The 57671-nt window shown below is 71.1% G+C and carries 49 protein-coding genes, 1 tRNA gene and 2 pseudogenes (1 of these 52 running past the window's edge); 29 read left to right on the top strand and 23 right to left on the bottom strand.

The genetic code is table 11. From position 1 onward, the window contains the following. The 4 genes from IE212_RS28005 to IE212_RS27990 all read left to right on the top strand — a co-directional run. On the top strand, positions 1-380 hold the final stretch of the coding sequence (locus tag IE212_RS28005) for a TatD family hydrolase (protein ID WP_190200756.1). 532 nt of this gene lie to the left of the window's left edge; only the last 380 of its 912 coding nucleotides appear in the window; the start codon falls outside the window, past its left edge; the stop codon is at positions 378-380. A 3-nt stretch (positions 381-383) separates the two neighbouring features. Continuing rightward, on the top strand, positions 384-1553 hold the full coding sequence (gene eboE / locus IE212_RS28000) for a metabolite traffic protein EboE (RefSeq protein WP_190200755.1): 1170 nt from the start codon (positions 384-386) through the stop codon (positions 1551-1553). Beyond that, a complete protein-coding gene (locus IE212_RS27995) occupies positions 1550-2962 on the top strand; it encodes an alkaline phosphatase family protein (RefSeq protein ID WP_190200754.1) in 1413 nt (470 codons plus the stop codon). The genes eboE and IE212_RS27995 overlap by 4 nt, the downstream gene beginning before the upstream one ends. 81 nt (positions 2963-3043) lie before the next feature. After that, positions 3044-4102, top strand: coding sequence for a sugar phosphate isomerase/epimerase family protein (locus tag IE212_RS27990; protein WP_190200753.1), 1059 nt, complete (start codon positions 3044-3046; stop codon positions 4100-4102). 74 nt (positions 4103-4176) lie between these two features. On the opposite strand, the gene IE212_RS27985 is transcribed toward IE212_RS27990, so the two are convergent. Then, a complete protein-coding gene (locus IE212_RS27985) occupies positions 4177-5508 on the bottom strand; it encodes a DUF2254 domain-containing protein (RefSeq protein WP_190200752.1) in 1332 nt (443 codons plus the stop codon). A 140-nt stretch (positions 5509-5648) separates the two neighbouring features. Here IE212_RS27985 and IE212_RS27980 point away from each other — a divergent pair. Continuing rightward, a tRNA-Leu gene (locus tag IE212_RS27980) sits at positions 5649-5733 on the top strand. A 91-nt stretch (positions 5734-5824) separates the two neighbouring features. Here the strand turns inward: IE212_RS27980 and IE212_RS27975 are convergent. Continuing rightward, positions 5825-7567: a helix-turn-helix domain-containing protein gene (locus IE212_RS27975; protein WP_190200751.1), complete on the bottom strand. Its 1743-nt coding sequence runs from the start codon at positions 7565-7567 to the stop codon at positions 5825-5827. A gap of 156 nt (positions 7568-7723) precedes the next feature. On the opposite strand from IE212_RS27975, the gene IE212_RS27970 reads away from it, so the two are divergent. The 7 genes and pseudogenes from IE212_RS27970 to IE212_RS27940 all read left to right on the top strand — a co-directional run bounded on the left by IE212_RS27970 (position 7724) and on the right by IE212_RS27940 (position 15787). Next, positions 7724-9472 (top strand): FAD-dependent oxidoreductase, encoded by a 1749-nt coding sequence (locus tag IE212_RS27970; protein ID WP_190200750.1) that lies wholly within the window; start codon positions 7724-7726, stop codon positions 9470-9472. A gap of 64 nt (positions 9473-9536) precedes the next feature. Then, positions 9537-10406, top strand: coding sequence for an intradiol ring-cleavage dioxygenase (locus tag IE212_RS27965; protein WP_190200749.1), 870 nt, complete (start codon positions 9537-9539; stop codon positions 10404-10406). Further along, entirely contained in the window at positions 10403-11503 is a 1101-nt protein-coding gene (locus tag IE212_RS27960; protein ID WP_190200748.1) for a maleylacetate reductase, read from the top strand. Before IE212_RS27965 ends, IE212_RS27960 begins: the two co-directional genes overlap by 4 nt. Positions 11504-11528: 25 nt before the next feature. Next, positions 11529-12374, top strand: a complete 846-nt coding sequence (locus IE212_RS27955) for an NmrA family NAD(P)-binding protein (RefSeq protein WP_190200747.1) — start codon at positions 11529-11531, stop codon at positions 12372-12374. A gap of 138 nt (positions 12375-12512) precedes the next feature. After that, on the top strand, positions 12513-13427 hold the full coding sequence (locus tag IE212_RS27950) for a YceI family protein (protein WP_190200746.1): 915 nt from the start codon (positions 12513-12515) through the stop codon (positions 13425-13427). 91 nt (positions 13428-13518) lie between these two features. Then, positions 13519-13789: pseudogene (locus IE212_RS27945) on the top strand (alpha/beta fold hydrolase); the annotation flags it as partial. Positions 13790-13861: 72 nt separating this feature from the next. Continuing rightward, positions 13862-15787, top strand: coding sequence for a GmrSD restriction endonuclease domain-containing protein (locus tag IE212_RS27940; RefSeq protein WP_190200745.1), 1926 nt, complete (start codon positions 13862-13864; stop codon positions 15785-15787). A 26-nt stretch (positions 15788-15813) separates the two neighbouring features. Here IE212_RS27940 and IE212_RS27935 read toward each other — a convergent pair whose 3' ends face one another. The 4 genes from IE212_RS27935 to IE212_RS27920 form a co-directional block, all read right to left on the bottom strand. After that, positions 15814-17067, bottom strand: a complete 1254-nt coding sequence (locus tag IE212_RS27935; protein WP_190200744.1) for a hypothetical protein — start codon at positions 17065-17067, stop codon at positions 15814-15816. Between the two features lie 194 nt (positions 17068-17261). Then, positions 17262-19415: a DEAD/DEAH box helicase gene (locus IE212_RS27930; RefSeq protein ID WP_190200743.1), complete on the bottom strand. Its 2154-nt coding sequence runs from the start codon at positions 19413-19415 to the stop codon at positions 17262-17264. A 49-nt stretch (positions 19416-19464) separates the two neighbouring features. Then, entirely contained in the window at positions 19465-21078 is a 1614-nt protein-coding gene (locus tag IE212_RS27925; protein ID WP_190200742.1) for a serine/threonine-protein kinase, read from the bottom strand. A gap of 128 nt (positions 21079-21206) precedes the next feature. Then, on the bottom strand, positions 21207-21650 hold the full coding sequence (locus IE212_RS27920; protein WP_229864624.1) for an ATP-binding protein: 444 nt from the start codon (positions 21648-21650) through the stop codon (positions 21207-21209). 121 nt (positions 21651-21771) lie between these two features. Here IE212_RS27920 and IE212_RS27915 point away from each other — a divergent pair, with 121 nt between their 5' ends. Both IE212_RS27915 and IE212_RS27910 read left to right on the top strand, forming a co-directional pair. Then, positions 21772-22614 carry a helix-turn-helix domain-containing protein gene (locus IE212_RS27915; RefSeq protein WP_190200741.1) on the top strand — a complete coding sequence of 281 codons (843 nt, stop codon included), beginning with the start codon at positions 21772-21774 and terminating at the stop codon, positions 22612-22614. Next, the gene (locus IE212_RS27910; RefSeq protein ID WP_190200740.1) at positions 22611-22817 is read left to right on the top strand and encodes a DUF397 domain-containing protein; all 207 of its coding nucleotides are present in this window, start codon (positions 22611-22613) and stop codon (positions 22815-22817) included. Before IE212_RS27915 ends, IE212_RS27910 begins: the two co-directional genes overlap by 4 nt. Positions 22818-22878: 61 nt before the next feature. Here the strand turns inward: IE212_RS27910 and IE212_RS27905 are convergent, their stop codons facing one another. From IE212_RS27905 to IE212_RS27890, 4 genes are all read right to left on the bottom strand, one after another. After that, entirely contained in the window at positions 22879-26061 is a 3183-nt protein-coding gene (locus IE212_RS27905; RefSeq protein WP_190200739.1) for a type I restriction endonuclease subunit R, read from the bottom strand. Then, positions 26058-27299 (bottom strand): restriction endonuclease subunit S, encoded by a 1242-nt coding sequence (locus tag IE212_RS27900; protein ID WP_190200738.1) that lies wholly within the window; start codon positions 27297-27299, stop codon positions 26058-26060. The genes IE212_RS27905 and IE212_RS27900 overlap by 4 nt, the downstream gene beginning before the upstream one ends. Next, positions 27296-29287: a type I restriction-modification system subunit M gene (locus tag IE212_RS27895; protein WP_190200737.1), complete on the bottom strand. Its 1992-nt coding sequence runs from the start codon at positions 29285-29287 to the stop codon at positions 27296-27298. Before IE212_RS27895 ends, IE212_RS27900 begins: the two co-directional genes overlap by 4 nt. Before the next feature lie 105 nt (positions 29288-29392). Then, the gene (locus IE212_RS27890; RefSeq protein WP_190200736.1) at positions 29393-31612 is read right to left on the bottom strand and encodes an N-6 DNA methylase; all 2220 of its coding nucleotides are present in this window, start codon (positions 31610-31612) and stop codon (positions 29393-29395) included. Between the two features lie 152 nt (positions 31613-31764). Between IE212_RS27890 and IE212_RS27885 the strand changes: the two genes are divergently transcribed. Next, the gene (locus IE212_RS27885) at positions 31765-32991 is read left to right on the top strand and encodes a DNA sulfur modification protein DndB (RefSeq protein WP_190200735.1); all 1227 of its coding nucleotides are present in this window, start codon (positions 31765-31767) and stop codon (positions 32989-32991) included. 332 nt (positions 32992-33323) lie between these two features. On the opposite strand, the gene IE212_RS27880 is transcribed toward IE212_RS27885, so the two are convergent. Further along, the gene (locus IE212_RS27880) at positions 33324-33551 is read right to left on the bottom strand and encodes a hypothetical protein (RefSeq protein ID WP_190200810.1); all 228 of its coding nucleotides are present in this window, start codon (positions 33549-33551) and stop codon (positions 33324-33326) included. A 179-nt stretch (positions 33552-33730) separates the two neighbouring features. Next, positions 33731-34336 (bottom strand): HD domain-containing protein, encoded by a 606-nt coding sequence (locus tag IE212_RS27875; protein ID WP_190200734.1) that lies wholly within the window; start codon positions 34334-34336, stop codon positions 33731-33733. Between the two features lie 174 nt (positions 34337-34510). On the opposite strand from IE212_RS27875, the gene IE212_RS27870 reads away from it, so the two are divergent. Next, complete coding sequence (locus IE212_RS27870; RefSeq protein WP_190200733.1) at positions 34511-35053, top strand: hypothetical protein; 543 nt, start codon at positions 34511-34513, stop codon at positions 35051-35053. A 31-nt stretch (positions 35054-35084) separates the two neighbouring features. Here the strand turns inward: IE212_RS27870 and IE212_RS27865 are convergent, their stop codons facing one another. Beyond that, positions 35085-36044, bottom strand: a complete 960-nt coding sequence (locus IE212_RS27865) for an ATP-binding protein (protein WP_190200732.1) — start codon at positions 36042-36044, stop codon at positions 35085-35087. A gap of 125 nt (positions 36045-36169) precedes the next feature. Here IE212_RS27865 and IE212_RS27860 point away from each other — a divergent pair, with 125 nt between their 5' ends. After that, on the top strand, positions 36170-37678 hold the full coding sequence (locus IE212_RS27860; RefSeq protein ID WP_373301442.1) for an ABC transporter substrate-binding protein: 1509 nt from the start codon (positions 36170-36172) through the stop codon (positions 37676-37678). A gap of 8 nt (positions 37679-37686) precedes the next feature. On the opposite strand, the gene IE212_RS27855 is transcribed toward IE212_RS27860, so the two are convergent. Next, on the bottom strand, positions 37687-38088 hold the full coding sequence (locus IE212_RS27855) for a RidA family protein (protein WP_190200730.1): 402 nt from the start codon (positions 38086-38088) through the stop codon (positions 37687-37689). A 116-nt stretch (positions 38089-38204) separates the two neighbouring features. On the opposite strand from IE212_RS27855, the gene IE212_RS27850 reads away from it, so the two are divergent. Continuing rightward, positions 38205-38585, top strand: a complete 381-nt coding sequence (locus IE212_RS27850; protein ID WP_190200729.1) for a winged helix-turn-helix transcriptional regulator — start codon at positions 38205-38207, stop codon at positions 38583-38585. A 13-nt stretch (positions 38586-38598) separates the two neighbouring features. Here IE212_RS27850 and IE212_RS27845 read toward each other — a convergent pair whose 3' ends face one another. Next, entirely contained in the window at positions 38599-39369 is a 771-nt protein-coding gene (locus IE212_RS27845; protein WP_190200728.1) for a CDP-alcohol phosphatidyltransferase family protein, read from the bottom strand. A 108-nt stretch (positions 39370-39477) separates the two neighbouring features. Here IE212_RS27845 and IE212_RS27840 point away from each other — a divergent pair, with 108 nt between their 5' ends. The 5 genes and pseudogenes from IE212_RS27840 to IE212_RS35170 form a co-directional block, all read left to right on the top strand. Then, positions 39478-40458: a zinc-dependent alcohol dehydrogenase gene (locus tag IE212_RS27840; protein WP_190200727.1), complete on the top strand. Its 981-nt coding sequence runs from the start codon at positions 39478-39480 to the stop codon at positions 40456-40458. A 173-nt stretch (positions 40459-40631) separates the two neighbouring features. Then, positions 40632-41030 carry a 6-pyruvoyl trahydropterin synthase family protein gene (locus IE212_RS27835; protein WP_010043117.1) on the top strand — a complete coding sequence of 133 codons (399 nt, stop codon included), beginning with the start codon at positions 40632-40634 and terminating at the stop codon, positions 41028-41030. Continuing rightward, positions 41027-42232, top strand: a complete 1206-nt coding sequence (locus tag IE212_RS27830) for a glycosyltransferase family 4 protein (RefSeq protein WP_190200726.1) — start codon at positions 41027-41029, stop codon at positions 42230-42232. Before IE212_RS27835 ends, IE212_RS27830 begins: the two co-directional genes overlap by 4 nt. Then, complete coding sequence (locus IE212_RS27825) at positions 42229-43221, top strand: class I SAM-dependent methyltransferase (RefSeq protein WP_190200725.1); 993 nt, start codon at positions 42229-42231, stop codon at positions 43219-43221. Before IE212_RS27830 ends, IE212_RS27825 begins: the two co-directional genes overlap by 4 nt. Next, positions 43218-44258 (top strand): annotated as a pseudogene (locus IE212_RS35170) (lysylphosphatidylglycerol synthase transmembrane domain-containing protein); the annotation flags it as partial. The gene IE212_RS27825 and the pseudogene IE212_RS35170, both read left to right, overlap by 4 nt. A gap of 161 nt (positions 44259-44419) precedes the next feature. Here the strand turns inward: IE212_RS35170 and IE212_RS27820 are convergent. After that, positions 44420-45148, bottom strand: coding sequence for a creatininase family protein (locus IE212_RS27820; RefSeq protein WP_190200724.1), 729 nt, complete (start codon positions 45146-45148; stop codon positions 44420-44422). A 41-nt stretch (positions 45149-45189) separates the two neighbouring features. Between IE212_RS27820 and ribA the strand changes: the two genes are divergently transcribed. Both ribA and IE212_RS27810 read left to right on the top strand, forming a co-directional pair. Further along, complete coding sequence (ribA, locus tag IE212_RS27815; protein ID WP_030245938.1) at positions 45190-45849, top strand: GTP cyclohydrolase II; 660 nt, start codon at positions 45190-45192, stop codon at positions 45847-45849. An 88-nt stretch (positions 45850-45937) separates the two neighbouring features. Next, positions 45938-46996, top strand: a complete 1059-nt coding sequence (locus IE212_RS27810) for a saccharopine dehydrogenase (RefSeq protein ID WP_190200723.1) — start codon at positions 45938-45940, stop codon at positions 46994-46996. A gap of 6 nt (positions 46997-47002) precedes the next feature. Here IE212_RS27810 and IE212_RS27805 read toward each other — a convergent pair whose 3' ends face one another. After that, positions 47003-48235 (bottom strand): serine hydrolase domain-containing protein, encoded by a 1233-nt coding sequence (locus IE212_RS27805; protein ID WP_190200722.1) that lies wholly within the window; start codon positions 48233-48235, stop codon positions 47003-47005. A 171-nt stretch (positions 48236-48406) separates the two neighbouring features. Between IE212_RS27805 and IE212_RS27800 the strand changes: the two genes are divergently transcribed. Then, the gene (locus tag IE212_RS27800; protein ID WP_190200721.1) at positions 48407-48796 is read left to right on the top strand and encodes a VOC family protein; all 390 of its coding nucleotides are present in this window, start codon (positions 48407-48409) and stop codon (positions 48794-48796) included. A gap of 69 nt (positions 48797-48865) precedes the next feature. Further along, positions 48866-49270 carry a VOC family protein gene (locus tag IE212_RS27795; RefSeq protein ID WP_190200720.1) on the top strand — a complete coding sequence of 135 codons (405 nt, stop codon included), beginning with the start codon at positions 48866-48868 and terminating at the stop codon, positions 49268-49270. 27 nt (positions 49271-49297) lie between these two features. Here IE212_RS27795 and IE212_RS27790 read toward each other — a convergent pair whose 3' ends face one another. After that, positions 49298-50656 carry an MFS transporter gene (locus IE212_RS27790; RefSeq protein WP_190200719.1) on the bottom strand — a complete coding sequence of 453 codons (1359 nt, stop codon included), beginning with the start codon at positions 50654-50656 and terminating at the stop codon, positions 49298-49300. 163 nt (positions 50657-50819) lie between these two features. Further along, positions 50820-51491 (bottom strand): TetR/AcrR family transcriptional regulator, encoded by a 672-nt coding sequence (locus IE212_RS27785; protein ID WP_190200718.1) that lies wholly within the window; start codon positions 51489-51491, stop codon positions 50820-50822. A gap of 140 nt (positions 51492-51631) precedes the next feature. Here IE212_RS27785 and IE212_RS27780 point away from each other — a divergent pair, with 140 nt between their 5' ends. Next, on the top strand, positions 51632-52507 hold the full coding sequence (locus IE212_RS27780; protein ID WP_190200717.1) for a shikimate dehydrogenase: 876 nt from the start codon (positions 51632-51634) through the stop codon (positions 52505-52507). A 14-nt stretch (positions 52508-52521) separates the two neighbouring features. After that, entirely contained in the window at positions 52522-54318 is a 1797-nt protein-coding gene (locus tag IE212_RS27775) for a bifunctional sugar phosphate isomerase/epimerase/4-hydroxyphenylpyruvate dioxygenase family protein (protein WP_190200716.1), read from the top strand. Here IE212_RS27775 and IE212_RS27770 read toward each other — a convergent pair. The 4 genes from IE212_RS27770 to IE212_RS27755 form a co-directional block, all read right to left on the bottom strand. Beyond that, the gene (locus IE212_RS27770) at positions 54305-55771 is read right to left on the bottom strand and encodes a translocation/assembly module TamB domain-containing protein (protein WP_190200715.1); all 1467 of its coding nucleotides are present in this window, start codon (positions 55769-55771) and stop codon (positions 54305-54307) included. The two genes, IE212_RS27775 and IE212_RS27770, sit on opposite strands and share 14 nt — an antisense overlap. 226 nt (positions 55772-55997) lie before the next feature. Then, the gene (locus IE212_RS27765; protein WP_190200714.1) at positions 55998-56585 is read right to left on the bottom strand and encodes a histidine phosphatase family protein; all 588 of its coding nucleotides are present in this window, start codon (positions 56583-56585) and stop codon (positions 55998-56000) included. A 3-nt stretch (positions 56586-56588) separates the two neighbouring features. Further along, positions 56589-57473, bottom strand: a complete 885-nt coding sequence (gene gnd / locus IE212_RS27760) for a phosphogluconate dehydrogenase (NAD(+)-dependent, decarboxylating) (protein WP_190200713.1) — start codon at positions 57471-57473, stop codon at positions 56589-56591. 1 nt (position 57474) lies between these two features. Further along, the coding region (locus IE212_RS27755) for a phosphoglucose isomerase-related protein (RefSeq protein WP_506005136.1) at positions 57475-57671 on the bottom strand (197 nt) is incomplete at its 5' end.

Below are 57671 nucleotides of genomic sequence, written 5' to 3'. Positions count from 1 at the left end.
ACAGCGGCTGCTGGCTGGGCTTCTCCGTCTACCCCGACACCAAGATGGACGAGGAACGGATGGTCGCGATCCTGCGCGCCTACGGCACCGAGCAAATCCTGGTGAACTCCGCCGCCGACTGGGGCAGGAGCGACCCCCTCAAGACCCGCAAGGTCGGCGACCTGATGCTGGCCGAGGGCTTCGGCGAGGACGACGTCGACCAGGTGCTGTGGCGCAACCCCGTCGCCTTCTACGGACTCAGCGGCCGCCTGAACCTCGACGTCACCGGCACCGCGGCCACCCACGAGGGCAACTCCATCCTGCGCGGCGTCCCCAAGGACCCGCACGAGCCGGACCCCGCCCCCACCGCGCCGGCTCGCCTCCCCGGCACGGAGGCGTGAGCCATGCGCTTCCGCCACCCCGACGGATCCACCGTCCACCTCTCCTACTGCACCAACGTCCATCCCGCCGAGACGCTCGACGGCGTCCTCGCCCAGCTCCGCGACCACTGCGAACCCGTCCGCCGCCGCCTCGGCCGCGACCGGCTCGGCATCGGCCTGTGGCTCGCCAGGGACGCCGCCCACACCCTCGTGGCCGACCCGTCCGCCCTGCGCGGCCTGCGCACCGAGCTCGACCGGCGCGGTCTGGAGGTCGTCACCCTCAACGGCTTCCCCTACGAGGGCTTCGGCGCCGAGGAGGTCAAGTACCGCGTCTACAAGCCGGACTGGGCCGACCCGGAACGCCTCGACCACACCACCGCCCTGGCCCGTGTCCTCGCCGGGCTCCTCCCCGACGACGTCACCGACGGGACCATCTCCACCCTGCCCCTGGCCTGGCGCACCGCCTACGACGCCGAGCGCGCGCGGACCGCCCGCACCGCCCTGGTCGCCCTCGCGGAACGCCTCGACGCCATCGAGGAGCTGACCGGCCGCTCCATCCGCGTCGGACTGGAGCCCGAACCCGGCTGCGTCGTCGAGACCACCCGCGACGCCATCGCCCCACTCACCGCGATCGGCCACGACCGCGTCGGCATCTGCGTCGACACCTGCCACCTCGCCACCTCCTTCGAAGACCCGCACACCGCGCTGGACGCACTCACCGAAGCCCGCGTCCCCGTCGTCAAATCCCAGCTCTCCGCCGCACTGCACGCCGAACACCCCCACCTGCCCGAAGTCCGCGAGGCCCTCGCCGCCTTCGCGGAACCCCGCTTCCTGCACCAGACCCGCACCGCCACCTCCGCCGGCCTGCGCGCCACCGACGACCTCGACGAGGCCCTCGGGGGCCAGGCCCTGCCGGACGGCACACCCTGGCGCTCCCACTTCCACGTCCCCCTGCACGCGGCCCCCGCCGCGCCCCTCACCTCCACGCTCCCGGTCCTGAAGGGCGCACTGACCCGGCTCGTCGGCGGCCCGGCCCCGCTCACCCGCCATCTGGAGGTCGAGACCTACACCTGGCAGGCCCTCCCGCCCGAGCTGCGCCCCAAGGGCCGCTCCCAGCTCGCCGAGGGCATCGCCGCCGAACTCGCCCTCGCCCGCGACCTGTTGACGGACCTCGGCCTGAAGGAGCTGCCATGAGCACCCGTGAGGACCCGGCCCCGGCCGCCACGGACCGGCCCACCCCGCTCCTCGTCCTCGACGTCGTCGGCCTCACCCCCCGCCTCCTCGACCACATGCCGCACCTCAAGGCACTCGGCCGGTCCGGCTCCCGCGCCCCGCTCGGCACCGTCCTGCCCGCCGTCACCTGCGCCGCCCAGTCCACGTTCCTCACCGGCACCACGCCCTCGGAGCACGGCATCGTCGGCAACGGCTGGTACTTCCGCGAACTGGGCGACGTCCTGCTGTGGCGCCAGCACAACGGGCTCGTGGCCGGCGACAAGCTCTGGGACGCCGCCCGCCGCGCCCACCCCGGATACACCGTCGCCAACATCTGCTGGTGGTACGCCATGGGCGCCGACACCGACATCACCGTCACCCCCCGTCCCATCTACTACGCCGACGGCCGCAAGGAACCCGACTGCTACACCCGGCCGGCCGCCCTCCACGACGAACTCACCGAGAAGTTCGGCACGTTCCCCCTGTTCCACTTCTGGGGCCCCGGGGCGGACCTCGTCTCCAGCCGCTGGATCATCGACGCGACCCGCCACATCATCCGCACCCGCCACCCCGACCTGGCGCTCTGCTACCTCCCCCACCTCGACTACGACCTGCAGCGCTTCGGACCCGACGACCCGCGCTCCCTGAAGGCGGCCACCGACCTCGACGCCGCCATGGCACCGCTCCTGGACGACGCCCGCGCCGAGGGCCGAACCGTCGTCGCGCTGTCCGAGTACGGCATCACCCCCGTCAGCCGGCCCGTCGACATCAACCGCGCCCTGCGCCGCGCGGGACTGCTGGAGGTGCACACGCAGGACGGCATGGAGTACCTCGACCCGATGGCGTCCCGCGCCTTCGCGGTCGCAGACCACCAGATCGCCCACGTCTACGTACGCCGCCCCGAGGACCTCGACGCCACCCGGGCAGCCCTCGAAGGCCTCCCCGGCATCGACCGACTCCTCGACGACGAGGGCAAGAAGACCCATCACCTCGACCATCCGCGCGCCGGCGAACTCGTCGCCGTGGCGGAACCGGACGCCTGGTTCACGTACTACTACTGGCTCGACGACGCCCACGCGCCAGACTTCGCGCGACTCGTCGAGATCCACCGCAAACCCGGCTACGACCCGGTCGAGCTCTTCATGGATCCCCTCGACCCCTACGTCAAGGTCAAGGCCGCCACCGCGCTGGCGCGCAAGAAACTCGGCATGCGCTACCGCATGGCGGTCGTGCCCCTCGACCCGTCACCTATTCGCGGCAGCCACGGCCGCCTTCCGGAGAGCGACGACGACGGTCCGCTCCTCATCTGCTCCACCCCCCGCGCTCTCGGCGACCGCGTCGCGGCCACCGATGTGAAGTCACTGCTGCTCCGACTCGCCGGTCTCGACTGACGCCGTAGCCCTCAGTCCCGACTGGTCACCAGTGAAGCACTCACCACTGACAACGCCCAGCGATCACGAGGAGTTCCACACATGAGCCGCTTCTCCCAGCCCGACCCCGAGCTCGGCCACCGCCTCAGCAGACGAGGCATGCTGGGCGTGGCCGCGGGCGCCACCGCCGCGGCCCTGCTCGGTGCCGCGGCCCCCGCGACAGCCGCCACGAACGACGCTGCGGCCGCCACCGGCACCGCGTCCGGGGCGACGGGCCGGGGCCGCCCCGTCATGCCGCCCGGCCGCCTCGGCATCCAGCTCTACAGCCTGCGCGACAAGGTCTCCACCCTCGGCTTCGGCCCCGTCTTCGCCGAACTGGAGCGTTACGGCTACGACGAGGTCGAGTTCGCCGGCTACACCCAGGGCTCGGCCGGCCCCATCACGCTCGACCGGCTCAAGCGACTGGCCCGCGACCACGGACTCAACCCCATCGGCAGCCACGTCGGCTACTACTCCGACGACCCGAACGCCTACACCTTCGCCCAGAACCTCGAGAAGGTCCTCGACGACGCCCAGGCCCTCGGCCTGAAGCACATCGGCACGGCCGCCGGCCCGTTCCGCTACGGGTCGACCGTGGACGCCTGGAAGCGTGCCGCCGAGGACTTCAACACCTACGGCGCGGCCGCCAGGGCCCGGGGCATGAAGTTCTACCAGCACAACCACTCCGAGGAGTTCTCCTTCGCCACCGACAACCCCAAGGTCCGGCTCTACGACGTCCTGCTCAGGGAGACCGACCCGGACCTCGTCTATCTGGAGATGGACATCTACTGGGCGTACGTGGGCCAGTTCCGGTTCTCCAAGCGGCCCGACGGCACGCCCGCCCCGTTCGAGCCGCTCCACTACGTCCTGCGCAGGCCCGACCGCTACCCGCTGTTCCACGTGAAGGACGGCGAGAGCGACCCGTCGAACCCGTACGGCTACCGCATGACCGACGTCGGCGACGGCGACATCGACTACCGGCGGTTCATCTCCGCCGTGACCCGGCTGCGCGGCCACCGTCTGGCCCACCACTGGCAGGCCGAGCACGACAACCCGGCCGAGTCCTTCACCTTCGCGCGCCGCTCCAGCGCACACCTGCACTCGCTGCGGGAGAAGTGCTGACGGCCGGCGGGTACGCGCCGGAGCACCAGCCACCGCCGTGACACCGCGGGGGCGTCGGCCGGCCGGCGAGCCGGTCAGCCGATGCCCTGCCGGTCCGGGCGCAGGGCGAACGCCCGATCCGCCGGGCTCGGGGCCGCCTCGTCGACCGCCTGCCGGAGCAGCTCGCGATGGCGCCGCAACGGCTCTTGGCGCTCCGGTGGCACGAGCAGCAGCAGATCGTCCAGTCCGGCCAGCATCCGGCGCGACACCTGCGGGTTCCCGACGGCGCACCCCCGTACCTCGGTGAACCCCAGATCGACCAGCTCGGTCCAGCCCGGCACGGGCTGCACCAGCCGCACCGTCCCGCCGCGGTCCCGGTACCGGGCGGCGTCCAGCGGATGCCGGCTCACCGCGGCCAGGAACTGGACGACCCGGTCGAGCGCCTGCACGGCCGTCGTCGGATCGTTGATCGCGGGAGACAGGGCGCGCAGCGCGATGTCGCACAACTGCCGCAGCCCGAAGCCCAGATCCTGGTGGTAGGTCCGCTCCACGCCCACCGAGATCGTGTAGCGCAGTGCGCCGCGCGGCGGCGCGGGGCCGCCGTGCACCGCCAGCACGGGGGTGCCCGGCACCACGAAGTCCCCGATCCGCGGGACCAGCCGCAGCATGACCCGGTGCCTGCGCGCCACCCGCACCAGCCGCGCGACGTGCACGTCCCGCAGCACACCCGCCCGGCCCACGTGCGGCACCCACGCGGTCACCGGACCGGGGCCGGGCGCGTCCTGCCCGCCCGTCGGCGGGGGCATCGAGGCGATCACCCGGAAGGACTCCGTCGCGATCCGCGCGATCACATGGCTGATCCGCATCAGCCGCAGGGTGGTGTTCACGTACAGCACGAAGAGCAGCAGACTCAGCGCGACCATGCAGAGCGTGAGGGCCGACTGCACCAGCGGCAGCGTCGCCACGTCCCGGGGGTCGTCGGCGGTGTCGAAGGCCGTCAGGACCAGCAGGGTCAGCACGAAGGTGGCCAGGAAGACCGCGAAGGTCGCCTTGGTGATCCGGCTCCGCACGAAGAGCCGCACCACACGGGGGGTGAACTGCCCGCTCGCCATCTGCACGGCCACCAGCGAGATGCTGAAGACGACGCCGATGAAGGTCATCATCGCCGAGCTGACGACGTTCACCACCGCCTTCGCGTCCTGCGCGAACCGCTGCAGCTCGGCGAGCGTCTCGTAGTCGCCGTTCTCCCGGAGCGCCTCGACGACGGCCGTGTCGAGGGCCTGCGCCGCCACCCAGACCACGAAGACACTCACCATCGCGGCGGTCGGGGCGAACCAGAACGTGTCCCGCAGATGCTCCCTGAAGGGCGACAGCGCACGCGGGCGACGCCCCGCGGGAGGGCTCTGCGTAACGATCCAGTCACTCATGGTGCGACCTTAGGTGCATCGCGGTGCGAGGTCCCGGACCCCCGCCAGACGGAAGGAAACGCAGGTGAAAGGCACTCCGAAACCTTGGTATGGTTGTCCATGTCGCCGCGGGGCACGGCCCTGGCAGGCGGCGGACACTCGTCCGGGTGGCGGAATGGCAGACGCGCTAGCTTGAGGTGCTAGTGCCCTTTATCGGGCGTGGGGGTTCAAGTCCCCCCTCGGACACAGACCAGCTCGGGTGGGTCGGGAAGCTTCCCGGCCCACCCGAGCTGTTTCCCGACGAGGTGCGGGTGGCCCACCGTGCGGCCGGGCCCCCTCAGCCCCTATATCCCCGCAGTTTGCGGTACAGCGTCGCCCTCCCTATCCCGAGCGCCGCAGCCGTGCGGGCCTTGTTGCCGCCGTGCAGGCGCAGGGCCTGAAGGATCGCGGCGCGCTCCGCGTGTTCCATCGGGCTGAGGGGACGCGCGGCGGGCTCTTCCCGCACGGCGTCCGGCAGCTCCGCCCGGCGGACCGGCCCGGAGGAGCGCCGGTGCTCCGCGAGGGCCCGGACGACATGCGCCAGCTCGGTGACGTTCCCGGGCCACGGATACAACTCGAGAGCACGCAGGGCGTCAAGGGTCCAGGTCAACGGTGGCTGTCCGGGCTCCGGGCGCGGGGCGAGGGCCGACAGCAGCTCCCGTATGTCCTCGGTACGTTCCCGCAGTGGGGGCAGTGTCACCGAGCGGGCGGACAGCTTGTCCAGCAGGCGCTGCAGGCAGGGGCCGACCGGGCTGCCCGGCGTGTAGGTGACCAGGAGCGGGATGTCCGGGTGCGCGTCGAGCAGGGAGTTGAGCGCGGCAACGCCGGGCTGCGCGAGACGCTCGGCGTGACGCAGCAGCAGCGGACGGCCGGCCTGACGGGCGGACAGGACCTGTGCCAGCCCGGTGTCCCGCGCCGCGTCCGCCTCCTGGAGGGGGCCCGGCCCCAGCAGTTGCCGGGCCAGGGCGGACTTTCCCACGCCCCGCTCACCGGTCAGCAGCAGCGGCTCGCGAGACCGCGCGAGCTCGGCCGCACGCGCGACGGCGTGCCGCCACGGGACCGAGGAGCCGGTCAGGGCGACCGGTGGCGTGGGCGGGTCCGGCACCGGGGGCGGCGCGGTGTCGAGCGGTTCCAGGACGGTGACGACCCCCACGACCGTGCCGTCCAGACGCACCGGGGTGATCCGTGCGCTGCATCCGGCCCCCTCCGGCAACCGAACGGGCCCGGACGCCGCCGCCTCGGGCGACGCCGCTGGATCCGTACCGTCCGGGTGCCGCGCGCCGACCGCCGTGCGCTCCAGCGCCGCCAGCACCTGGGATGTCAGCAGCCGTTGCGCCGCGGCGCTGATCAGCCGGTTGCGGCCGTCGAGTACGGCCACGGCCCGGTCCTGCCCGGCCCGCAGATAGGCGTCCAGCAACACCTGTTCGACCCGCCCCGCCCGCGCCCGCAGTTCCGTCTCGACGGCGGCGGCCGCCGCCTCGGCCAGGGCCGCCTGCGGGTGCGGCCGTACCGCGCTCAGCCGCGCCGCGACGGTCACCGTGCCCAGCGGCCGGCCGTTCTCCGGCGCGCGCAGCGGGACGCTCACGGCGGACACGTCCTGCCACCGGTCGAGGAAGTGCTCGGGACCGTGCACCTCGGCCCGGCGCCGGGTGCGCAGGGCGAGGGCGGCGCTGTTGTTGCCGACCTCCTGCTCCGCCAGGACGGCGCACCCGCCGAGCCCGGGCAGGCTTCCCGCCGTGCCCACGACGCGCAGCCGCTCGTCGGTCAGGACCAGGAGCGAACGGCCGGCGTCCAGGGCGGGTCCGATCCGCTCCAGCACCGGCCGGGCGGCGACGAGCAGCGCCGTCTCGACGGGCCGCACCGGATCCGCCGCCTGCTGCTCCAGGTCGTGCGGCACCCCGAAGAACCGGGCCCGCCGCCACGCCGCGACGACCTCCTCCGGCACGCCCCCGGGCAGGGGACGGCCCGACAGGAACCGCTCGCGGGCGAGACGCAGCGAGGGCGGGGCGGTGGCTGCGGGAGAGGGCTCTGTGGTGGTCACGGCACAGCCACCGTAGCGGGTTCCGTTGAACGGGCAACAACCGCGGTGTCCGTCCCGCGGGTGTCTCGTAATGAGACACCCGCGGCCGGACCGCGCAGGCCATGATCATGAATGCCCGATTCCCCGCCGCCACAACACCTTTCGCAGGAGCCCCCCGTGTCCACCGCCGTCGAGACCGACGTCCTCGTCGTGGGCAGCGGCCCGGCCGGTGCCTCGGCCGCGCTCGCCCTGAGCACCTACGGCGTGCCCAACATCATGGTCACCCGCTACGCGAGCCTCGCCGACACCCCCCGCGCGCACATCACCAACCAGCGCACCATGGAGGTGCTGCGCGACCTCGGCGTCGAGGACGAGGTCATCGCGAAGGCCACCCCGCAGCACCTGATGGGCAACACGACGTTCTGCACCAGCCTGGCGGGCGAGGAACTGGGCCGGGTGCGCTCCTGGGGCAACGACCCGCTCGTGCAGGCCGCCCACCAACTCGCCAGCCCCACCCGCATGTGCGACATGCCACAGCACCTCATGGAGCCGGTCCTCGTGAACGCGGCCGTCGCCCGCGGCACCCGCCTGCGCTTCGAGACCGAGTACCTCTCCCACACCCAGGACGCCGACGGCGTCACGGCCACCGTCCGCGACCGGCTGCGCGGCGACACGTACCAGATCCGCGCCAGGTACCTGATCGGCGCCGACGGCGGACGGTCCAAGGTCGCCACGGACGCCGGCCTGCCGATGGGCGGCCAGATGGGCGTGGCCGGCAGCATCAACATCGTCTTCGAGGCGGACCTCACCCGGTACACCGCCCACCGCCCGTCCACCCTCTACTGGGTCCTCGCGCCCGGCGCGACGGTCGGCGGCATCGGCGCGGGCCTGGTGCGCTGCGTCCGCCCCTGGAACGAGTGGCTGATCGTGTGGGGCTACGACGTCACCGCGGGCGCCCCCGACCTGACCACCGAGTACGCCGAGTCGATCGTCCGCAAGCTGGTGGGGGACGACGCGGTGCCGGTGACCGTGAAGTCGAGCTCGGCGTGGACCGTCAACGAGATGTACGCCGAGACGTACGCGAACGGCCGTGTCTTCTGCGCGGGCGACGCCGTGCACCGCCATCCGCCGTCCAACGGTCTCGGCTCCAACACCTCCGTCCAGGACGCCTACAACCTGGCGTGGAAGCTGAAGCTGGTCCTCGACGGCACCGCCCACCCCAGGCTGCTCGACAGCTACACCGCCGAACGGGCGCCCATCGGCCGGCAGATCGTCACCCGCGCCAACCGGTCCATCCGGGAGACCGCCCCCGTCTTCGAGGCGCTCGACGGCCTCTCACCGCAGACCCCCGAGCAGCTGTGGGCCAACATCGCCGCCCGCAAGGACGCCACCGAGGCCGCGGCGAAGCAGCGCGCCCGGCTGCGCGAGGCGATCGCCTTCAAGGTGTACGAGTTCAACGCGCACGGCGTCGACCTCAACCAGCGCTATCCCGCTGAAAGCTCCGCGGCGATCGTCCCGGACGGTACGCCCGACCCCGGCTTCGACCGCGACCCCGAGCTGCACCACCAGCCGTCCACCCGCCCCGGCGCCCGGCTCCCGCACGCCTGGATCACCTCCGGTACCCGCACCCTGTCCACCCTCGACACCGTCGGCCGGGGCCGCTTCACCCTGCTGACCGGCATCGGGGGAGAGGCCTGGGTGCGGGCTGCCGAGGCCCAGGAGGCGGAGATCGCCACAGTGGTGATCGGCCCCGGGCAGGAGTACGAGGACCCGTACGGGGACTGGGCGCGGCTCAGCGAGATCTCCGACGGGGGCGCCCTGCTGGTACGGCCCGATGGGTTCGTCGCCTTCCGGCACGCCTCGGCCGCCCCGGACGCCGGAGAGCTGCTGGCCGACGCGCTCCGGCGGATCCTCGGACACGTCTGAACGCGCCATCATGGACGAAGAAGAGGAAACGGAAGAAGCGGACGCAGACGACGAGGAGCCGGGGATGACCACCGACGCGACCGGGACCAGCGTCACCGAGCAGGCCCTCGCCGCCCTCCGCGGGACCACCGACCCACGGCTGCGCGAGCTGCTCACCGGCCTCGTCCGCCACCTGCACGACTTCGCGCGCGAGACCCGGCTCACCCAGGAGGAGTGGGAGAAGGCCATCGCCTTCCTCACGGCGACCGGGCAGTCCTGCACCGACACCCGGCAGGAGTTCATCCTGCTGTCGGACGTGCTCGGCCTCTCCATGCTCGTGGAGACCCTGGGCGGCCACCACACGCCCGGCGTCACCGAGTCGACCGTGCTCGGCCCCTTCCACATGACCGAGTCGCCGGTCCGTGCCCTGGGCGACGGCATCGACCTGGTCGGCGGCGGCGAGCCGTGCGTCGTCAGCGGCCGGGTGCTGTCCGCGGACGGCACGCCCCTGCCCGGCGCCGCAGTCGACGTCTGGCAGGCCGACGACAAGGGCTACTACGACGTCCAGCAGCCCGGCGTGCAGCCCGCGGGCAACGGACGCGGACTGTTCACCACGGACGCCGAGGGCCGCTTCTGGTTCCGCACCTGCGTCCCGGCGCCGTACCCGATCCCCACCGACGGCCCGGTCGGCGACCTGCTGCGCGCGACCGGACGGCACCCCTACCGTCCCGCGCACATCCACTTCATCGCCACCGCCGCGGAACACACGCCCGTCACCACCCACATCTTCGTGGCCGGGGGCGACTACCTCGACTCCGACGCGGTGTTCGCCGTGAAGCGGAACCTCGTCCAGGACTTCGCTATGACCGACGACCCGCCCCTTGCCCGGGAGTTCGGCGTGCCCAACCCCTTCCGGCACGCACGCTTCGACCTCGTCCTGGAGCGGGCGTCATGACGTTCCAGGACGACTTCTCCTACGAGACCCGCCCCGTGCGCGTCGTCTTCCGTCCCGGCGCCGCCGTCACCGCCACCCCGGGCGAGGCCGCACGCCTCGGTCTGCGGCGGCTGCTCGTCGTGTGCGGCCACCGCGGCGAGCCCGTCGCCCGGGCCGTCGCGGACGCGCTCGGCGACACCTGCGCGGGCGTGCACCCAGAGGCACGGATGCACGTGCCCGTCGAGGACGCGGACCGGGCCGTCGCCGTGGCACGCGCCGCCGGGGCGGACGGGTGCGTCGCGGTCGGCGGCGGCTCCGCCATCGGACTCGGCAAGGCGATCGCCCTGCGCACCGGGTTGCCGCTGATCGCCGTCCCCTCGACCTACTCGGGTTCCGAGATGACCCCGGTCTGGGGCCTGACCGAGCACGGCACCAAGCGCACCGGCCGCGACCCGGCCGTGCAGCCCCGCAGCGTCGTCTACGACCCCCGGCTCACCCTCTCCCTGCCCGTCCCTCTGACCGTCACCAGCGGTGTCAACGCGCTGGCGCACGCCGCGGAGGCGCTGTACGCCCCGGACGCCTCCCCGCTCGTCTCGGTCATGGCCGAGGAGGGCGTACGTGCCATGGCCGAGGCACTGCCGCGGCTGGCCGCCGACCCCGAGGACCTGGACGCGCGCGGCCGGGCCCTGTACGCGGCGTGGCTGTGCGGCGCCTGCCTCGGCGCGACCACGATGGGACTGCACCACAAGACGTGCCACGTACTGGGCGGCACATACGGGCTGCCGCACGCCGAGACCCACACCGTGATGCTGCCGTACGCCCTCGCGTACAACGCGCCCGCCGCCCCGCGGGCGCTGACCGTGCTGCGCCGGGCCCTCGGCGCCGAGGACGTGCCCCGCGCCCTGTGGGAGCTGGCCCGCCGCCTCGGCGCGCCACGGTCCCTCGCCGGACTCGGCCTGACCGAAGACGACGTGGCACCGGCGGCGAACCAGGTCGCGGGCGAACCGTACCCGAACCCGCGCCCGGTGACGGCGGACGGCGCTCGGGCCGTGCTGCTCGCGGCGTACGAGGGAGGCCCGCCGGAGCCGGTCCGGCTCCGGATCGCGGACCGTGGATGACCGCGAGGCTTCCTACGGTCCTCGCATGACACAGACACAGAAGGCTCTCGTCACCGGCGCCACGGGAACCGTCGGCCGTCAGGTCGTCGCCGAACTCCTCGCCCGGGGCCACGCGGTCCGCGCCCTCACCCGGGACGCAGCGCGGGCCGTTCTCCCGGCCGGAGTGGAAGTCGCCGAGGGCGATCTGACTCGGCCCGACAGCCTGGCCTCCGCCCTCGAGGGGGTCACCGGCCTCCATCTGATCACCTTCGGCGGGGCGGCCTTCACCCCGCTGGAGACCGGCCCGCGGATCCTCGAACTGGCCCGCTCGGCCGGCGTCCGCCGGATCACCGTGCTGCACGGCGGCGGGCCGACCCCGCTGGAGGACTCGGTGCGGGCCGCCGACGGTGTGGACTGGACCGTCCTCATGCCCGTCGAGTTCATGGCCAACGCGCTGGAATGGGCGGACGGGATCATCGCCTCGGGAGAGGTCCGCGAGCCGTTCGTCGCACGGCTGAGCGCCATGGTCCACGAGGGCGACATCGGCGCCGTCGCCGCGGTCGCGCTCACGGAGGAGGGGCACGGACATCAGGAGTACGTGATCACCGGACCCGAAGTGCTCACCGTCGGCGACAAGGTGGCGACCATCGCCGCCGAACTCGGCCGGGACATCGCCCTGGTCGAGCTGACCGAGGAGCAGGCCCTGGCGCAGTGGCGGGCGGAGTACCTCCCCGAGGACGTGATCGGCTTCCTGCTCCAGGCGTACGGGAACACCCCGGAGGTGGGCCGTACGGTCTCCGGCACCGTCGAGAAGGTCACCGGCCGCCCGGCGCGCACCTTCGCCCAGTGGGCCGCCGAGCACGCGGACTCCTTCAAGGAGCGGCGGTCCTGACTGTCTCGAAATGAGACACCCGGACCGATTCCCGGACTGGCAAGATCGACAAAGGGGGTGTGACCGCAGCAGGTGCGGCCGTCGGTGTGCGCTGAACCGCCGCCGTACGGCCGCGCACCCCGAAGAAAGGTGAACCACATGGCCCTCGCACTGCTCCGGCGACGGCGGCTCAAGGGCGCCTCCGCCGCGGCGGCGGGCCTCGCCCTCCCCCTTCCGTCCGGCGCGGGTGCCGTGGCCCGCGAGGTCGTCGACCCGATGGGCACGCCCCTGGCCGCCGCGGACGTCACCGTCACCGCCCTGGACACCCACCGGGTGGCCGCCCGCGGGACGACCGACCCGTACGGCTACTTCGTCGCGGCACTGCCGCCCGGCCGGTACAGCCTGATGATCGCGGCGGAGGGCCTCCAGCCGCACCGCGAGACCATCGAGCTTCCGGCGGGCGCGTCGACACCCACCGAGCGGGTCTGGCTGCGACCGGCCGAAGCCCTCCAGCTGCCGACGCCCGGAACCTGGCTCTTCGACCCGCCGCACACCGCGATCCGGTTCATCGCCAAGCACGTCGGCATGGCCAACGTCCACGGCCGCTTCGAGCGCTTCGACGGCGGGATCCAGGTCGCCCACGTCATGACCGACTCCCGGGTGCGTGTCCGCATCGACGCCTCCAGCATCACCACCGGCAACACCACCCGCGACAACCATCTGCGGTCCGCGGACTTCCTGGACGTCGACCGCTTCCCGTACATCGACTTCGTGAGTACCCGCTTCGCCTACCGGGGTGGCAGCAAGTGGTCGCTGCTGGGCTCCCTGACGATGCACGGCGTCAGCCGCTCCGTCTCCCTCGACACGACGTACCTGGGCACGGTGAACGGCGGCTACGGGGAGGAACTGCGCTGCGCGGCCCTGGCGACGGCGGAACTGCACCGCGAGGACTTCACCCTCAACTGGCGTTCCATGCTGGCCCGGGGCATCGCGGTGGTCGGCCCGACGGTGCAACTGGAGCTGGACGTCCAGGCGATGTACCGCACCCACGACACTCCTACTCCGCCGGAATAGCTCTGGAGGCCCGGGCCCGCTCCCACCGGTCTCCCCGCACTCGGCCGATATCCCGTTGCCCCGGAGTCCGCCGCCTGCCGGTCTCGCGCCCATGCCCGCCTTCACAGCTCCGGACGGCACCACCCTCGCCCACCACGTCACGGGAGACGGCCCGCCCCTGGTCTGTCTCCCCGGGGGGGCCGATGCAGGACTCCGTGTACCTGGGGAACCTCGGTGGTCTTTCGGCGCACCGCACCCTGATCCGGCTGGACCTCAGGGGCACCGGCCGGTCGGCGGTGCCGCCGGACCCGGCGTCGTACCGCTGCGACCGGCAGGTCGCAGATGTCGCGGCGCTGCGTGAGGAGTCGGGCCCGCAGCGGCTGGGACAAGTCAGCGGGCCACGACGACAGTTATGGTGTGTGCTGTAGATCACTCACGCGTTGGGGGGCTTCAGTATGGGGCTGGCGAACGAAAAGATCATTTCTCAGATCGGGAACCTGCTGCAGGGCAGGGTCGTCATTCCCTCCATCCAGCGCGACTTCGTCTGGATGAGGCCGGACGTACGAGATCTTTTCGATTCCCTGTACCGGGGCTACCCCGTGGGTGCCCTGCTGTTGTGGAAGACCAATCTGACCGTCCCCTTCAAGACGGCTGCCGTCGTCCAGGCCGACAAGCCGGCGCACCAGCCGCTCTACCTGCTGGACGGGCAACAGCGGCTGACCTCCCTGGCCTGGGTGTACCGGCCGGAGTCGAAGGCGGACGGCCGGCTCATCGACCTGCGCTTCGACGTGCGCACCGAGGAGTTCGTCAACCCGAGCGCGATCCAGGGCAAGGATCCCCTGTTGTTCCGCGTTTCCACCTTGCTGCAGGAGAACGTGCAGTACCACCAGGTGCTCAACGCGGCCGGGGTCGAATACTCCGACCCGCATTTCGGCGAATGGATGCAGCGCCTGCAGAAGGTGCATGACATCCGCAGGCAGGAGATCGCCGTCATCACCTACGAGTCCGACGATTACGAAGAGGTCGCCGAACTCTTCGCCCGGTTGAACAAGGGTGGTCGAAGGCTGTCCAAGGGCGACCTCGTCTACAGCGCCATCGCGGCACGCTGGTCCGACGGCCTGGACACCATGGACGCCTTCCACCAGGAACTGCAGGACAGCAACTTCGCTCTGAACAGGGAAGCCGTCCTGCGTCTCACGAGCCTCCTCGCGGGGACCGGCGCCCATCACATCAAGCTCATCGGGGCGGACATGGACGAAGCCGCGCTGAAGGAGGCCTGGCACGCCACTGAGAGGGCACTGCGCTTCGCCATCGACTTCCTGAAGGGCGAGTGCTCGATCCCCCGGTCCGAGATCCTCTCGTCGCCGAACGTCACCATCGTGCCCGCCCTCTTGCTGCATCACCGGGACGGCAGGCTGCGTCCGGGAGAGGCCCAGCTGTTGCGCCGCTGGGTGTACACGGCGATGGCGTTCAGCCACTACTCGCTGCAGGTCGAGGGCAAGCTCGACGCGGAGGCCAGGCTGATCAAATCCCGTGAGGGAGAGGACCTGTTCGCCGAACTCATCCGCCGGGCCTCCGGCACCCGGTCCAGGGACAGCGCGCTCCACCCGAGGGACCTGGAGCAGAAGTACTCCACGCATCCCTTCTTCAAGTTGCTCTACATCGCGGCGCTGCGAGGCACGGCGCGAGACTGGGCAACCAACATCGCCATCAGCGACCAGCCGATGAACAGCAGCGCCAAGATCGAATTCCACCACGTGTTCCCGCGCGCCCGAGTCCAGGGGACTTATGCGAAGGAGGAGTGGAACAGCCTCGCCAACCTGGCCTTCGTCACCGGCCAGACGAACAAGATGATCTCCTCCAGGCTGCCCGCCGAATACATGGCGGGGATCGCGCCTGAGCGTCTGGCCGAGCAGTGGATCCCCCGCGATCCGGAGCTGCGGTCCCTGGACCGTTTCCCCGACTTCCTGGCCGCGCGCCGGAGTTTCCTGGCCAACGTCCTCAACGAGCTGCTCGGTCTTCCCCGCTACGACGCGCAGGCCACCCACCGGGACCGCGACGAGCTGCCTGCCGACGAGGAGCTGATCGTGGAGGACCCGACCGCACCCACCTTGATCGGCGCAGAGGTTCAGAAGCTCCGTACGGAGCAGGGGGTGGAGATCCACGCCGTCTACGAGGGCCGACGTACCCAGGCTTACTACGAACCCTCGTCCCGCACGGTGACCATTCCTTCCGGGCCTGGCCGCGGTGAGTACGAGACCCCCAGCGGAGCTGCAGTCGCCCTGGTGCACGCCCTGAACCCGCACGTCAATCCGAATCGCAACGGCTGGTCGTTCTGGACCGTCACCGCCACGGGGCAGCTGTTGCAGAGCATTCGGTAGCGGACAGCTCTTCTCCTCCGCCCCGCCTACGCGCCTCCGCGCTCATGCGGTCTGACGTAGGTGTGTCCCTTCGGAAGCCTGTGGGTTCCGGTAAGGCCCGCGCTCCGATGAGCCTCGGCGTACGCGGCTTGGGCCGCATCGCTGGCCTGCTTGCCCAGGTGCTCGATCTTCATCAGGTGCCCGGCCACGCCGTGCCGGGAAGAGGCGCTCGGCAGATGTACGACCCGTTGACTCTTCGGCTTGGGCAGTACGAAGGGCGTGTAGCAGACGAGACGGACCGTTCTCTCGCCCGGGCGGGCCGGAAAGTGGAGAACGCCGTCGGCCGCGCAGCTTCCCGTTCGCCAGGTGAGGCGCTTTCGGTTGATGAGCTCGTTCACCGAAGCCCGGATCGCGTCGCTTGAGAACTGTCCGGAGGCGCCACGGCTTCGAACCCCGCGGATCAGGTTCTCCACCGGCAGCAGCGCGCTGCCCGCCTCGTCCAGATAGCCGAGCTTGCGGATCGTCTCCTGCACCAGCACGTCGAGTGACGCACCGACACCAGCCGGGCTGTGCGTCAGGCTGGTTGGGAGTTCACGGGCGATGATCCGGGGGTCGTACTCGTAAGGGAACCTCGTCTTCGCGATGAAGACGGGACGTTCCAGAGGAGTGAGGAACAGGCGAAGCCTGCTCCGGTCGAGCCTGGCTGTGATCCGTGTGCCCGGCAGGAGCTCCGCCCGCGGCCAGCGGATGCCCCGGAGGTGCTCTTTGGTGATCTTCTTGCGGAGGGAATCAAGCAGCACTGTGGGGAAGGCGCGGCCGTCGTGAAGATGCACCACTTTCGCTGTCCGGATCGCGCGTGCGGCCTGCGCGGGCAGTGGACACTGGCCATGGTCCAGGTGACGCCGACGAATCACGAACGTCCACTGGAGTTCGGAGGTCGTCTCGACCACGTCATGGGGTTGGCCCGGATCCGGTTGCCGGACAAGCACCACCTGGTCGAGCCCTGAGGTCTTTGCCTCTTCAGTACCGTCAAGAGGCGGGGCGCCAGCTCCGGTCGTGGAATCAGCCTCGCGGGCACCGGTCGCGTTGGTGACTCTTTGCCGATGGCAGTCCGCGCAGTGAGGGTGTTTTCTGCCCGCACTCGTGGTCTTGATCGCGACCACGACGTCCGTGGTCATGCGCCCGCATTGACTGCAGGAGAAGGACACCGGCTCGGACATCCGCTGCAGAGTCCAGCGGACATGGGTGCGCATGCTCTCCAGGACCTTTACCCCCAGGAACTGCGCGTCCTCAGAACTCACGATCGGCCCCCTACCGCTGCACGGAATCGCCGTGCCCCGCCCTGATCCGGTGGTCGTGCGCCACCCGTCGACGTCGGCTGCTGAGACGTCAAGGCTGGCGATCAACCTGTTCCACGTTCGCGTGCGGACGTGAAAAACTCGTGAAGAGTCTGCCTGAATCGTGGCGGCATCACCAGATCGGCAGGCCCCTCGCTTCACACCCCCGCCTCCGCCAGGAACGGGCTCGGCTTGCCGGACCAGGAGACGTACAGGCTGTCGCGAGCCCGTGTGCAGGCGACGAAGAGCAGGCAGCGTTCCGACAGCATGTCCGTCTCGTGCTGCTTGGTGTCCACCTCGGGTGGTGTGACGGCCTTCGGGAACGGCAGCGCGTCCTCGGTGACGCCGATGACCGCGACGCAGCGGAACTCCAGGCCCTTGAACGAGTGCATGGTTCCGACCCGCACGGCCGTCGTCCCGTCCCCGGTGGCGCTGTCGGCGGCGCGCAGTGTGACGGCGGGAATGCCGGCGTCCTTCAGACGCGCCACGGCCTTCGCGCACGTCTTGTTGAAGCGGGCGCTCACCCCGATCTCCCCGGCGCCCACACCCGCGTCCCTCCACGCCCGCACCTGGTCGACGAGCATGTCCAGTTCGCCCTCCTCCGTCGGCGCGTCCCGTACGACGGGCCCGTCGCCGTGGAGGGCCGAGCGGTAACCGAGCAGGGTGTCGCTACGGCCCTCGTCGTCCAGTTGGGCGATCGGACGGCCGATCAGAAGGGCCGTGGACCAGCGCAGGATCTCCTGCGTGCTGCGGTAGTTCTTGCGCAGCTTCACCGACCGCCCGGTCACCTTGATGCCGAGCGACCTCAGCGACACCTTCGAGTCGTAGATGCGCTGGTGCGGGTCGCCCGCGATGAACAGGTCGTCCGGGCGGGCCGGGACGGCCGCGCGCAGCAGCCGCCACTGCGCCGGGTGCAGGTCCTGCGCCTCGTCCACCACGACGTGCCGATACGGCGGCCCCTTCGCCTCCAGCAGCCGTGCCGCCTCCGCGCACGTCTGCAGCCAGGTCCGGGCCCCGTCCGCGGCGAGATCGGCCGTGAACCGCTCCACCGTCTCCCACACCAGCGGCCGCTCGGCGGCCGTCAGCCGGCTGCCCCGCCCCCGCCGGTCCGCCGCCTCGTACTCGGCCAGGGTGGTGATGCCCTGCGCCAGGACGACATGCCGGTACTCCTGAGCCAGGAACTGTGCGCTGCCGGTGAAGCCCGTCGCCTTGGCGGCCTTGCCCCAGCGGCTCACCTCCTCGTTGCTCATCAGCGGCCGCAGCGGCACCGCGTTCGGTGCCTCCGCGACGACCCGGCTCGCGAAGCCGTCGACGGTCGAGATGTCGACACGTTCGCGCAGTTCCGGGTCGTCCACCAGGGACTCCAGACCTGCCCGGAGCGCGTTGACGAGCGCGTTGGTATAGGTGGTGAGGAGGATGCGGTCACCCTCGCGCAGGTGGCCGAGCAGGTGTTTCACCCGGTGCAGCGCGACGACGGTCTTACCGGTGCCCGGCCCGCCCGTGACCTGCGCGGGACCCGAGTACGACGCCCGGTAGGCCACCTTCCGCTGCGAGGGGTGCAGGAAGACCCGCCAGGCCGCGAAGGGCTTCTCGAGGATGTCCCGCAGCTCCTCCGGAGCCGACACCAGCGCGATGCGGGCCCGGCTGTGCCGGATCGCCGTCTCGTAGTCGCGTGTGTCCACCGGCTGCGTGGACGCCTGCAGGGCGGGTGCCACGATGTCCTGCCAGACCTCCTCGACCGTGCAGCCCGCGGCGAGGTACTGCAGCACCTCCCGCTGGTCCTGCGGCAGCAGCGGCGCGAAGACGTCCAGCTGTTCCTGGTCGACCAGCGAACGGGCCTGCCGCAGCGTCTCGTCGTCGATGCCGAGGGCCTTCATGTCCCCGTCGGAGAACTTCGCGAACAACCGCTCCCTCGACGAGGTCTCGGCCACCCGCTCGTACGCCGGTGTGATCTCGTCCAGGGTCGCCGCGTCCCGGATCTCGACGGCCCGCGTCACCTCGTTGATGCTGGACTTCTGCTTCAGCGCCCAGGCGATGGCCTTGTCGTGCGGCATGACCCTGAGCAGGACGAACGTGTCCCCGGAGGGCGGAGCCAGCACCACCCCGCGCCAGAACTGGTCGATGCGGATCGTCCGGATCTGCTTGTCCTTCGCCTTCGTCAGGCTCTCCAGTTTCAGCCCCGGGTCCTTGAAGAGCTGGTCCAAGGTGAGCCGGTTGAACTTCTCCCAGGCGTCGAGGACGCCCTTCCTGACCGGCGGCTGGAGCTTGGGGAGTTCAGCGAAGAAGCCGATGTCGAAGGCGAGTTGCGGCATGCGGTGATCCTAGTGGGGCGGGCGGGCTGCGGTGCGAGGAAGCGGCAGGTCAGGGAGGGGAACCGGCGCCGCCACCGTCGAGATCCAGACGGATCACGGCCAGCGTCTCGGCGACCTCGGCGGTGAGTTCGTCGTCGGGGCCGTACACCACGCACAGGTCCGCGTGCAGTGGCTCCAGGACGGCGAAGGCGTCGGCGGCCCGCTGCTGTGCGAGCAGCAACATGCCGATGTCCCGGCGCAGCTCCACCGCGTTCTCGCTCACGTCGCCGTCGACGGCGCGGACGGCGTCGAGCACGCCGTGCAGCCCGGCCAGCGCCTCGGTCACCTGGCCGAGTTCGCCACGGCAGCGCGCCGCCTGCGCCCGGCACTCCAGGGCCTCCTCGCTGCTCCGGCCGCTCACCCGTGCGTAGGCGTCAGCCAGCGCCTCGAATTCCGGCAGCGCGGCCCGGTGGTCGCCCGCCAGCTGACGGCTCACCGCCTGCCGCGTACGCAGCCGCAGAACGGCCTTGTTCTCCGAGCCGAGAGCCCGCGCGGCCGGTTCGATCATCTCGCCCACCACCTCGGCGGCCTGCGCGTAACGCTCCTCCTCCATCAGGGCCAGGTAGTGAGCGCGCACCTCGCGGAGCTGCTCCCTCAGTGCCTCCCGCTCGGCCGCGGGGACGACGGCCGGCGCCGCGTCCGGTCCGGCGGCGGACACGGGCGCCTGCGCGCTTCCGGTGCCGGTGCGTGAACGGGGCGCGTAGGGGCGCCGGAAGATGCCGGTCGGGTCGGGTGCCCCGGCGAGCCCCGCCACCTCGGGTTCGGACTCCTCGCCGGGCACCGGCAGGAAGGGCCGCAGCCGCTCGTACACCTCCTGCACGTCCGCCGGGCGCGCCTCGGGCGCCTTGCGCAGCAGGTGCAGGACGAGGTCCTCCAGGGCCTCCGGTACGTCGGCCCGCAGCCCGCGCAGCGGCACCGGGGCCGCGCTGACGTGCTGCATCATCAGCTGCCACTCGCTGTCGCCGCTGAACAGCGGCCGCGCGCACAGCAGTTCGTACAGCACACAGCCGAGCGCGTACAGGTCGGTGCGCGGCGTGACCCGCCCGCCGCGCACCTGCTCCGGCGCCATGTACTGGTGCGTCCCGATCGGACTGCCCGTCGCGGTCAGCTTGGTGACGTCCGTGCGCAGGATCGCCGCGATGCCGAAGTCCAGCACCTTCACCGTGCCGTCCCGGGCGACGAGGATGTTGCCCGGCTTCAGGTCACGGTGGACGACGGGCACGTCGTGCGCGTACGACAGCACGGTCGCCACCTGCGCCGCCACGGCCACCGCCCAGCTGACGGGGAGTGGCGGCCGGTCCGGGCGCACGTACGCGGTCAGCGGCACGCCGTCGACCAGTTCCATCACCAGGAACAACTGCTCGTACGACTCGTCGAGCACCGCGTCGAACACCTGGGGCACGCCCGGATGCTGGATGCGCGCGGTGACCCGCGCCTCGCGCCGGAACCGCTTCTCGAACTCCTCCGCCAGGTGCGGCGACGTCACGGCCTGCGGGCGGATCAGCTTCACGGCGACCGGACGGTCCAGCACGGCGTCGTAGCCGCGCCATACGTCCCCCATGCCACCGCGACTGAACTGCTCCAGCAGCTCGTAGCGCCCTGCGATCCGTCGTCCGTCCGGCACCTGGCCCTGGCCCCCGCCCGCGTCGAGTTTCCGAAGACTTCTTCAGAGGTGTTCGATGTGGTCCGGGATCAGTCTTCCGGGTGAGGGCGATCGCGTCCAACCTGCGTGGGTCCGGTTGCGTGATCAGGTCAGGCGGGGTAAGCGGTGCACTCCGCCCAGACGGTCTTGCCGGGCCCGCCCCCGGCGCGGGGCGAACAGCCCCAGCGGTCGGCCAGCGCCGCCACCAGCAGCAGACCGCGCCCGCCCTCGCCGTCGGGTGAAGGGACGGTGGGGAGGAGTGGGAGGCTCTCCCCACGGGTGTCGGTGACCTCGATCCGTACGGTGCGGGTCGGCGGGGAGGCCGTCAGGTGCACCTGGAAGTCCCGTCCCGCGACGTGCCCGTGCTGTACGGCGTTGGCGCACAGCTCCGCGGCCACGAGCGTGATCGCGTCGTGGGCCTCGCTGTCGTACGGGACGCCCCATGCGTCGAGGCAGTGCTCGCACATGCGGCGGGCGAGACGGGCACCTCGCGGGGTGGAGCTGAAGCGCATCGTGAATTGGTGCACCGTGACGGGTGATTGTGTTGCGGTCATGTACTCACGGTGGCGTGCGGTGGCCTAGCGTGACCAGTGGTGACGCGCCGCTTACGGGCCTTTGTACGAGGCGGGCGCGGGCGCTGTACGGGTCGGTACGCGGGGGAGAGGCGGCAAGGCGATGACCGAGGTGAGCGACGGGCAGCAGCAGCGGCCGGAGGACGAACCGGGGACGGGCGTGGTGACGGCGTTCGGGCGCCAGTTGAAGCTGCTGCGGACGCGGGCGGGGCTGGAGCGGGCTGAGTTCGGCAAGCGGCTCGGCTACTCGGCGGACACGGTGGCGTCGATCGAGCAGGGCAGGCGGATCCCCAAGCCTCAGTTCATCGAGAAGGCGGATGAGGTGCTGGGGGTGGGTGGGGTCCTCACAGCACTGAAGGAGGAGGTGGAGAAGGCTCAGTATCCGGCGTTCTTCCGGGACATGGCTCGGTTGGAGGCTGGGGCGATCGCCCTTCATGTGTACGGCGCCTTGGCCGTACCAGGCCTGTTGCAGACAGAGGACTATGCGCGTGCGGTCTTCACCATGCGGCGCCCGCTTCTTGATGACGAAGTTGTCGAGCAACGCATTGGGGCTCGGCTGGAGAGACAACAGATCTTCTCGCGTCGACCACTCGCCACGCTGAGCTTTGTGATCGAGGAGTCCGTTCTGCGTCGGCCGATCGGCGGGCGATCGGTGCTGCGGGGACAGTTGGAGCAGATCCTGTGGTACGGACAGCTCAGGAACGTGGAGATCCAAGTCATGCCCACCGAGGCGGCCGAGCACTGCGGTCTGGGCGGGCCGTTCACCTTGATCGAGAACAAGGACGGACGGAGGATGGCGTACGTGGAGGTACAGCGGACCAGCCGCCTCTACACCGACCGTGCAGAAGTGCGGGATGCTGAGGAGCAGTACGGCATCCTGCGGGCTCAGGCCCTGACTCCACGCGAGTCGCTGGCCTTCGTCGAGGGACTCCTGGGAGAGAGATGACCCATCGAGTGAGTGAGCTGACCGTTCCCGAATCAGCTTGGTTCAAGAGCAGCTACAGCAGCGGGGAAGGTGGGGAGTGCGTGGAGGTCGCCGCAGCCTCCGATGCGGTCCTCGTCCGTGACTCGAAGCAGTCCGCAGGGGCCAGGCTCGTATTCGACCTTGAAGCATGGAGTGGCTTCGTGCGGATGGCCGTCGAGCGCTGAACCGGCGGACGTACGACGAACAGGGCCCGGTGCGATGCACTCGCACGGGGCCCCACTCGCGTCAGATGTCGTCCAGCCCTTCCTCCCGGCGGATCATCCGCCAGGCCGCGCGGCGGGCGCTGCGGTCGAGGTTGGACTTGAAGTCCCGGTCCGTACCGAAGTAGCGCTTGCCGAGGGTGTCGATCGTGGAGACATGGTCCATCATGTTCTCCTCGAACTTCTTGTCGAAGACGATGCCGAAGTTCTCCTCGTCGTTGACGAGGGCGGCGGCCCGCACCTTCGGGTCCTTCTTCGTGGCGTTGAAGGCCGGGAGGACGTCCTCCTCGGTGAACTCCGTGCCGAACTTGGCGTTGAACTTCTCGATCAGCTCGGACAGCAGTGACTTCTCGGCGTCCTTCGCACCGCCGACCCCGTCGCCGAACCCCTTGAGCTCGGCGGGGCCCTCAGGGTTGAGGGACACGTCGTGCTCGCCGGTCTTCTCCACGCGCAGGTGACTCAGGTCGACCTCACCTATGTCGACGCCGCCATCCGCGAGGCGCGGGAGCCGGTTGAGCAGGTAACGCCCGTACAGGTACAGCCGCTCCAACTCGGCGTCCCGGTACGGCACGATCTGCGCGAGGAAGCCGTACTTACGGACGTAGTCGTTGAGGTGGGCCCGGAACTCCTCGGCGGTCTCGACGTCATCCTCCTCCTCGCTCTCCAGCAGGGCGGCAAAGCGGGTGACGGCGGGGGAGAGGAGCCGGTACAGCTCGGCGTGCAGCTTCTCCCACTTGGACTGCGAGCCGCCGGCCTTCTCCTGCGCCTCGAAGTACGCGGCGGCGAACTCGTCCATGTCCTGCTCCGAGATGATCGGCGCGGACATGACGCGGCTCTGGGCCGTGTAGAGGAGGTTGGGGTCGGTGGGGAGGGTGTGCGCCTCCTCGAAGTAGGGGCGGAAGGCGTCCCGGATGTCCTCGGCCTCGTTGACGAAGTCCAGGACGGCGAGGTCGGCCTGGGACTTGCGCTCGGCGGTGCGGTTGAGGCGGGAGAGGGTCTGGACGGCCGCGATGCCGGTCAGCGTCTTGTTGACGTACATCGTCGTCAGGAGCGGCTGGTCGAAGCCCGTCTGGTACTTCTCCGCGACGACCAGGATGCGGTACTCCTGCTGCCCCTTGCCGCCGGCCTTCGCGGCCTTGTCGTCGGCGCGGGTGTAGGCGAACGCCTTGGGCAGCGCGTTCTCGGAGAGGCCGCCGTTCTCCTTGACCTCGGTGGTCTCCTCGCCGTCGATGGTGAGGGTGCCGGAGATCGCGACCAGCACACCAAGGTCCGGGTACTTGGTGTCGTACTCCCGGTCCTTGATGTAGCTGCGGATGGCGCGGGCCATCTGCACGGCGGAGTGGCGGGAGGCGGTAACCACCATCGCCTTCGCTCGTCCGCCGAGCCGGCCGCGGGTGTGGGCGAGGAAGTGCTCGACGATCACCGTGGCGTGCTGGGACACGGTGTGTTCGTGCATGAGGGCGAACCGGGCGAGATGGCTGTTCGCCTTGGAGGGGTCGACCTCCTTCTCGTCGCGGTTGAGGTTGGCGAGCTTCCAGTAGGTGTTGTAGGTGACGTAGTTGCGCAGCGGGTCGAGAATGAAGCCTTCCTCGATGGCCTGGCGCATGGAGTAGGTGTGGAAGGGCCGGTAGACGGTCTTGCCGTTCTCCACGCCTTCCGTGCCGAAGAGTTCGAGCGTCTTGGACTTGGGCGTGGCGGTGAAGGCGAAGTAGGAGAGGTTGGCGGCACGGGAGCGCGCCACGGCCTTCGCCTTCAGCTGGTCGTCCACGGTGACCGTGGTCGCGCCCTCGTCGTCCGAGTCGGCGTCCAGGCCGAGGTCGCGCAGGGCGGACTTCACGGCGGTGGCGGCGTCGCCGGACTGGGAGGAATGCGCCTCGTCGACGATGATCGCGAAGCGGGTGCCCTTGATCTCGGTGGGGTTGCGCTTGATGTAGTCCAGCAGCGCCGGGAACGAGTGCAGAGTGACGGTGACGATCTTGCCGGTGTCCCGGGAGAGCGCACGGGCGAGCTGCTCGCTCTTCGCGCCGTGCTTCTCGTCGACCTTCACGACCAGGCCGTCCGTCTGCGAGAAGCTGCCGACCGTCGCCGAGAGCTGCGCGTCCAGGGCGCGGCGGTCGGTGATGACGATGACCTTGTCGAAGACGGGCTCGCCGGGCTTGATGCGGCCGTCGGCGAGAGCGTCGGGCCTGAGAACGGCCGGGTCGGTGCGGGCGTGCAGGTCGCTGAGGCGGTGGGCCAGCCAGCCGATGGTGTTCGACTTGCCGGACCCGGCGGAGGCCATCACCAGGTAGTTCTGGCCGGCGCCGTGGACGGACGCGTGCGCGGTGAGCTTCCGGACCACGTCCCACTGGTGGAAGCGGGGGAAGATCGTCTTCTTGGTGGTGCCGCCGCCGGGTGTCTTTTCCTTCTGCTGGTGCACGAAGCGCTGGAGGAGGTCGAGCCAGTTGTCCCGCTGCCAGACCTGTTCCCAGAGGTAGGACGTGGAGTGCTGGAATGGGGTGGTGGATGCCGGGTTTCCTGCCCCGCCGGGCTGGCCGGGGCCGTTCGAGCCGGTGTTGAAGGGCAGAAACTGGGTGCTCTTGCCGCGCAGTTGCGTGGTGACGAAGACCAGGTCCGGGTCGACGGCGAAGTTCGCGATCACGCGCCGCGTGAAGATCAGCTCGGTCGGGTCCCGGTCGGTCCGGTACTGCTCCTTGGCCTGCTCGACGCCCTGTCCGGTGAGAGGGTTCTTCAACTCGGCCGTGGCGACCGGTATGCCGTTGAGGAACAGGGTGAGGTCGAGCCGGTGGCCCCAGTCGGCCTGCTTGGTGGCGTAGGGGAGTTCCCGGACGACGGTGAGGCGGTTGGCGCGGTAGCCGTTGAGGACGGAGTCGGCGGAAATGAGGTTGGGCTTGAAGTAGGCGACGCGGAGACGGACGCCGCGGTCCTTGACGCCGTTGCGGAGAACGTGGAGCAGCCCGTCATCGGCGATGGCCCGGTCGAGCCGCTGAGCGAAACCGCGCTGTGCCTCGTTGGCGTTGCGGCCGTAGACGGCGAGCAGTTCGTTCCACTCGTCGGGCTGGGTCGCGCCGATGAAGGTGAACAGCTCGTTGGTGTCGAGCCCGAGGTCGGCTTGGTAGTCCTCGGCGTTCGCCTCGCGCCAGCCTCGCTCGCAGAGGGCGGCGACTATGGCAGACCCGAAGGAGGACTCGTCGTGCACGGGGCTCATACGGTTACTCCTTCGGTTACGTTGCGTCCGCTGGCGGTGGTTACGTCGAACTGACCGGTTACGGCGGCGGTAATGAGCGCTTGGCGGCGCTCGCTGAGCAGGGCGAGCTGTCTCTTCGCAAGGTTGACGAGCTGGAGGCCGTCATCGCGGCCTCCTTGGATCTGAGTGACCAGCGCATCCTGCTGTTCTAGCGGCGGGCAGAAGACCTGAAGCTTGAGGCCGTCTCCGACGCGCATGTGCTCGTGGAGTGATCCGGCTCCGAGTAGACGTAGCTGGCGGTTCATGTGAGAACTCAGGAAGTTGAAAAGAAGGAGTTCCTTCCTGATGCGCGACTCGTTGGCCCGATAGAGCATGATGCGCTGCCCGAGGAAGACATTTTCATCCCCGCGTAGCATTCCAACCTGACCCAATGGGGCTTCACGGGTGAAGAGAACATCCCCGGGGCGAGGAGCGCCACGTCGGTTCCACTCGATGAAGACATCCTTCTCAACGCAGAAGGCGTCGGTCAGGTCCACCTCGCCGTTTCGGATGTTGGAGGTTCTGATCATCTTGTACGGGGTAGTCTCGGCTGACACCGGAGCCGTCTTGTTGACGCAGTCGACGATGGCACGGCAGACAGCCGACACCGGAACGCGAGAGTCCACCTGATATTCGGCGAAGGCGTCGTCGACCACAGCCCGGACACGCTCTTGAGCGAGATCGGTGAGTCGACGGAAGCGCTGGGACACAGCGTCGATGCGGGCGGTCTCGGCGTCGAGGAAGTCGGCAATGCGGCGCTGCTGCTCGGGAGGAGGGACGCGCATCGAGATGTTGGCGTAGCGGTCGGCGTTGAAGTTCTGGATGGTGGAGGCGACGGCCTCGGAATGCACCGTTCCTTGGAATCTGGCGGACTGTGTCGTGTAGTTGAGGAAGCGGGCTTCCACTTCCGGTTTAGGGCGGAACCGGATGAGAAACCCAGCGAACGTGTGTCCCTGCGCCTGCTCCGGAACGAGGAATGAGCGCCCCAGGGTGCCGCTGCGAGACAACAGGATGTCCCCCGGGAGCAATTGGTGCCGGGCCTCGATGGCCATGTCGACATGCACCCCGGACTCGGGGTCCCTCAGGGTGCCGTCGGCAGCGATGTCGGAAGTCCTTATGAGGCGGGTTCCGGTTGCCGAGTAACTCTCGGCGGCGACGTTCAGGCCGTACTGTCCCGAGTCGACGCACAGGTGCTTCAGCCGCGTCTCCTTCCAGGTCACTCCGTCACTTCCTTAAGAAGCTCCTGAATCTCCGCCTCCAGCGCCTTCAGCTCCGCGTCGATCTCCGCCAACGGCCGAGGCGGCTCGTACACATAGAAGTGCCGAGTGAACGGAATCTCGTACCCGATCTTCGTCTTACTGCTGTCGATCCACGCATCCGGCACATGCGGGTGAACCTCGCGCATCAGGTACTCCTCGACGCTTTCACCCAACGGCACGTTCTCGTAGTCCCGAAGCTCCCCATCCGGCTCCGGCTGCCCCTTGACGAGCTGCACCTCGCCCTCCGGATCCCGCACCCCGATGACATCCCGCAGTGCCTTGTTGAACGGCGCCCCCGTGGGCCACGTCCCGCCGGCCTGCACCACCGCGTCCTTCAGCGCGAGCCAAGCTTCCTGCTTCGTGCCCCAGCTCGCGCCCATCAGGGACTTGAACGCGTCCGCCAGAACCGGCGCCTGCGGCAGCTTCTGGATCGCCTTGGACACCTCCAGCGCCGCCAGCGCCTCCTCCGTCACCTCAAACCGCAGCCGCAACGGCCGCTCTACCGTGATCCGCTGGTAGCCGAAGTCCTCGTTGCGGAAGACCTTCACCTTGCCGTGCAGCGGGTGCTCCGGGTCGTCCACCACGGCCAGCGCCTCGCCGTACAGCTTGACCACCGTCGCGATGTGGTCCGAGCCCAGCTGCTTGCGCTTGTCGCCGAGCGACTTCCGTATCTTCTGCCACTGGTCGCGCGCGTCCAGCAGCACGACCTTGCCCTTGTGGTCCGGGCTCTTCCTGTTCGTCAGGATCCAGAAGTACGTCGAGATGCCGGTGTTGTAGAAGAGCTGGTCCGGCAGGGCGACGATGCCCTCCAGCCAGTCGTTCTCCAGGATCCAGCGGCGGATCTCCGATTCGCCCGAGCCCGCCGCACCCGTGAACAGCGGCGAGCCGTTGAAGACGATCGCGAGCCGCGAGCCGCCCCCGCCGTTCACATCCACCGGCTTCATCTTCGAGATCATGTGCTGCAGGAACAGCAGCGACCCGTCGTTGATACGCGGCAGCCCCGCCCCGAAGCGGCCGGCCTCGCCCAGCGTCTTGTGCTCCTGCTCGACCTCGTCCTTGACCTTCTTCCACTCCACGCCGAACGGCGGGTTGGCCAGCATGTAGTCGAAGGACTTGCGGGCGTGGCCGTCGTCGGAGAAGGAGTTGCCGAAGGCGATGTTCTCCGGGTCCTGGCCCTTGATCATCAGGTCGGACCGGCAGATCGCCCAGGACTCGGGGTTGAGTTCCTGCCCGTAGACCTCGACCGTGGCGTCCGGGTTGAGGTCCTTGATGAGGTCGTCCATCGCGGAGAGCATGCCGCCCGTGCCGCAGGCCGGGTCGAGGACCGTGCGTACCGCGCCCGGGAGCTGCAACGCGTCGCCGTCCGGGGCGACCAGCAGCCGTACCATCAGCTGGATGACCTCGCGCGGCGTGAAGTGCTCACCGGCCGTCTCGTTGGACTGCTCCGCGAAGCGGCGGATCAGCTCCTCGAAGATGTAGCCCATGTTGTGATTGGGCACGACCTCGGGACGCAGGTCCAGGTCCGTGAACTTGCCCATGACCTGGTAGAGCAGCCCGGCCGCGTCCAGCCGCTTGATCTGCTGCGCGAACTCGAAGCGTTCCAGCACGCCCCGCGCGTTATCGGAGAACGCCCCCACGTACACCTGGAGGTTCTGCGCCGCGTTCTGCGGGTCCGCGGCGATCTTCTTCAGGGTCAGGCTGGAACGGTTGTAGAAGGAGTGGCCCGAGGCCCGCCGCAGGAAGCGGTCCGGGTCGATGCCGCTGTCCTTGTGCTGCTCCGCGATCTCCGCGACCTTCTCGCGGGTCGGCTCCAGCACGCACTCCAGTCGCCGCAGCACCGTGAACGGCAGGATGACCTTGCCGTAGTCGGACTGCTTGTAGTCCCCCCGCAGGAGGTCGGCGACGGACCACGCGTGGTTCGCCAACTCCGTGTGCTTACTGCTGTTCAACTGGATCCCCGGATTCCTTCCGCAATGTCCCAACCCCACCGCCCGGGCCGATCAGCCGACCGGGACGGTCCGACAAGTGTGGTCTATGTGTGAGGCGCCGCGTGCCTAATGGGGCGAATCGTCACCCCGGCCGCGTACCGCGTCCCCCTCCGCCGCCTCCCCTGCCGGCAGCAACTGCCCGCCCGTGAGCCCGCCCGCCAGCAGCCGCGCCGTCTCCTCCGCCAGCAGGGTCGCCCGCCGCGCCTGCGCCCGGAGCTCGTGCACGTGCCGGAACGCCTCCCCGTACCGCCGCTGCTCCTCCAGCGGCAGCAGCGGCACGCGCAGCCGGCCCGGGCTGACCGTCAGGACCGTGCTGCCCGTCGACGCGGCCGCGATGTTCTCCTCCGCGCCCAGGAACCCGGCGAGGAACCAGGCGTCCAGGCGCGCCGGGTCCGGCCGGAAGAGATGGACGTGAAGCCCGAGCAGCGCGCCGGCGTCCTCCTCGTCCGCGACCCTGGCCATCGAACCGTCCTCGCTGGCGACCGCCCGTACGAGGACGTCCCCGAGGGCGATCACGGGCGCCGTGTGGCCGGGCAGCTCCGCCGGGTCGCCCGTAGGACCAGACCCGCGTGCGATGTCCGAGCCGGTGAGCACCGCGCGGGCCGTGTCCGGCCGCTGCCCGCTCCCGCTCCCGCCGCCGTCCGCGCGGCCCCGCGCGCCCTCCGGCAGGGACCGCAGCAGGGTGAGTGCCCCGCCGCGCGCGAGGTCGGAGGCCGTAGCCGTCCGCCACTCCCGGGCCGAGGCGCCCGCGGCGCTCCAGCCCTCCCGGCCCGCCGTCCGCGCGAGGGACCGCGCGGCGCCGACGAGGCCGCGGCGCGCGGTGTCGAGCCCGGCCGACAGCTCCGCCGGGTCGACCTCGGCCCGCGACGCCCGCACGAGCCGCGCCGGGGTCAGATCGACCACGTCGTCCAGCAGATCCACCACACCGACCGCGTGCGCGACACCGGGTTCGCCCTCGAAGGCGTCCGGGTTCTCCGTGAACGCCCGCCACGCGCCCAGGGCGCGCCCTGTGACGCCCTCCCAGTCCACGGACGAGGACCGGCCCCCGCCCCGCGCCCGCGCGGTCACCGCCGTTCCACCTCGCCCGGCCGCCGTCGCCGTACCCGTCGCCGCGTCCGCCGCCGTGTCAACGAACAGCACCGACTTGCGCTCCGGGCCGCCCGGTTCGGGCCGTTGCAGCACCCACACCTGGAGCCCGACGTGCAGCGGCACCGACGCGCCGGCCGGTAGCGCGATCACCGCGCGCAGGGCCCCGCTGCGCACCAGTTCCGCCCGCACGCGCCGCCCCGACGCCCGCCCGGCCGTGGCCGGCGGCAGGAGCAGCGCCGCGTAACCACCGGGCGCGAGATGGGCGAGCGCGTGCTGCACCCACGCCAGCTCCGACTCGGCGCGCGCCGGGACGCCGTACGCCCAGCGCGGGTCGTACGCCAGCTCGTCGTGGCCCCAGTCGCGCACGCCGTACGGCGGGTTGCACAGCACCGCGTCGGCGAGCAGGTCGGGGAAGGCGTCCGCGCGGAGGCTGTCGGCGGCGCGCACGCTGACCGCGGCCTCCGGAGCTGTCAGCATCAGACTCACGGAGCTGCGCAGCGCCTGCACGGGCAGGGTGTCCTGGCCGTACAGTTCACGCGCGCCCTGACGCGCGGCCGCCGCGAGCAACGTGCCGCCGCCGCAGGCCGGGTCGAGGACGCTCGACGGAGACCCCGGAACCAGGCGGGCCAGCAGGTCCGCGAGCGGCGCGGGGGTCAGGTACGCGCCGGACGCGGCGCTGTCCTCCAGCTCCCGCTCCGCGAGCACGCCCAACGCGGCCTGGCCCCCCTCGTCACGTACACACGCGTACAACGCGCGCAGCACCGCCGCGTCGCCCGCACCGAAACGGACGGGACCGGCGGCCGGCACGGCGTCGGCCGCGGTGACGGCGTCACGCTGCGCGTGCGCGACGAGATCCGCGTCCGACGACTCCGTTACGGCCGTCAGTTCCTCCGGTGAGTGACCCGCCGCCGCGAGGACCAGGAGCAGCAGGCCCTCCGACACGCCGCTCCCACCGCTCTGCGCGCGCAGACGCAGCGTCGTACGGAGCTCCTCCGACGGGCTCGCCGCCGAGACGTGCCCGCGCGCGGACAGCCAGGCCCGCACGGACTCGAGGTCGTACAGCGGGCTGCTCTCCGTGCCGCCGGACGGCGCGGGGAAGTCCTCGTGCCGACGGCGCCAGTTGCTGACCGTGGCGCGCGTGACCCCCGCGATGCGGGAGATCTCGGCGGCGGTCACCTGCGCGGATGACTGGGGCATGGCGGGAGTCCTGAGCCTCTCTGGAGTGAACAGTAAACAACCTACAACGTCCGTCAAATCTGTCAATGTGATTGACGATGCTTTCACTGTCATGCTTCTCTGGTGTTGCTTCCGAAGGGGAAGCCGACCGCAGAATCTCCGGGGGAGTCTTCATGCTTCTGACCATGCCGACCGCCGTCGTCGAAGGCACCCAGCTCACGGTGATGCCGTTCCGTGCCGACGCCGTCGTCGGAACGATGTCCGTGCCCACGCTCGTCCAGCTGGTGCCCTCGCCCCGCGCCGAGGAGGACCCGCGCAAGCTGAAAGCCGCGTCCGGCCTGGTGCGTCGGCACGCCGAGCTGCGGGCCACCGTGCAGCGCACGCTGAAGTCCTCGCAGAAGGGCAAGAACGTCGGCCCGTACGCCGAGTACATCGCCGCCGGCCTCAAGGGCGAGCTCGGCGCCGCCTGGTCCACGCCGCCGGTCACCCTGTGGCACGCCGGACCGCTCGCCGCCCTCAGCGACGAACTCGTCCCCGGCAGCGGCCTGCGCACCCTCACCGTCGCGCCGGGCACCATGGTCATCGCCATCGACGGCGAGACCCAGACCACCGCCTGGCACGACCTCTACGACGACCCCGAGGCGTACGGCCTGACGTACCCCGAACTCGCCCAGGTGCGCCTGCCGTTCGAGCTGTACGTCGACCTCGCGCCCGCCGACGCGCGGCAGATCTTCTACGACCGCAACGTGCAGGGCGTGGCCGTCGCCAAGAACCTGGCCATGTCCATGGACCAGCGCGACTACGGCACCCGGCTCGCGCACCTGGTCGCGGACGCGGTCAACGTCGACGTGGACGGGCAGCGGGTGCCCTTCGCGCGCCTGGTGAACGTCAGCAAGCGGCAGGTGTCCGCGACCGACCGCGAGGTCGTCACCCTCTCCGCGCTGCGTGCCCTCGTCGTCACCACTCTTTACGGGCGAGGCGGCCTCCAGCGGTCCGCCGAGTCCGTCCAAGAGGACGAACTGCCGACGGGGTACCGGCCCGAGCAGGTAGAGGCGGCCCTCGTACCACTCCTCGCCCAGCTGATCGCCCGCCACGCCCGCGATTTCACCGAGCGCACCGCCATCACCGCGCCCGCTGTCCTCGCGGGTATCGGCATCGCCGCCCACCACACCATGCCGTGGGCCGACTCGGCGTCCGCCTTCCGCACGGACGATCTGGTCCGCCTCCTCGACGGCATCCGCTGGGAGCGGGAGGCCAAGTACTGGGACGGCGTGGCCGCCAAGGCAGGCACGTCCGGACGCCTCAACTTCAGCGGTGGGGTCAAGGACTCCGGCGGCCGGGTCGCCGAGGCGATCCTCTATCCGGCGACCGAGGCGGGCCGCAGGATCCGCGGCTTCTGACCCGGGCGTTCAAGGGGAGCACGAGGACGGGCCGTTAGTGGTCGTCTCCAACGACAATTTCGCTCCCTTTCAGATGGGCAACCCTTGGCTTCTGGACGATGGCAGGGTGCTGGGCGCCACTCATTCCCAGGGAGTGTGGGTTTTCGACCCACGCAGGCCCAACGTGGCCGGATCAGCGGGGCGTCGGCGCTGACGTCGGCTCGGCCGACCGGGGCTGCCGCAGAGGACGTATGGGAGGCGGTGCGGCGCTCGGCAGCGGTCGGTGGTAGCGCGTCACCACCGGCGGCACGACCGGGTGCGCCGCCTTGGTCCGAGCACGGCGCACGGCGTCCTCAATCCGCCCGCACCGTGATGTAACGGACCGGCCGGTCCTCCACCTTCGTGAGCAGGCCCTTCTGTGCTAGATCCCGGAGGATCCGGCGGGTGTGCTTGTCCTGCGGGTCGTGTCCGGCATCGCGCAGCGCGCGCAGGCTGCGTTCGGTGTCCCAGTAGCCGCCGTACGTCCGCACCGCTTGCTCGAGGTCGGCGCGCTGGCTGGTGGCCGGAGTCGCCTCGGTCATCGTTCGCCGCTCCTCAGACAGGGTCGGTGAGCGCGGTGGAGTGCGCCCGTTTGGTGTGGTGGGCGATGCTCGCGCGGGTGCCTGCGTAGTCGCTCGACGAGCACCTCCCATCCGCACCAGCCGTCGTCATGACGTCACCGTAGGCCAACGACGAGGGCCGGACGGGCAGTTTGCCGTGTTCACCGACCCAGGCGGAGTCCGCCGCCGCAAGGCACCGCCCGGTCGAGTTCCGGGTCGCCGAACTCAGCGCGCAGGGCCTGGAAGGCGGTCACCTTGTCCTCCCCGAAGCGGCGGACGTGGGCGGCGTATTCGTCGGGGGAGAGGAACGCGGATGGCCTGGACTTGGTGTGGAACTTGTCCGCGTACATCACCAGTCTCTCCTCCTCCGTGACCGCCAGGTAGTCGGCGGGAGGGATGGGCAGCCCCTGGCTCACGATGTCGTGTCGCGTGAGTCCGACTCCGGTGTGGTGGGAGCAGAAGCGGCGGAGGGTTTCCGGGAAGCCCTCCGCTTCGAGGATCTCGTGGCCGAGCAGGCCGTGCCGGATGTAGTTCTCGTGGTCCAGGCGTCCGTCCTCCCCGTAGAGGCGGTAGACGCCGATGTCGTGCAGGAGGCAGCCGGCGCGGACCAGTTCGGCGTCGAGGTGGGCGAGGTGGGGCGCGGAGAGGAGCTGCTCGGCGATTCCCCAGACGATCTCGCAGTGCGTGTGGACGAGCGTGAACGCCTCGGCGGTGGGCGCGTGCTTCTCGTGCAGTGCTCGGATTTCTTCGGGGCCCGGAATGCTCACCGGGGGAGCGTAACAACCGTCGATCCCGCCCGGTCGGCCAGTTCCCACGCCACCTGTCTTCACGCGATCGGGTGAGGGTGAGGAGAAGCGGGCACGGGCTGGGATCGCGGGCCGTTCGAGCTGGTGACGGGGGCTTCTCGTCCATCGCCATCACGACAACAGCGGGAGCACACCATGGGCCTGCACTTCCACCGCAACCCCGACGGCACCACGACCGGGCGCAACGAGGCCAACGGCTTCACCGTGACGCATGCCGACGAAGAAGAGGTGAAGCGGCAGTTGTACGAGGACGCCGGGTGGGAGTACACGCCTCCACCGCCTCCGGTTCCGCCCGGGTTCCACAGGTTCTCGTTGGTGCACGACGAGTTCAGGGCCTCCGGGTTCGAGGACGAGAGGTATGCGGGGCTGAGGGCGCGTCCGCCGGAGGGGTGCGTGCCGGTCGACTGGGGGTGCTTCGCCCTGGAGTGCGAGCGGCCGGGGAAGACACTCATGGACGCGGTCGCCGGTACCGTCGCGGATATCCGCAGAGAGCACGGGCTGGTGATGAACAGCCTGGGTGTCGAGAAGCCCCAGGAATGGTTCGACGCGGACGACAAGAACGGCTACGCGGCGAAGATCGTCGCGCACTTGGTGCTGATGGCCGCCGACCGCGCCCGACTGCTCGGGTACGGGCGCAAGGACGTGGTCCGGCTACTCGACGCCACAGGGATCGAGTAGCCGGCGAAAGACGTGGTGGGTGTGCTGTCCCTCAGGTCAGGCCGGCCGGACCCGGCACATACCCCGGGTCCACCTGCGCCGCCAGGTCCTCGCCCGTCCGCGCGTCCCCCCACGCCCGCGCGTTGCGCAGGTGGAACTCGACGGCGTGGCGGTGCAGTCGGTCCCAGTCGCGGACGTGGGAGTCGACCGTCTCCCGGAGCACGCGGAGGGCGTGGAGGTTGTGCGGTTCCAGGGACGCCAGCGCGTCCGGGCCGGGCTCGGTGCGTCCCTGTTCCGCCGCGCGGATCCAGGGGGACTGCACCAGGTGCGTCAGGAGGTCGTCTCCCACCTGCTCCTTCAGGAAGAGCAGGTCGTCCTCGCACGTCACCTTGTTGCCGACGACCGCCACGCGGATGCCGAACCGTTCCGCGTGGTCGCGGTACTGGCGGTAGACCGAGACGCCCTTGCGGGTGGGTTCCGCCACCAGGAAGGTGATGTCGAAGCGGGTGAACAGGCCGGAGGCGAAGGCGTCCGCGCCCGCCGTCATGTCGACGACGACGTACTCGCCGGGACCGTCCACCAAGTGGCCGAGGTACAGCTCCACCGCGCCGAGCTTGGAGTGGTAGCAGGCCACGCCCAGGTCGGACTCGTCGAACTCGCCCGTGGCCATGAGCGGTACGCCGCCCGCGCGGCCGACGTGCCGGGCGTGGAGTTCGTCGTCGCCGAGCGGGCGCAGGAGGCGGGAGCCGCGGCCCGGCGGGGTCGTCTTGATCATCGCCTCGGGGGAGGCGATGCGAGGGTTGGTGCCGCGCAGGTAGTCCTTGATGGAGGTCAGGTGCTCGCCCAGGGGAGGGGCGGACACCTCTGTGGGGCCGAGCGCCTCCGCCAAGTGCTGGTTGATGTCGCCGTCGACGGCGAGGACCGGGGCGCCGGATCGGGCCAGGTGGCGCGAGAAGAGCGCCGACAGCGTGGTCTTGCCGCTGCCGCCCTTGCCGACGAAGGCGATCCTCACGACCGGTCCTCCTTTTTGAAAATGGATGTCATGTGGTCAGGTTTAGGGAGTGACCGTCACGGGTGTCAAATTCCTTGGGCCGTTCGGGGGTGACGCGCCTTGATGCATATGCTGTGCAAGTGCGTTTGAAGAGCATCAAGAGCCCTGTCTGGTTCTTCGCCGTCCTCGCCGCCCTCGCCGTCGTCCCGGCTCTGGCCGGGTGCTTCGCCTCCCCGGGTGGGGAGTCGGCGTCGGGCGGCGGACAGTCGGGGGCCCGGCTGCGAGTCGCCCTCGCCTTCCCGCCCGCCGAGAACTTCTCGCCGTACGGAGCCGACGCCACGCTGCTCAGTCGGCTCGGCGTCACCGAGGGGCTGACCGCCCTGGACGCCAACGGCGGCGCCACCCCCGCGCTCGCCCGGTCCTGGCGCCGGGAGAGCGACCGCACCTGGCAGTTCACCCTGCGGGACGCCGCCTTCCAGGACGGCACGGACGTGACCCCGAAGGCCGTGGCCGGGGCGCTCACCCGTGCTGCGCAGGCGGAGCCGCCGCCCGCCGCCCTCGCCGGTGTCACGCTGGACGCCCGGGCCGACGGCGGCCGCCGCGTACGTATCACCACTGGGACGCCCGATCCCGTCCTGCCCGTGCGTCTGTCCAGCCCCAGCCTGGCGATCCTGTCCCCGAAGGCGTACGGCAAGGGCAACCCCGACCCGGTCGGCACCGCCACCGGACCCTTCGAGATCACCAAGGTGAGCGGAACCGGCTCCGCCACCCTCGACCGCTTCGACGACTACTGGGGAGGCCGGGCCCAGGCCTCCGGCATCGACGCCCGCTTCGTCAAGGACGGCACCGCGCGCGCCAACGCGGTGCGCAGCGGCGACGTCGACATCGCCGAGGCGATACCCGTGGCCCAAGCCCCCACGCTCGACAAGGCGACCCTCACGGAAGCCGGCACCACCCGCACCACCAGCCTGCAGCTCAACACCGGGTCCGGGCCCTTCGAGGACCCGAAGCTGCGTGCCGCCGCCCGCCAGGCGATCGACTCCTCCGCCATCGTCGAGGGCGTCTTCGAGGGGTACGCCGACCCGGGCGCGGGCATCTACGGCCCCGCCGTCACCTGGGCCGAGGGCAAGAGGGTGAAACCGGCCGGGCGCGCGGACGCCGCCCGGCCCGACGGCACGCGGATCACCCTCGCCACCTACGACAACCGGCCCGAACTCCCCGAGGTCGCCCAGGTGGTGCAACAGCAGCTCCAACAGGCCGGGTTCGAGGTGGAGCTGGAGGTGCGCGAGTACTCACGGCTGGAGAGCGACGCGCTGGCCGGGAGGTTCGACGCGTTCATCGGCGCCCGCAACAGCCTCCTGGACACCGGCGACCCCGTCGGCATCCTCGCCAGTGACTACACCTGCGACGGCGGTTACAACCTGGCGCTGCTGTGCGACAAGAACGTCGACCGGGCCGTGAAGAAGGCCGACGGGACCGACGGCACCGGTGAACGGCAGGACGCCGCCATGGCAGCCGAGGCCGAGATCCTCGGCACGGACGCGGTCGTGCCGCTCGCCCACCAGCGGATCATCGCCGGTGTCTCCACCAGGGTCCGGGGCGTCATCCTCGACCCGTACGAGCGGACCCTGGTGGGGGCCGGAACGCGTCGCTGATCAGCGCGTCATGCGGGCAGCCTGGTGTCGACCACGCAGCTGATCTCGACCAACTGCCCGGGGAAGGTCAGTTCGGTGACCCCCAGGGCCGTGGTGACCGGACGGTGGGCGCCGAAGTAGGCCCGGTTGGCCTCCGCCGCCGCTCCGGCGTTCCGGATCAGGTCCACGGCGTACACCGTCTGCGAGATGATCTGGTTGCGGGTGGCGCCGTAGTGGGCGAGGACCTTGTCGATGTTGACATGGGTCCGCTTGAGCTGGGCGGCGAAGTCGTCCTCGGGACGGAAGTCGCCCGCGTCGTCGAACGCGAGCTGCCCGGAGACATGGATCAGGTCGCCGGATCTGATCGCCTGCGCGTATCCGAAGTGCTCCTCGGCCGGTATGCCGTGGTCGTAGACGTCGGTGGTGGTCATGGTTTCCGTCCTTCTTTCGCCGAGCGCGGACCCGCGCTCTCTTGTGGTTACCCGGAAACCGTAGGAGAGTGAGCGCCGACCTGGAAGAACGCACTTTTCAGTGACTGGGGAACCAGATGGTGACCAAGCAGTTGAGAGACCTGCCCGAGAACGCGGACCTGCGGCGGGCGGACTCCCTGGCGCGGGAGATCTTCTCGGACGTGGCCAACAAGTGGGCGTTGCTCATCATCGAGGCCCTCGGCGAAGACACCCTGCGCTTCAGCGAGTTGAGGGACGCGGTGGAGGGCGTCAGCCACAAGATGCTGACGCAGAACCTGCGGATGCTGGAGCGCTACGGCCTGGTCGACCGGAAGGTGCATCCCACCGTGCCGCCGAAGGTCGAATACACCCTCACCGAACCCGGCCGGGCCCTGCGCGCCACAGTCGACCTGCTCTGCGGCTGGACCCACCAGTACCTGGGCCATATCGAGGCGGCGCGCGACCGGTTCGACGGCTGAACAGGGCCGGGCGTCAGCCCGCGACCAGCTCCCGCACCTGCCGCGGGGCCGAGCGCTCGCCGGGCTCCTCGGCGCGCGAGGTCCGGTACAGCCACAGCACGTCCCGCCCGAACGACCACACCAGCAGGCCCAGAGCCAGCGCCGCCACACCGAAGTTGGCCGCGTACGGCAGCAGACCGGCGCCCGCCAGCAGCAGGAGCACGCCCTGGAGCGCCGCGACCGTCTTCCGGGCGGTGCTCGGCGGGAGCGCCGCCGTCAGCCACGGCCACACCTTGGCCGCGGCGACGAAGACGTACCGCATGCCGCCGATCAGCAGGACCCACGGGCCGAGTTCCATCGACACGTACACGCTCAGCACCAGGATGAGGAACGCGTCGACCTCCATGTCGAAGCGCGCGCCCAGCGGGGTCGAAGTGCCGGTGCGGCGGGCCACCTTGCCGTCCACACCGTCGAGGAGCAGTGCCACCGCCGTCAGGCCGACGAACAGCGACACGGGCGGCGAACTCTGGAAGGAGTCCGCGACCAGCGCGGTGACCCCGCCGACGAGGGTGGCCCGGCCGAGGGTGACCCGGTTCGCCGCGCCGAAGCTGCGCAGCCCGGAGCGGTGCAGGGCCCGGGAGAGCACCGCCCAGGTGGCGAATCCGAACGCGAGGCCGCTCAGCCAGCCCGCCGGGCCCATGCCTATCGCCGCGCCGATCAGGGCCAGCAGCAGGACCTGCACCCCCGCCCCCACGGCGGTCTCCTGCTGTACGAGCCTCGCGTCGTAAGTGTTGTTCAGGGCCACCGAACACCCTCCGGCCGTGTGACAGAGTCGATCAACGCCGCTACCTTGTGCGCGGCCTGTGCACCCCTCGGTACGCAGGCGGCTTCCCGATCGTTCAGGAGGACTTCGATGAAGCACACCGGACGTGCGTTTTGGATCGACTCGCCTGGGAAGGGGGTGATCCAGGATGTCACCCTGCCTGAGCGTGGCGACGGCGAGGTGCTGGTCCGCACGCTGTTCTCGGGCGTGAGCCGCGGCACGGAGACGCTCGTATTCCGCGGTGGCGTGCCCGTCAGCCAGCACACCGCGATGCGGGCGCCCTTTCAGGAGGGCGACTTCCCGGGGCCGGTGAAGTACGGCTACCTCAACGTCGGTGTGGTGGAGGAGGGGCCCGAGGCGCTCGCCGGCCGAACGGTCTTCTGCCTCTATCCGCACCAGACGCGGTACGTCGTCCCCGCGAGCGCCGTGACGCCCGTGCCGGACACCGTGCCGGCGGAACGGGCCGTGCTCGCCGGGACCGTGGAGACCGCCGTCAACGCCCTGTGGGACGCCGCCCCCCTGGTCGGCGACCGGATCGCCGTGGTCGGCGGCGGCATGGTCGGCTGCTCGGTGGCCGCCCTGCTCGCCCGGTTCCCGGGCGTCCGCGTCCAGCTGGTCGACGCCGACCCGTCCCGCGCCGAGGTCGCCGCGGCGCTCGGCGTCGGTTTCGCCTCACCCGGGGACGCCCTCGGCGACTGCGACCTGGTCGTCCACGCCAGCGCCACCGAACAGGGCCTCGCCAGGTCCCTGGAACTGCTCACCGCGGAGGGGACCGTCGTCGAACTGAGCTGGTACGGAGACCGGCGGGTGAGCCTGCCGCTCGGCGAGGCCTTCCACTCCCGGCGTCTCGTCATCCGCTCCAGTCAGGTCGGCACCGTCTCCCCGGCCCGCCCCAACCGCACCTACGCCGACCGGCTCGCCGTCGCCCTCGACCTGCTCGCCGACCCGGCGCTCGACGCCCTCGTCACCGGCGAGTCCGCCTTCCAGGACCTGCCTGACCTGCTGCCGAAGCTCGCCTCCGGCCAGGTCCCGGCGCTCTGCCACCGCGTCCGGTACGACGAGAGCGATTGACGCATCGGCAGACTAATCGTTCCATCAGGTACGGCATCGTCCCCGGCAAGAGCGCCTGACCTGAGAAAAGACGTACCCGAGGCTGAACAAGGGAAGGCAAGGACCCGTATTACCCGTCATCCCCGGCAGCAATCAGCGGGGGAGCAGACGCGCCGCACCTGGAGGGTCGTCCGTTGTTCAGCATCACCGTCCGCGATCACATCATGATCGCCCACAGCTTCCGCGGCGAGGTCTTCGGACCGGCGCAGCGCCTGCACGGCGCAACGTTCCTCGTGGACGCCACGTTCCGGCGCGAACAGCTGGACGAGGACAACATCGTCGTCGACATCGGGCTGGCCACCCAGGAACTCGGGGCCGTCGTCAGCGAGCTGAACTACCGCAACCTGGACAACGAACCCGACTTCGCCGGGGTCAACACCTCCACGGAGTTCCTCGCCAAGGTCATCGCCGACCGGCTCGCCGAGCGCATCCACAAGGGCGCCCTGGGCGAGGGCGCCAAGGGCATCGCCGGCCTGACCGTCACGCTCCACGAGTCGCACATCGCCTGGGCGAGTTACGAGCGTGCGCTGTGACCGACACGACGATCGAGCGGCCGGGACCGACCGGAGGAGCACCGGCGCGGCTGAACTACGTGCCCGTGCAGCACGCCGCCCTGAAGAACGCCGAGATCATCCCCATGTCCCTGCGCACCGTGCACTTCGTACTGCCGGGCGGCGTCGACGACCCGGCGGCGCCCAGCGGCGGCAACGCCTACGACCGGCGCGTGTGCCTGGACCTGCCCGGCTTCGGCTGGCAGGTGACCAAGCACGCAGTGGCCGGTGACTGGCCCCGGCCGTCGGCGGCGGCCCGCACGGAACTCGCCCGCGCCCTGAGCGGCCTGCCGGACGGTTCCGCCGTCCTGCTCGACGGTCTGGTCGCCTGCGGTGTCCCGGAGATCGTCGTACCGGAGGCGGAACGGCTGCGCATGGCCGTCCTCGTCCACCTCCCGCTCGGCGACGAGACCGGTCTCGACCCGGCCCTGGCCGCCGAACTGGACGCCAAGGAGCGGGCGGTGCTGCGGGCCGTCCCGGCCGTCGTCGCCACCAGCGACTGGGCGGTCCGCCGTCTGGTCTCGCACCACGGCCTCCCTCCGGAGCGGGTGCACGTCGCGGCGCCCGGTGCCGACATCGCGCCCCTGGCCCCCGGCACCGACGGTGTCTCGCGGCTGCTGTGCGTGGCCGCCGTGACGCCGCGCAAGGGACAGCACCGGCTGGTGGAGGCGCTGGCCACGGTGACGGACCTGCCGTGGAGCTGCGTGTGCGTCGGCAGCCTGACCCAGGACCCGGAGTACGTCGCCCACCTGCGGTCCCTCATCAGGGACCACGGGCTGCAGGACCGGCTGGAGCTGGCGGGCCCGCAGACCGGCGCCGCCCTCGACGCCAGCTACGCCAAGGCCGACCTGATGGTTCTCACCTCCTACGCCGAGACCTACGGCATGGCCGTGACCGAGGCGCTGGCGCGGGGCATCCCGGTCATGGCCACGGACGTCGGCGGACTCCCCGAGGCGGTCGGACGCGCCCCCGACGGCGGGATGCCCGGCATCCTCGTGCCGCCGGAGAACTCCGCCGCCATCGCCGCCGAACTGCGCGGCTGGTTCGGCGAGGCGGACGTGCGCCGCCGTCTCAAGGCGGCCGCCCGCGACCGACGTGCCGCCCTCGACGGCTGGGCGACGACCGCACAGAGCCTGGCGGCGGTCCTGCGCCGGCTCCCTACCGACCCCTGGAGGGCGGCATGACGAACCCGGTGACGACCCACCAGAACGGGACGATCCCGGCCCAGCCCGGGCCGAGGGAGGCCGCGGAGTCGATGGACGGCGTGATTCCGGGTGCCGGCCCCAGTGGCAAGCCCGGCTCGCGGCCCACGGTGAAGCTGCGCGAGGCCGGACCCGAGGACCCGCCCCGTTACGCACCCGAGTGGCTTCAGCTGCGGGAGCCGGCCGACGCCGCCGCGCGGGCCCACGACCTGCTCGACCCGCTGCGCATCCGGCTTGCCAACCTGCCGGGCAAGCCGGGCGGCGTCGTCATCCACGACCTGGGCTGCGGCACCGGCTCGATGGGCCGCTGGCTCGCGCCCTGCCTGGACGGTGCCCAGCACTGGATCCTGCACGACCGCGACCCCTACCTGCTGCACTTCGCTGCGGTCGCCTCCCCGCGCTCCGCCGCCGACGGCAGCCGGGTCACGGTGGAGACGCGGCGCGGCGACATCGCCCGCCTCACACCGGACGCCCTGCAGGGAGCGTCCCTGGTGACCGCGTCCGCCCTGCTGGACGTGCTCACCCGTGAGGAGATCGGCACCCTCGCCGCCGCCTGCGCCGGAGCCGGCTGCCCCGCGCTGCTGACGCTCTCCGTCGCCGGCCGGGTGGAGCTGACCCCCTCTCACCCGCTGGACGCGGAGATCGGCCAGGCGTTCAACGAACACCAGCGCCGCGACGGACTGCTCGGCCCCGACGCCGTCACCGCCGCGGCCGAGGCGTTCTCCGAGAACGGTGCGACGGTACGGCTGCATCCGAGTCCCTGGCGGCTCGGCCCCGACCAGGCGGCCCTCACGGAGCAGTGGCTGCGCGGCTGGGTCGGGGCAGCGGTCGAACAGCGCCCCGAGCTGCGGGCCGAGGCCGACGCGTACCTCGCCGAACGCCTGGCGGCCTGTGCGGCCGGCGAACTGCGGGTGACGGTCCACCACACCGACCTCCTGGCCCTGTGCCGCCCGGCGGGCGGAGCGTCATGAGCCCTCAGGCGACGGGGACGAAGGCGGTACCGGGAGGTGCGGCGGCGGGGGTGTGTGAGCGGCCGGCGCCCGCCGACGCGGAGTGGTTCCCGGAGACCGGCAGTGCCCGGTGCCCGTCCCTCGGGACCGGCACCGGCGGTACGGACGAGGCCGGCTTCCAGGCCCTGTCCGTCACCGCCCCGTCGCCCCGTCGCCGCATCCGCGGCGCCCTCACCCGGTTCGGCTCACCGAGAGTCCGCACCCACCTCGGCACCTGTGCCGGAGCCGTCATCCTCGGTGTGCTGATGTGGCGGCTGGGTACCGGAGTCCTTCTCGACGGGCTGCGGCGGATCGACGTGCAGACGTTGCTGCTGGCCCTCGGGCTGGGGCTGGTCACCACCGTGTTCAGCGCGTGGCGCTGGGCGCTCGTGGCCCGGGGCCTGAAGATCCGGCTGCCGTTCGGGCCGGCCGTCGCCGACTACTACAGGGCGCTGTTCCTCAACGCGGCCCTGCCCGGCGGCATCCTCGGTGACGTCCACCGGGCGGTGCGGCACGGGCAGAGCGAGGGGGATGTACGCAGGGGCGTGAAGGCCGTCGTCTTCGAACGCGCCGCCGGGCAGATCGCGTTGTTCGCCGTGGGCGCGGTGGTCCTGCTGACCATGCCGTCCCCGGTGCTCGCCGACGCCCGGCACATCGCCCCGCTCGCCGTCCTGGCCGCACTCGGCGCGCTCGCCGTCGTCCTCGCCCTGCGCATGAACCGGACGGCACCGTCCCGCCGGAGGCGGGCCCTGCGCGGCGCGCTCGCCGAGGCGCGGGAAGGGCTGGTGTCCCGCCGCAACTGGCCCGGAGTCATGGTCAGCTCCGTGGTCGTTCTGGCAGGCTACGTCGCCATGTTCGTCCTCGCCGCCCGGGTGACCCAGGTCGCCGCCTCCGTGGCCGTACTCGTGCCGCTCGCGGTCCTCGCGCTGCTGGCGATGGGCGTGCCGCTGAACGTCGGCGGCTGGGGACCGCGGGAGGGCGTCACCGCCTGGGCGTTCGGCGCCGCCGGCCTGGGCGCCGGCCGGGGGCTCGCCGTCGCGGTCGTCTACGGCGTGCTCAGCCTCGTGGCGAGCCTGCCCGGCCTCGTCGTGCTCGTCGCCCGCTGGTACGCGGGCCTGCGCACCGCAGGCCGGTCCCGGGCCGTCGCGCCGGACCCGGAACCCGCCCCCCGGGCGGCCGGCTACGCGTCGGAGGTCAGCAGCGAGAAATACGCCCCGAAGGAATCCGCAAGGCTCGCCAGGAGTTCCTTCCCCTTTTCCGCCGAACCCAGCGAAGGCCGGCCGATGACACCGGAATCGGTATAGCCGGACATGCCGAGGGTGAGCAGATGACGCCGGTCGTCAGCGACGAAATCCGAAGTCTCATAACCGGGTCGGAGCATTTCGGGATGAGCGTGCAGAAGGATGGAGGTCTCGATTTCCCCCGCGTGCATGTCGGTGAGCAGCGAGGTCACCACACCCGCCCGCTCCCGCGCCGCCTCCCAGTCCTCCGCGGCGGGGAAGAGCGCGGTCCGCTCACCGCGGGCGGAGGACTCCTGAACCACGTTGCCCAGTACGTAGTTCCCGCCGTGCCCGTTGACCACCACCAGGGCGTCGACCCCGGACCGGCGGAGCGAATCCGCAATGTCCCGTACCACCGCATGAAGGGTCACCGAGGAGATGCTGACGGTCCCCGGCCAGGCCGCGTGCTCGTGCGAGCACGAGATCGTCACCGGAGGAAGGAGGTGCACCGGGTACGCGCCGGCTATCTCCCGCGCGACGGCACAGGCCACGAGTGTGTCGGTCGCCAACGGAAGATACGGGCCGTGCTGTTCGAAGCTCCCCACGGGAAGCACCGCGACCTGCCGTGAGACACCGGCCCCCCGCGTCCGTACGTCTTCCGTGGTGTCCGCCGGCACCAGATCACTCATATCGACACGGCCTTTCGTCTCTGCTTAGGAACTCGAGAATCATGACAGAAAAAATTGGCGTACTCGGCAAGAAGGCTCCGCAGCGGACCGGTGTGGAACGCGTCGTGAATGCCCCCTTGCCCACCGTGTACGGGAAATTCCAGGCGATCGGCTACATGGACCACGACCGCGGTGACGAACAGGTCGCGCTGGTCTACGGCGAGATCGGCACCGACGACGTCCTCATCCGTCTGCACTCGGAGTGCCTCACCGGCGACGCCTTCGGCTCCCAGCACTGCGAGTGCGGCGACCAGCTCGACGCCGCCCTGCGCGCGGTCGTCTCCGAGGGCGCCGGTGTCGTCGTCTACCTCAGAGGACATGAAGGCCGAGGCATCGGCCTGCTCGCCAAGCTGCGCGCCATGGCCCTGCAGGCGGAGGGCCTGGACACCGTCGAGGCCAACCTCGCGCTCGGCCTGCCGGTCGACGCCCGCGACTACGGCGTGGCCGCCCGCATCATGGACGACCTGGGCGTGAAGAGCGTCCGCCTGATGTCCAACAACCCGCGCAAGCGGGAGGCGCTGGTGAGCCACGGCATCCGCGTCGCCGAGCAGGTGCCGCTGCTGATACCGCCGTGCGAGAACAACATCACGTATCTGCGGACCAAGCGGGAGCGCCTCGACCACCACCTGCCCCACCTGGACGCGGTGGTCAGCTCCTCGTAGGCGGGCCGCGTACGCTTCTGGACGTCCGCCCCTTGAGCGCCGGCCCGTCAAGCGGCCGGCGCGGTCCACGTCCGGAGGCCCACCCGGTATGACCGAGCTCCATCTGTGGCTGCGCCACGAGGCCCGCACGACCGAGCGGCGCACACCGATCGTGCCCGACGACGCCCGGCGGCTCGTCGGCGACGGTGTGGCACTGACCGTCGAGGAGTCCCCGCAGCGCGTCTTCCCCATCGAGGAGTACGCGGCGGCCGGCTGCCACGTCGCCCCCGCGGGCTCCTGGGTGTCGGCGCCGCGCGACGCCGTCGTGCTCGGCCTGAAGGAACTGCCCGCTGAACCGGCCGAGCTGACCCACCGGCACATCTTCTTCGGCCACGCCTACAAGGGCCAGCCGGGAGCGGGCGACCTGCTGCGCCGGTTCGCGGCCGGCGGCGGGGCGCTGTTCGACCTGGAGTACCTGGTGGACGACTCCGGACGGCGCCTCGCCGCCTTCGGGTTCTGGGCCGGTTACCTGGGCGCGGCCCTGGCCGTGCTCCAGCACCGGGGCCGGCTGCGGGCACCGCTCGCGCCGACGACGAAGGAGGAGCTGGACGAGACGCTGAAGCCCGCAGCCGGCGACAGCGCGTTCACCGGCCTGGTCATCGGCGCCCTCGGACGCAGCGGCCGCGGCGCCCGCACAGCCTTCGCCACCGCCGGTGCCGACCCGACCTGCTGGGACCTCGCCGAGACCCGCGACCTGGACCGCGCCGCCCTGCTGCGGCACGACGTGATGGTGAACGCGGTGCTCGCCACCACCCCCGTCCCGCCCTTCCTGCGCGAGCGTGACCTCGACACCCCCGGCCGCCGCCTGCGCACGCTGTGCGACGTGACCTGCGACGTCGGTTCCCCCCTCAACGTCCTCCCGGTGTACGACGACACCACCGACTGGGACGAGCCCGTGCGCCGGCTGCGCGAGGAACCCCCGCTCGATCTGATCGCCATCGACAACCTGCCCTCGCTGCTGCCGCTGGAGTCCAGCGCCGACTTCTCGGCGGCCCTGCTGCCCCAGCTGCTCGACTTCGGTGTCACCGGGCCCTGGGGACGCTGCCTCGACCGGTTCCGCCAGGCGTCCCGGGAACACGGTCTCGGCACGCCCCGGGCCGACCGGTGACGGATGTCAGCGCACCACGGCCTCGTGGACCAGCCGCTTGAGGTCCTTGAAGACCGTGTGTGAGGACCTGGGACGCACCTGCGTCATGAACTGCACCGTCAGGTCACGGCCCGGGTCGACCCAGAACGTCGTGGTGGCCACCCCGCTCCAGCCGTAGGCGCCGGGCGCGGAGGGCACCTGCGTGCGGGACGGGTCGATCACCACGGAGACGTTGAGGCCGAAGCCGACCCCGTCGTTGCCGGGCTCGTCGTGGGCGGGGCGGCTGCCGAAGGCGCGCAGGTCGGCGCCGCCGGGCAGCTGGTTGCGGGTCATCAGGTCCACGCTCTGCGGGGCGAGGAGACGGACGCCGTCGAGCTCGCCCCGGCGGCGCAGCAGCTCCATGAAGCGGTGGTAGTCGTGGGCGGAGGCCACCATGCCGCCGCTGCCGGACAGGAACCGCGGCCGGCCGCCGCGCAGGGGCAGTCCGGGGAACGGCGCGATGCCGCCGCCCTCCTTCTCCCCGTACATCTCGGACAGCCGGGGCGCCTGCTCGTCCGTGACGTGGAACCCCGCGTCCGTCATGCCGAGCGGCCCGAAGATCCGCTCGGCGCAGAACACGTCGAGCGGCTGCCCGGACACGACCTCGATGATCCGGCCCAGGACATTGCTCGCCACCGAGTAGTTCCACTGCGTCCCCGGCTCGAACTGCAGCGGCAGGCTCGCGTACACCTCGATGGTCTCCGCCAGGTCCGCCCCCGGCGGCACGGACGACTCCAGACCGGCCGCGCGGTACAGCGCGTCGACGGGGTGGGTGTGGTAGAAGCCGAAGGTCAGACCCGAGGTGTGGGTCATCAGGTGCTTCACGAGGATCGGGCCGTCGGCCGGACGGGTCCGGACATCGGCCCCGGAGCCGCTCACGTACACGCGGGGTTCGGCGAAGACCGGCAGGTGGCCGGCGACCGGGTCGTCCAGCGACAGCCGGCCCTCCTCCACCAGCAGCAGGGCGGCGACCGCCGTGACCGGTTTGGTCATGGAGTAGATCCGCCACAGCGTGTCGGGCTCGACGGGCAGCCCGGCCGCGATGTCGCGCAGGCCGTGCGTCGTGAGGTGGGTGACGCGCCCGTCGCGGGCCACGGAGACGAGGAAGCCCGGCAGCCGCCCCTCGTCCACCAGGCGGGCGAAGTGCCGGTCCAGGCGGCCCAGCACCTGCGGATCCAGCCCGGCCTCAGCCGGGTCTGCCTCTTGTCGCAGCCGTGCCATCGCTCGTCCTCCGTCGCGCTCGTCGAGGTGAGATCCGGCATACCCAGCCGGGGCCGCCTCAGACCCTCTCCAGGTGCGGGAACCTGACAGGCAGGTCGTCTCACCGTCGGCGCATCCTGGACGGGCCGGGGCTCCATGACCGCTCAAGACCGACTCACCGGAGAACAGCTCATGAGGATCCACATCACCAGCGTGTTCGTCGACGACCAGGAGAAGGCCCGGCGCTTCTACACGGAGGTGCTGGGCTTCGTGAAGAAGCACGACGTCCCGGTGGGAACGGACCGGTGGCTGACCGTGGTCTCGCCGGAGGACCCCGACGGGACCGAACTGCTCCTCGAGCCCTCGGGCCATCCCGCTGTGCAGCCGTACAGGACGGCGCTGGTGCAGGACGGCATCCCGGCCGCCTCGTTCGCCGTGGACGACGTACGGGCGGAGTACGAGCGGCTGCGCGGCCTCGGCGTGCGCTTCACCCAGGAGCCGCTGGAGATGGGCCCGATCACCAGCGCCGTGCTGGACGACACCTGCGGCAACCTGATCCAGATCGTGCACACCGAGTCCTGAGGCGTAGGCCTCCAGGCGCAGGACCGATGGCCGATGTCACGTGGCGGTCGGCTTCCTAGGCTGGGGGGCATGGACGCTCGCAGCCACATCCGTATCGCCCGCCCCTCCCGCGACCTCGCGGCGGCCGAGCGCTTCTGGAGCGCGGGACTCGGCCTCGACGTGGTGTGGCGGTCCGAAGGCGGATCCGCACCGGACCACCACGACCTGCTGATGCTCGGCATGCCCGACGCCGACTGGCACCTGGAGCTCGTGCACGAGCCGGCCCGGCCGGTCGAGCCGCGCCCCACCGAGGAGGACCTGCTGGTGATCTACCTCGACGGCCCCGTCCCGGACGGCCTGGTCGCGCGGCTGGAGGCACACGGCGGCAAGCGGGTGGAGTCGCCGAACCCGTACTGGAACGAGTGGGGCGTCACCGTCGAGGACCCCGACGGCTACCGGCTCGTGCTGTGCCGCCGGGGCTGGTCCAACGGGTGAGGTGGCGCCGGACCGCGGTCCCCGGTGTCAGGCCGTCACCTTCTCCGTCCGGACGGCCCGCGGCGCGACGCGCTCACCCAGGGCCTCGGTCGGGACCGTGTGGGTCTCGCGGGCGGACAGGGCCGCGATCACCGGCGGTGCACACAGCGCCGCCGTGAACAGCGCCACCGCCGACCAGTCGTCACCGCCCGGCCCGGCGATCCGCGCGGCGAACGTCACCGCGAACCCGGCCGCGGCGAAGCCGATCTGGGTACCGATCGCCACCCCGGACAGCCGCACCCTGGTGGTGAACATCTCGCCGTAGAAGGCCGGCCACACACCGTTCGCGGCGCTGTAGACCACGCCGAAGCAGAGGACGCCCGTCAGGAAGGTGAGCGGGTAGGAGCCCGTGGAGATCGCCCACAGGTAGAGGAACATCGTCGCCGCGCTGCCCGCCGCGCCGATCAGGAACACCGGACGGCGGCCGATCCGGTCGGACAGCGTCGCCCACAGCGGGATCGCGGCGAGCGCCACCACATTGGCCAGGGCGCCCACCCACAGCATGGCGGTGCGTGACATGCCGACCGCGTCGCTCGTGGCGTACGCCAGCGCCCACACCGTGAAGATCGTGCTGACCGAGGCGATCAGCGCACCGGCGATCACCCGCAGCACGTCCGCCCAGTGCTCGCGCAGCAGTACCGCGAGCGGCAGCTTGACGACGCCCTGCTCGGCGGCCTGCTGGGCGAAGGCCGGGGTCTCGTCCAGGTTGCGCCGGATGACGTAGCCGACGACGGCGACCCCGACGCTCAGCCAGAACGGCACCCGCCAGCCCCAGGACAGCAGTTGCTCCTCGGGCAGCGCGGCGACCGGGATGAAGACCAAGGTCGCCAGCAGCTGGCCGCCCTGGGTGCCGCTGAGGGTGAAACTGGTGAAGAAGCCGCGCCGTCCCGGTGGCGCGTGCTCCAGCGTCATGGAGTTGGCGCTCGCCTGTTCGCCCGCCGCCGAGATGCCCTGCAGCACCCGGCACAGCACCAGCAGGACCGGCGCGAGCGTGCCCGCCTGGGCCCGGGTCGGCAGACAGCCGATGAGGAACGTGGACAGGCCCATCAGCATCAGCGTGAAGACCATGATCTTCTTGCGGCCGAGCTTGTCGCCGAAGTGGCCGAGGACCAGCGCCCCGATCGGCCGGGCGGCGTACGCGACACCGAACGTGGCCAGCGACAGCAGCGTCGCGGTGGCCGGGTCGGACTCGTCGAAGAACACCTCGGGGAAGATCAGCGCGGCGGCGCTGCCGTAGAGGAAGAAGTCGTAGTACTCCAGGGCACTGCCGATCCAGGCGGCGGTGGCGGCTTTTCTGGGCTGACCGGGCGGGACGGCGGCCCCTCGGGGCGTGGCGGGGACGGACACGGCGGCTCCTTGGTGGCTCCGCTCTGGGCGGAGCGGGCGGAAGGACGGTGCGGAGGGGACGGCCGGATCGCGGCTAATTAACCCACTGGATAGTTAGTAGGGGATGGCGAGTGATGCTGCGCCCGTGTGCCGCCGGTGTCAAGGGGTCGCGCGGCGCGACGTCTCAGCCCGCCGTGCGCTCCGCCGTCAGGTACGCGATCACCATGTCGCCGAGCATGGCGCGGTAGTGCGCGCGCTGCGCCGGGTCGACCAGGTCGCGGCCGAACAGCGCGCCGAAGGTGTACCGGTTGGAGACCCGGAAGAAGCAGAAGGAGGAGATCATCACGTGCAGGTCGACGGCGTCCACGTCGGCCGTGAACAGTCCCGACCTGCGGCCTTCCTCGAGGATGCGGCGGATCACGTCCAGGGCGGGGGAGCCCATCCTCCCCAGCTTCTCGGAGGCCGCGATGTGGTGCGCCTCGTGGATGTTCTCGATGCTGACCAGGCGGATGAAGTCCGGGTGCTGCTCGTGGTGGTCGAAGGTCACCTCGGCCAGGCGCCTGATGGCCGCGACGGGGTCCAGGTGCTCGACGTCGATCCGCTGCTCGGCGTCCCGGATCGCGCCGTACGCCCGCTCCAGCACAGCGGTGAAGAGCTGTTCCTTGCCGCCGAAGTAGTAATAGATCATCCGTTTCGTGGTGCGGGTGCGGGCGGCGATGTCGTCCACCCGGGCCCCGTCGTAGCCGGCCCGGGCGAACTCCTGCGTGGCCACGTCGAGGATCTCGGCCCGGGTGCGGGCGGCGTCACGGATGCGCTCGCGCTCGCCTGGACGTGCCGGTTCTTCGACGCTGGTCATCAGGTTCCTTGGGTCGCGGGGGCGGTGCCCGGTGATTGTAGAAGCGGAGCCCGCCCGCCCGAGGGGTCTTCCGGAGCCCGCACCGGGCTGATATAGCTAACGTACTGGTTCGTACATTAGTGAGCCGCTCGGGAGGGCGTGTGCCCAAGGACTCGTATCTCGTCGGACTGATCGGTTCCGGCATCGGCCCGTCGCTCAGCCCGGCCCTGCACGAGCGGGAGGCCGACCGGCAGCGGCTGCGGCTGCTGTACCGGCTGATCGACATCGAGACGCTCGGAGTGCGGCCGGACGCGGTGGGCGACCTGGTGCGAGCCGCCCGTGACCTCGGCTTCGACGGGCTCAACATCACACACCCGTGCAAGCAGCTCGTCATCGAGCACCTGGACGCACTCGCCCCGCAGGCCGAGGCGCTGGGCGCGGTCAACACCGTCGTCTTCGAGGACGGCCGCGCCGTCGGCCACAACACCGACGTCACCGGCTTCGCCGCGTCCTTCGCCCGCGGGTTGCCCGACGCACCACTGGAACGGGTCGTCCAGCTGGGCGCCGGCGGGGCGGGGGCCGCCGTCGCGCACGCCATCCTCACCCTCGGCGCCGAGCGGGTCACCCTCGTCGACGCCCTGCCCGAGCGGGCCGTCGCCCTGGCCGACTCCCTGAACCGCGCCTTCGGCGCGGGCCGCGCGGCCGCCGCCTCCCCGGACCGGCGGGCGGAGCTGCTCGCGCACGCCGACGGCGTCGTCCACGCCACGCCCACCGGCATGGCGGCCCACCCCGGCCTGCCCCTGCCCGCCGGGCTGCTCCACCCCGGACTGTGGGTCGCGGAGGTGGTCTACCGCCCGCTGGAGACCGAACTGCTGCGCACCGCCCGTGCGCTGGGCTGCGCCACCCTCGACGGCGGCGGCATGGCCGCCTTCCAGGCCGCCGACGCGTTCCGCCTGTTCACCGGGCGGGAACCCGACGCCGCCCGGATGCTGGCCGACCTCACAGAACTGGCCGGGGCCGTAGGGGCCCGGAACTGAAGAGAGGTACCGACGTGCGCACGTCCATCGCCACCGTCTCCCTCAGCGGATCCCTGACCGGGAAGCTCACGGCCGCCGCCCGGGCCGGCTTCGACGGGGTGGAGATCTTCGAGAACGACCTGCTGGCCAGCCCCCTCACCCCCGAGGAAGTCCGCGCCCGCTGCGCCGACCTCGGCCTCACCATCGACCTCTTCCAGCCGATGCGGGACATCGAGGCCGTCCCCGAGGCCGAGTTCGCCCGGAACCTGCGGCGGGCCCGGCACAAGTTCGAGCTGACGCGGAGACTCGGCGCCGAGACCGTCCTCGTCTGCTCCAGCGTCTCCCCGCAGGCGGTGGACGACGACGCCCTCGCCGCCGAGCAGCTGAGCCGGCTCGCCGACCTCGCCCGGGAGTCCGGCGTCCGGGTGGCCTACGAGGCGCTCGCCTGGGGCCGGCACGTGAGCACGTACGACCACGCCTGGCGCATCGTCGAGACGGCCGGCCACCCGGCACTCGGCACCTGCCTGGACAGCTTCCACATCCTCTCCCGCGGCACGGACCCCAAGGGCATCGCGGACATCCCCGGCGAGAAGATCTTCTTCCTCCAGCTCGCCGACGCCCCGCTGCTCGCCATGGACGTCCTGCAATGGAGCCGCCACTACCGCTGCTTCCCCGGGCAGGGCGGCTTCGACGTGGCCGGGCTGCTGCACCACGTGCTGCGCACCGGCTACGACGGCCCGCTCTCCCTGGAGGTCTTCAACGACGTCTTCCGCCAGGCCGAGGCCGGCCCGACCGCCGTCGACGCCCGGCGCTCCCTGCTGGTCCTCCAGGAGGCGGTGGGCCGGGCACCGCTGCCCGGGCCCGTCGTCCCCACCGGTGTCGCCTTCGCCGAACTGGTCACGCCCGACGCCGAACCCCTCTCGGCCCTGCTCGGCGCCCTCGGCTTCACCCGCGCCGCCCGTCATCGCGGCAAGCCCGTCGCCCTGTGGGAGCAGGGGGACGCCCGGATCCTCGTCAACACCGGGCCGGCCGTGCGCCGGGACGGCACGCGGCTGGCCGCGATCGGGCTGGAGTCACCCGACCCGGCCGGAGCGGCCCGACGCGCCGAGGCACTGCTGGCACCCGTCCTGCCGCGCCGCCGGGCACCCGGGGACGCCCCGCTCGACGCGGTCGCCGCCCCCGACGGCACGGAGCTCTTCTTCTGCGCCACCGGCCGCCCGGACCTGCCCGACTGGCGGTCGGACTTCGAGGACACCGGCCGGGAAGCCGGGCCCGCGCACATCCGCGGCATCGACCACCTCGCCCTCACCCAGCCCTGGCACCATTTCGACGAGGCGGCCCTGTTCCACCGCGGTGTGCTCGGGTTGCGGGCCCAGGAGAGCGTGGACGTCGCCGACCCCTACGGGCTGATGCGCAGCCGGGCGGTCACCAACCCCGACGGCAGCGTCCGGATCGCCCTCACCGTGGGCGCCGCGCCCACGGACCACACCGTCCACGCCCAGCACATCGCCCTGGCCACCGACGACGTGGTGGCCTCGGCCCGCCGCTTCCGGGAGGCCGGCGGCACGCTGCTGCCCGTCCCGGCGAACTACTACGACGACCTCGCCGCCCGCTTCGAGTTCGCCGACGGCGAGCTGGAGACGTACCGCGGCCTCGGCATCCTCTACGACCGCGACGCCCACGGTGTCTTCCGGCACTGCTACACCCGCACCGTCGGCCGCGTCTTCTTCGAACTGGTCCAGCGCGACGACGGCTACCGGGGCTACGGCGCCGCGAACGCGCCGGTTCGGCTGGCGGCGCAGCACACCGTGCGGGCGCTCACTGGCGGCTGACGGTGCGGGTGATGCCGGTGATCACCGTCGTGGCGAGGATCCAGCCCGTGAGGACGAGGGCGTAGGAGAGCCACTGGTACCAGTGGTCGGGGGCGAAGGCCTGCTCCTGCCCGAAGGAGATCACCGGCAGCAGCAGGTCGAGGGTGTAGAACACCGGGTTGAACTGCGGGGCCTCGTCCGGCTTCAGCGGCTCGGGATGGTGCAGCGCGTAGGTGACGGAGCCGATCAGGAGCAGTGACACCAGCCATCCCGCGGCCCGCAGCGGACGGAATCCGTAGCCGACGGTGGCGTCCTGCACATAGCCCCACAGCCGTCCGTACCACGGCAGGGTGCCGCGGTGCCGGCGCTGTTTGGCGAGCTGGACGAGACGTGCGGCCTCGTCGTCCCCGATCCGGCGGTAGGCGGCGGTCAACTGCTCGTAGGCGTGCGGGACGTAGCCCTCGCCGTCGCGCTCCAGCATCGCCAGGCGGCGCTCGGCGGGTTCGTGCGGGGAGAGCGACGTGTAGACGAGGCTGTCGAGCAGGACCTCGTCGGGTACCGACTCCGGCTCCAGGAACAGGACGTCCAGCTGGGCACGGCGCAGGTTGAGGGTGCCCTCCATGGGCGGGCTCCTGCGCACCCAGAGCTCCCCGATGGTGCAGCTGCTGGCCCGCAGCGCCGCGTCCCCCGGGTTCGACAGCCGCGCGTGCGACAGGTCGAGGCGGCCCGCGACCCGGGCACCGCGCAGGCCGATCCAGCCGCGCACGTCCACGCCGCGCAGCAGGACGTCGCCCTCCACCGCGAGCGTCTCCGCGTCCAGGGCCACCTCGCCCGGTCCGACCTCCATCCGGGACGCGTTGAAGGTGATCGACCCGGCCACCGAGGCGCCCGTCAGACGTATCTCGCCCCGGACGCGCAGGTCCGGCGCCGACAGCCCGTCCCCGACGCTCACGTGATTGAGCTGGAGCACCGGCTGATCGGAGGGCGGTCCTTCGACGCGGGCCCCGTCCATGAAGAGCGCCCCGGTGATCTGCGCGCCGCCGAGGCGGACGGGCCCGTCGAACAGGCAGTCCGACAAGCGCAGCACGCCGTCCACCCGCAGGGTGGCCGCGACCAGGCCGGGCAGCACGGACCCGCGCAGGTTCAGCTGCCGCAGCCGCGCCCCGTACAGCACGGGCACGTCCTCGAAGCAGCAGTCGCTCAGGCGCACGGCGTGGTCGATGTCGGCGTACTGGAGGCGCAGCGCCCCGGTGACGCGGGCGCCCGCGAGTCTGAGGGCGGCTATCTCCCCGTCCTCCTGCGGCGCGCTCAGCAGCAGGGCCCGTAACACGGACGCGCGGACGGTCCGGTCGGGGCCCCATTCCGCGCCACGCGCCGGGTCCTCGTCCGCCGACTGCCGGAAGTCCACGTCCTGCCCGCGCGGAAAGGCGCGCCACACCCGCTCCTCGGCGGGCGTCAAGTTGTCGATCTCCATCAGCGGGGACTCTGGCGCGTCGGCCGGGGGCTGTCAACCAGTGCCCCGTCAGGCATCGTTCGTCCGTCGAGGAGCGGCGTCCGGTGCGCGCTCCCGGCGGGCCGGCCGGAAGCCCTCGTACCGGGTGTACTGGGGCTTTGGGCCCGTTGCGGTGTGCGTGCGCACCGGACGCCGCGACCGGGCGAACGCTGCCGGCCGGGGGACCAGCCCCCCGGCCGGCGGCGAGTCACGCCCTGGTGTTCCACTCCGCGATGACGGGCCGTCCGTGCTCGGTCGACAGCCGGCAGACCGTGCCGGTCTCCAGGCGGAACAGCCGCCCCTCGGCCGGTGACAGGCCCAGGCGGCGGGCCGTCAGGACGCGCAGGAAGTGGCCGTGGGCCACCAGCAGCACATCGCCCTCGGGCAGCGCCGCCGTCACCCGGCCCAGCACCCGGTCGGCCCGCTTGCCGACCTCCTCCGGGGACTCACCCGGGGCGCCGTCCGCCCCGGGCGGCGCCCCGTCGCTCCACAGGACCCAGTCGGGGCGGTCGCGGCGAATCTCGTCAGTGGTGACGCCCTCATAGGCGCCGTAGTGCCACTCGTGCAGGTCCGCGTCCCGCTCGGTCCCCGTCAGGCCCGCGAGTTCGGCGGTGCGTACCGCGCGGGCGAGCGGGCTGGTGAGGACCAGCGCGAAGGAGCGGTCCGCCACGAGCGGAGCGAGCGATCCGGCCTGCTCCTCACCGCGCGGGGTGAGGGGCAGGTCGGTGTAGCTGGTGTGCTGCCCGCTCCGGCTCCACTCCGTCTCACCGTGGCGGACCAGCAGCAGATCGCCCACGCCCTACGCCTTCTTCGCGGACTCGACGGCGTGGCCGCCGAACTGGTTGCGCAGTGCCGCGATCATCTTCATCTGCGGCGAGTCGTCCTGCCGTGAGGCGAACCGCGAGAACAGGGAGGCGGTGATCGCGGGCAGCGGCACCGAGTTGTCGATCGCCGCTTCCACGGTCCAGCGTCCCTCACCGGAGTCCTGGGCGTAGCCCCGGAGGTTCTCCAGGTGCTCGTCCTCGTCGAGCGCGTTGACCGCGAGGTCGAGCAGCCAGGAGCGGATCACGGTGCCGTCCTGCCAGGAGCGGAACACCTCGCGGACGTTGTCCACCGAGTCCACGGCCTCCAGCAGCTCCCAGCCCTCGGCGTAGGCCTGCATCATGGCGTACTCGATGCCGTTGTGGACCATCTTCGCGAAGTGCCCGGCGCCCACCCGGCCGGCGTGGACGAAGCCGTACGGGCCCTCCGGCTTGAGCGCCTCGAAGATCGGCCGGAGCCGGTCGACGTACTCCTTCTCGCCGCCGACCATCAGGGCGTAGCCGTTCTTCAGGCCCCACACACCGCCGGAGACGCCCGCGTCGACGAAGCCGATGCCGCGCTTGCTCAGCTCCTCGGCGTGCTTCTCGTCGTCCGTCCAGCGGGAGTTGCCGCCGTCGACCACCGTGTCGTACGGCTTGAGCAGGTCCGCCAGACGGTCGATGACGTGCTGGGTGGGGTCGCCTGCCGGGACCATGACCCAGACCGTGCGCGGCGCCTCCAGCTGGTTGACGAGGTCGGCCAGGCTGGCGACGTCGGACTTGTCCGGGTTGGTGTCGTAGCCGATGACGGTGTGGCCGGCGTTGCGCAGGCGCTCGCGCATGTTGCCGCCCATCTTGCCGAGACCCACAAGACCGATCTGCATGTCAGTTCACTTCCCGAAGATTGCGGTAGGCGGCCCCCAGCGCGGCCGTGGACGGGTCGAGACCGGGGACGTCGGCGCCCTCGGTCAGGGCGGGCTCGACGCGCTTGGCGAGCACCTTGCCGAGCTCGACGCCCCACTGGTCGAAGGAGTCGATGTTCCACACCGCGCCCTGCACGAACACCTTGTGCTCGTAGAGGG

Origin of the sequence: Streptomyces djakartensis (assembly GCF_014651075.1) — a bacterium.
GTDB classification, from domain to species: domain Bacteria; phylum Actinomycetota; class Actinomycetes; order Streptomycetales; family Streptomycetaceae; genus Streptomyces; species Streptomyces djakartensis.
The sequence above is the reverse complement of the archived record's forward strand: the minus strand, read 5'-3'. Positions and strand labels throughout refer to the sequence as shown.

What these genes read in the sequence shown, in the direction of transcription:
- eboE (WP_190200755.1), top strand. Translation starts at nt 384, where the DNA reads ATGCGCTTCCGCCACCCCGACGGATCCACCGTCCACCTCTCCTACTGC.
- IE212_RS27960 (WP_190200748.1), top strand. Translation starts at nt 10,403, where the DNA reads ATGACGTTCCAGGACGACTTCTCCTACGAGACCCGCCCCGTGCGCGTC.
- IE212_RS27810 (WP_190200723.1), top strand. Translation starts at nt 45,938, where the DNA reads ATGACCGAGCTCCATCTGTGGCTGCGCCACGAGGCCCGCACGACCGAG.
- IE212_RS27940 (WP_190200745.1), top strand. Translation starts at nt 13,862, where the DNA reads ATGGGGCTGGCGAACGAAAAGATCATTTCTCAGATCGGGAACCTGCTG.
- IE212_RS27880 (WP_190200810.1), bottom strand. Translation starts at nt 33,551, where the DNA reads ATGACCGAGGCGACTCCGGCCACCAGCCAGCGCGCCGACCTCGAGCAA.
- IE212_RS27855 (WP_190200730.1), bottom strand. Translation starts at nt 38,088, where the DNA reads ATGACCACCACCGACGTCTACGACCACGGCATACCGGCCGAGGAGCAC.
- IE212_RS27850 (WP_190200729.1), top strand. Translation starts at nt 38,205, where the DNA reads ATGGTGACCAAGCAGTTGAGAGACCTGCCCGAGAACGCGGACCTGCGG.
- IE212_RS27985 (WP_190200752.1), bottom strand. Translation starts at nt 5,508, where the DNA reads ATGAGTGACTGGATCGTTACGCAGAGCCCTCCCGCGGGGCGTCGCCCG.
- IE212_RS27770 (WP_190200715.1), bottom strand. Translation starts at nt 55,771, where the DNA reads ATGGAGATCGACAACTTGACGCCCGCCGAGGAGCGGGTGTGGCGCGCC.
- IE212_RS27885 (WP_190200735.1), top strand. Translation starts at nt 31,765, where the DNA reads ATGCTTCTGACCATGCCGACCGCCGTCGTCGAAGGCACCCAGCTCACG.
- IE212_RS27870 (WP_190200733.1), top strand. Translation starts at nt 34,511, where the DNA reads ATGGGCCTGCACTTCCACCGCAACCCCGACGGCACCACGACCGGGCGC.
- gnd (WP_190200713.1), bottom strand. Translation starts at nt 57,473, where the DNA reads ATGCAGATCGGTCTTGTGGGTCTCGGCAAGATGGGCGGCAACATGCGC.
- IE212_RS27920 (WP_229864624.1), bottom strand. Translation starts at nt 21,650, where the DNA reads ATGACCGCAACACAATCACCCGTCACGGTGCACCAATTCACGATGCGC.
- IE212_RS27965 (WP_190200749.1), top strand. Translation starts at nt 9,537, where the DNA reads ATGACCACCGACGCGACCGGGACCAGCGTCACCGAGCAGGCCCTCGCC.
- IE212_RS27820 (WP_190200724.1), bottom strand. Translation starts at nt 45,148, where the DNA reads ATGAGTGATCTGGTGCCGGCGGACACCACGGAAGACGTACGGACGCGG.
- IE212_RS27995 (WP_190200754.1), top strand. Translation starts at nt 1,550, where the DNA reads ATGAGCACCCGTGAGGACCCGGCCCCGGCCGCCACGGACCGGCCCACC.
- IE212_RS27805 (WP_190200722.1), bottom strand. Translation starts at nt 48,235, where the DNA reads ATGGCACGGCTGCGACAAGAGGCAGACCCGGCTGAGGCCGGGCTGGAT.
- IE212_RS27915 (WP_190200741.1), top strand. Translation starts at nt 21,772, where the DNA reads ATGACCGAGGTGAGCGACGGGCAGCAGCAGCGGCCGGAGGACGAACCG.
- IE212_RS27800 (WP_190200721.1), top strand. Translation starts at nt 48,407, where the DNA reads ATGAGGATCCACATCACCAGCGTGTTCGTCGACGACCAGGAGAAGGCC.
- IE212_RS27955 (WP_190200747.1), top strand. Translation starts at nt 11,529, where the DNA reads ATGACACAGACACAGAAGGCTCTCGTCACCGGCGCCACGGGAACCGTC.
- IE212_RS27795 (WP_190200720.1), top strand. Translation starts at nt 48,866, where the DNA reads ATGGACGCTCGCAGCCACATCCGTATCGCCCGCCCCTCCCGCGACCTC.
- ribA (WP_030245938.1), top strand. Translation starts at nt 45,190, where the DNA reads ATGACAGAAAAAATTGGCGTACTCGGCAAGAAGGCTCCGCAGCGGACC.
- IE212_RS27910 (WP_190200740.1), top strand. Translation starts at nt 22,611, where the DNA reads ATGACCCATCGAGTGAGTGAGCTGACCGTTCCCGAATCAGCTTGGTTC.
- IE212_RS27990 (WP_190200753.1), top strand. Translation starts at nt 3,044, where the DNA reads ATGAGCCGCTTCTCCCAGCCCGACCCCGAGCTCGGCCACCGCCTCAGC.
- IE212_RS27890 (WP_190200736.1), bottom strand. Translation starts at nt 31,612, where the DNA reads ATGCCCCAGTCATCCGCGCAGGTGACCGCCGCCGAGATCTCCCGCATC.
- IE212_RS27950 (WP_190200746.1), top strand. Translation starts at nt 12,513, where the DNA reads ATGGCCCTCGCACTGCTCCGGCGACGGCGGCTCAAGGGCGCCTCCGCC.
- IE212_RS27905 (WP_190200739.1), bottom strand. Translation starts at nt 26,061, where the DNA reads ATGAGCCCCGTGCACGACGAGTCCTCCTTCGGGTCTGCCATAGTCGCC.
- IE212_RS27825 (WP_190200725.1), top strand. Translation starts at nt 42,229, where the DNA reads ATGACGAACCCGGTGACGACCCACCAGAACGGGACGATCCCGGCCCAG.
- IE212_RS27840 (WP_190200727.1), top strand. Translation starts at nt 39,478, where the DNA reads ATGAAGCACACCGGACGTGCGTTTTGGATCGACTCGCCTGGGAAGGGG.
- IE212_RS27785 (WP_190200718.1), bottom strand. Translation starts at nt 51,491, where the DNA reads ATGACCAGCGTCGAAGAACCGGCACGTCCAGGCGAGCGCGAGCGCATC.
- IE212_RS27930 (WP_190200743.1), bottom strand. Translation starts at nt 19,415, where the DNA reads ATGCCGCAACTCGCCTTCGACATCGGCTTCTTCGCTGAACTCCCCAAG.